Here is a 57671-nt window from a genome sequence, read left to right as displayed (position 1 = left end):
ATCTGCGCCCTGCTGCAATCGGGGTTGCGCGAAAGTGACACCCTGGCGCGGTTGGGAGGCGATGAATTTGGCATTCTGTTGGAGAACTGTTCGCCGGAAGCGGCGGAAAAAATAGCCGAAATCTTGCGTCAGACCGTGCAAAACCTGCACTTCGTCTGGAAGGGGCGGCCGTTTGTCACCACCATCAGTATCGGGTTGGTGCATATCACCCAGAGCCCGACCACCCTGGAGTCGTCACTGCGAGCCGCCGACATGGCGTGCTACATGGCCAAGGAGAAGGGCCGCAACCGGGTGCAGGTTTACCACGCCGACGACTCTGAATTGTCCCTGCGTTTCGGCGAAATGGCCTGGGTGCAGCGTCTGCACATGGCGCTGGAGGAGAACCGCTTCTGTTTGTATGCCCAGGAAATCGCGCCGCTGGGGGCGACTGATCGTGAGTCGGGGCATATCGAAATTCTGCTGCGCCTGCACGACGAGGCCGGGCGGATGATCCTGCCCGACAGCTTCATCCCGGCCGCTGAGCGTTATGGGTTGATGACGTCACTGGATCGTTGGGTGGTCGAGAACGTCTTCAAGATCATTGGCCAGTGCATGGCGCAGGAGCGTGAAGGCCCGATGGCCATGTGTGCGATCAATCTGTCGGGTATCACCATTGGCGATGACGAGTTTCTGGACTTCCTGCGTGAGGAGTTCGTCAAATATTCCGTGCCACCGTCACTGATCTGTTTCGAGATCACCGAAACCAGTGCGATTGCCAATTTGGGCAGCGCTATACGGTTCATCAATGAGTTGAAAGGCTTGGGCTGTCACTTTTCCCTGGACGACTTTTGCGCCGGCATGTCGTCCTTTGCTTACTTGAAACATTTGCCGGTGGACTTTCTGAAGATCGACGGCAGCTTCGTCAAGGACATGCTCGACGACCCGATCAACCGTGCGATGGTCGAGGTGATCAACCATATCGGTCATGTGATGGGCAAGCGCACCATTGCCGAGTTTGTTGAAACGCCGCAGATCGAGCAGGCGCTGCTGGAGATCGGGGTGGATTACGCTCAGGGGTATGTGGTCGAGCGTCCGCAGTTGTTTACTTGTGACACCTTGCTTTGCCGTCCCTCCAGGCCGCAGGCGGTGTTGTTCAAGGCGCCGGGTACGTTCCGTTGAGGGCATTGTCGCCTGACGGAAACCGTCAGGCTGCTGCACGTCGGGGTCAGCCAGCCATTGCCAGGCGGTTGCGGCCTTCACGTTTGGCCACATACAGCGCACTGTCGGCGCGGCGTAACAGGCTTTCAGCGGATTCGCCCGGCAGCAGGGTCGAGCAGCCAAGGCTGATGGTCAGTGCGATGGGAGTTTCATCTGCCATATAGTCCTGGGTCTGTGCGGCGTTGCGCAACCGCTCACCGACCATCGCAGCCGCTTCGCGGGATGTGTTGGACAGCAGGATCAGAAACTCTTCGCCGCCAAACCGAAACACCATGTCCACGTTGCGCAACTGGCCTTTGATCGACGCCGCAACGGCTTTGAGCACTTGGTCACCGGCGCTGTGGCCGTAGCTGTCATTGATGTGTTTGAAGTGGTCGATATCAAGCATCAGCAAGGACAGTGGCTGTATATGCCGGCGGGCCATTTCGATTTCGCGTTGCAGGGTCTGGTCCATGGCAATGCGGTTACCCGTGCCCGTCAGCGGATCACGCAAAGCGCTTTGGGTGGCGACGCGGTACAGCAGCGCATTACGCATCGGGTAAAGCAGGGCGGACAGCAGGGACTCGAGGTTACCTTGATCTCGCTCGCTGAACCGCTGATTACGGCGGAACACCAGTTCGCCCAGAAACTCGCCTTCATGGCTCAGGCTGTAGCTCACCGAGTGGTGGCCGCGCTGGCCGAACTCCAGGCGCAGATCGCTGCCCTTGTGTTGGTAGGTCAGGGCGTCCAGCGGCACGAGGCGTTGAACCTCTCGAAAGAACAACCCCAGGATGCGTTGCGGCTCAAGGCTGGTCTGCAACTGCTGGCTCATTTGCTGGCGCAGTTGGGCGAGGCTGACGGGGCGTGCCAGCAGAGGAGGCTGCTGACCGAAGCCCAGGCGTTGCAATTTGGCGCTATCAAAGTCAATTGCGTTGGTCTGGGTAGGCGATTTCATATGGCGTGAGCCCCTAAGCAGTAAGGCTGTCTTACAGGCTGGGTGAGAGCGGCTTTGGGCTGCGCGTCATACTGGTCCATCAGTCCCGTAGGACATTTGGTGGGAGTTTAGTCCGCTTTGCTGTTCAAAAGTAATCCGGCTTCAGGAGCTGCCCGCTCGCTACCACACTGCGTGTGTGAGCAAACTTAGAGCGAAAGTCGTGCCATTCAGTTCATTTTAACAAAAGTCGTTATATATCAATTAGTTGGGATGTAACGCGTGACGCAAGACCAAGAAGGTCGACATTTATTTGACTGGCGCGGGGGGACGTTTTCATCGGGGTGCGAGCGCCGCGACAGGAAGTCGTCGCGGCGTCAGCGTTGCAACGAGGGGGTTACTGAGCGTCGAAAGCCTGGCCGTTGATACCGGTGCTGTCCGGGCCCATCAGGTACAGGTACACCGGCATGATTTCTTCCGGTGTCGGGTTGTTGGTCGGGTTTTCCCCAGGGTATGCCTGCGCGCGCATGCTGGTGCGCGTGGCGCCCGGGTTGATGCTGTTGGCGCGTACCGGGGCAACGGTGTCGACCTCGTCGGCCAGGGTTTGCATCAGGCCTTCGGTGGCGAACTTCGACACACCGTAGGCGCCCCAGTAAGCGCGGCCTTTGCGGCCGACGCTGCTGGAGGTGAAAATCACCGAGGCGTCCTGAGACAGTTTGAGCAGCGGCAGCAGGGTGCTGGTCAGCATGAACATGGCGTTCACGTTGACGTGCATCACGCGCATGAAGTTCTCGCCTGAGAGTTGCTCCAGCGGCGTGCGCGGGCCAATGATCGAGGCGTTGTGGAGCAGACCGTCGAGGTGGCCGAATTCGGTTTCGATCATTGCCGCCAGTTCGTCGTACTGGTGCGGCAGGGCGGTTTCCAGGTTGAACGGAATGACCACGGGCTGGGGGTGGCCGGCCGCTTCGATGTCGTCATAGACCTGGGTCAGGTTGGCTTCGGTCTTGCCCAGTAGCAGCACGGTTGCGCCGTGGGCGGCGTAGGTCTTTGCGGCGGCAGCGCCGATACCGCGGCCAGCGCCGGTAACCAGGATGACCCGGTCCTTGAGCAGTTCAGGGCGGGCGGAATAATCAAACATAAAAAACCTCACAACAATTCAACAGTAAGCAGGCATCGCATCTGTGGTGAGGGAGCTTGCTCCCGCTCGGCTGCGAAGCAGTCGTGAAACCTGCAAATGCGGTGTGCCTGACAGAATGTGGTCGTAGACGGCGGGGCCGCTTCGCGCCCCAGCGGGAGCAAGCTCCCTCGCCATAAAAACCGTGCGGCTTAGCAACTGCACAGAGCGCTATCCAAAACCTTGCGCAGCTCCAGCGGGTGATCGACCACGACGTCTGCGCCCCAGTGCCGCGGGTTGTCGTCCGGGTGAATGTAGCCATAGGTCACGGCGGCGGTTTTGGTGCCGGCATCGCGGCCCGACTCGATATCACGCAAGTCATCGCCGACAAACAGGACGCTGGCCGGGTCCAGGTCGAGCATTTTGCACGCCAGTGTCAGTGGTTCCGGGTCCGGCTTGCTGTTCTTCACGTGATCCGGGCAGATCAGCAGCGCCGAACGCTCGGCCAGCCCCAGTTGCTGCATGATCGGTTCGGCAAAGCGCAGGGGTTTGTTGGTGACAACGCCCCAGATCAGGTTGGCGCCTTCGATGTCGGCCAGCAGTTCGCTCATGCCGTCGAAGAGTGTGCTGTGGACTGCGCAGTCTTTGAGGTAGCGCTCCAGGAATTCCTGGCGCAGCGCTTCAAAGCCTGGCGATTCCGGGTCCATGGAAAAGGTCACTGCGACCATCGCCTTGGCGCCTCCGGAAATTTCGTCGCGGATATGCTTGTCGTTCATCGGCGGCAGCCCGCGATCGGCGCGCATCGCCTGGCAGATGGCAATGAAGTCCGGCGCGGTGTCGAGCAGGGTGCCGTCCATGTCGAAAAGGACTGCTCTGATACGCATGTGCTTATTCCTCGCGCAGGGTCTGGATCATGTAGTTGACGTCAACGTCGTTGCCCAGCTTGTAGTGCTTGGTCAGCGGGTTGTACGTCAAGCCGATGATGTCCTTGACGGTCAGGCCTGCCATGCGGCTCCAGGCACCCAGCTCGGAGGGGCGGATGAACTTCTTGAAGTCGTGGGTGCCGCGCGGCAGCAACTTCATGATGTACTCGGCGCCGATGATGGCGAACAGGTAGGCCTTGGGGTTGCGGTTGATGGTGGAGAGAAACACCTGGCCGCCGGGTTTGACCATGCGAAAGCAGGCGCGGATGACCGAAGACGGGTCCGGCACGTGTTCGAGCATTTCCAGGCAGGTGACCACGTCGAACTGCTCGGGCATCTCGTCAGCCAAGGCTTCGGCGGTGATCTGGCGGTACTCCACGTTGACGCCCGATTCCAGCTGATGCAGTTGGGCAACCGCCAGCGGCGCTTCGCCCATGTCGATGCCCATGACCGTTGCGCCGCGCTGGGCCATGGCTTCGCTGAGGATGCCGCCGCCACACCCGACGTCGAGCACTTTCTTGCCGGCCAGGTTGACGCGCTCGTCAATCCAGTTCACCCGCAGCGGGTTGATGTCGTGCAGCGGTTTGAACTCGCTTTCGCGGTCCCACCAGCGGTGGGCCAGGGCTTCGAATTTGGCGATTTCAGCGTGGTCGACGTTGCTCATGGGTCTGTCCTCTAAACTTGAAAAATCCTGATGCCTCGAGGCTTGCCCCAAGGTTGTATCTGTTCGCGGCGGCCTTATTCGGCATGACCGCCGATGCGCTGGCCCCACGCCTTGGCGGTGGCACTCAGCTGTTGTTCATCCAGGCGCGTCAGGCGCCGGTCGTCGAGCAAATGTTTGCCGGCGACCCAAAGGTGTTTCACGCAGTCCCGGCCGGTGGCGTAGATAAGCTGCGACACCGGGTCGTAGATCGGTTGTTGGGCCAGGCCGGACAGGTCGAAAGCCACCAGGTCAGCGGCTTTGCCGATTTCCAGCGAGCCGGTTTCCGTTTCCAGCCCCAGCGCGCGGGCACCGTTGAGCGTGGCCATGCGCAGGGCACGATGCGCATCCAGTGCGGTGGCCGAGCCCGCGACGGCTTTGGCCAGCAGGGCGGCAGTGCGGGTTTCGCCGAGCAGGTCCAGGTCATTGTTGCTGGCCGCACCGTCGGTGCCCACCGCCACATTGACCCCGGCCTGCCACAGGCGCTCTACCGGGCAGAAACCGCTGGCCAGCTTCAGGTTCGATTCGGGGCAATGAACCACATGGGTGTTGCTTTCTACCAGCAACGCCAGGTCTTCATCGCTGATCTGGGTCATGTGAACGGCCTGGAAGCGCGGCCCGAGCAAGCCCAGGCGTCCGAGCCGGGCCAGCGGGCGCTCGCCGCGCTGTTCTACCGACTGCTGCACTTCGAAGGCGGTTTCGTGGACGTGCATGTGAATGGCCGCGTCCAGTTCTTCGGCGATGATCCGGATTTTCTCCAGGCTTTCGTCGCTGACGGTGTACGGTGCATGGGGGCCGAAGGTGATTTTGATCCGGGGGTGATGCTTGAGGTCGCTGAACAGCTCCACGCCCTGACGGATAGCTTCATCCGCATCGCTGGCGCCTGGAATCGGAAAGTCCAGGATCGGGATGGCGATTTGGGCGCGAATGCCGCTGTTATGGACGCGCTCGCTGGCCACTTTCGGAAAGAAGTACATGTCCGAAAAGCAGGTGATGCCCCCTTTGATTTGCTCGGCGATGGCCAGGTCGGTGCCATCACGCACAAAGGCTTCATCGACCCACTTGGCCTCGGCGGGCCAGATATGCTGTTCCAGCCAGGTCATCAGTGGCAGGTCATCGGCCAGGCCACGGAACAACGTCATCGCCGCATGCCCGTGGGCGTTGATCAGGCCGGGGCTGAGCAGCATGTCCGGCAGTTCGCGGACCTCGATGGCCTTGAGTTTCAGGGCCTCGCTACGCGGACCAATGAAGACGATGCGGCCGTCGCGAATGCCCAGGCCGTGCTCTTTGAGGACCACGCCAGCGGGTTCGACAGGTACTAACCAGGTCGGCAGCAAGAGTAGGTCGAGCGCAGCGGCAGGGTTTGGCATCGAGGGTTCGGTCCAGTGCTTTTGTAAAGGATGGCGAAGTATACCCGAGCGTCTTCGCGGGGGGATCGCTATAATCGGCGGCTTTTGTTCATGAGTGCGGGGTGAAGGATGCGCGATCGACTGTTGGCAGCGGAGAAGGTCAAGGCCATCGATTGGCGAGATGGCGCCCTGTACTTGCTGGATCAGCGCATTTTGCCGTTCGAGGAAACCTGGATCGCCTACACCAGCGCCGCGGGTGTGGCTGAGGCCATTCGTTCGATGGTGGTGCGTGGCGCTCCGGCAATCGGCATCAGTGCGGCATATGGCATGGTGCTTTCAGCTCGCGCCCGAATTGCCGAGGGCGGTGACTGGCAGGCTGCGTGGGAGGAGGATTACGCGTTGCTGGCCGATTCCCGTCCAACGGCGGTGAATCTGTTCTGGGCCTTGAGTCGCATGCGTGACCGCCTGGATCGCCTCAAGGAAGATGCAGACCCTCTGGCGGCGCTGGAGGCGGAGGCCATCGCCATTCACGAAAGCGATCGCGAAGCCAACCTGACCATGGCTCAGTTAGGCGTCGACCTGATTCGCAAGCATCAGGGTAATGCCCAGGCCATTCTCACGCATTGCAACACCGGTGCACTCGCCACGGGCGGCTTTGGCACTGCGCTGGGGGTGATTCGTGCGGCGTTCCTGGAAGGTATGGTCGAGCGGGTTTATGCCGACGAAACCCGTCCCTGGCTGCAAGGTTCGCGGCTCACGGCCTGGGAGCTGGCAAACGAGGGTATCCCGGTGACACTGAACGCTGACTCCGCGGCCGCGCACATCATGAAGACCAAGGGCGTGACCTGGGTGATCGTCGGTGCCGACCGCATTACCGCCAACGGCGACGTGGCGAACAAGATCGGCACCTATCAACTGGCGGTCAACGCCATGCACCACGGGGTGCGCTTCATGGTGGTAGCGCCGAGTTCGACCATCGACATGAACCTGGCCAGTGGCGAAGACATCCCGATTGAAGAGCGTGATGGCAGTGAGTTGCTGGAGGTGGGCGGCAAGCGCGTGGGGGCTGATGTCGAGGCGTTCAATCCGGTGTTCGACGTGACCCCGGCCGATCTGATCGACGCTATCGTTACCGAGAAAGGCATCGTCGAACGCCCCGACGCCGCGAAAATGGCGCAACTGATGTGCCGCAAGCGTCTGCATTGATGATCTCGGGCGCCTGATAAATCACCTTCGCGAGCAAGCCCGTTCCCACATTTGACCGAGCTCCTCAGTTAGATACGGCCGAGTGTGGGAGCGGGCTTGCTCGCGAAGGGGCCTTCAAGGTCAACAAATCAGCCGGAGTCAGGCCTGAAATCTGGCTCTAAGCCTCTCTCGTCGCCGTCAAGCCTGTCATCGGTCAACTAACTATGCTCCATGCGCATCTGGGGGATAGGTGCGTGGCGGCTCTTGTGATAACATCCGGCGTTTTCCGAGGCAGTCCCGCGGGGTTGTCTTTACTGCGCAGATCCATGGCTTAACTCGTTGATTTGTCGTAAGTCGCTGCATGGCACTCAGCCGGTAGCGGCGAGCTTCGTTCGTCCCAAATGGATGTGACGAAGTTTCACCAGAAAAAGGAATCAGGCTTCTCATGGGCGAACTGGCCAAAGAAATCCTCCCGGTCAATATCGAAGACGAGCTGAAACAGTCCTACCTCGACTACGCGATGAGCGTAATTGTCGGTCGGGCACTGCCTGATGCGCGCGATGGCTTGAAGCCCGTGCATCGGCGTGTGCTGTTCGCGATGAGCGAGCTGGGTAACGACTTCAACAAGCCGTACAAGAAATCTGCCCGTGTTGTCGGTGACGTGATCGGTAAGTATCACCCGCACGGTGATACCGCGGTGTACGACACCATCGTTCGTATGGCGCAGCCATTCTCGCTGCGCTACCTGCTGGTCGACGGCCAAGGCAACTTCGGTTCGGTCGATGGCGACAACGCCGCGGCAATGCGATACACCGAAGTGCGCATGACCAAGCTGGCGCACGAGCTGCTGGCTGACCTGCACAAAGAAACCGTGGACTGGGTGCCGAACTACGACGGCACCGAAATGATCCCGGCGGTCATGCCGACCCGTATTCCCAACCTGTTGGTCAACGGCTCCAGCGGTATCGCCGTGGGCATGGCGACCAACATCCCGCCGCACAACCTCGGTGAAGTCATCGACGGTTGCCTGGCACTCATCGACAACCCTGAGCTGACCGTCGATGAGCTGATGCAGTACATTCCGGGCCCGGACTTCCCGACTGCCGCGATCATCAACGGTCGCGCCGGCATCATCGAAGCCTACCGCACTGGTCGTGGCCGTATTTACATGCGCGCCCGGTCGATGATCGAAGACATCGACAAGGTCGGTGGCCGTCAGCAGATCGTCATCACCGAGCTCCCTTACCAGTTGAACAAGGCGCGTTTGATCGAGAAGATCGCCGAGCTGGTTAAAGAGAAGAAGCTGGAAGGCATCACCGAACTGCGCGACGAATCCGACAAGGACGGTATGCGCGTCGTGATCGAGCTGCGTCGCGGTGAAGTGCCTGAGGTGATCCTCAACAACCTCTACGCCCAGACCCAGCTGCAAGCGGTGTTTGGTATCAACATCGTTGCGCTGATCGACGGCCGCCCGCGGATCCTGAACCTCAAGGATCTGCTGGAAGCCTTCGTGCGTCACCGTCGCGAAGTGGTGACCCGTCGTACCGTGTTCGAACTGCGTAAAGCCCGCGAGCGTGGCCACATTCTCGAAGGTCAGGCCGTTGCCCTGTCGAACATCGACCCGGTCATCGCGCTGATCAAGGCCTCGCCAACCCCGTCGGAAGCCAAGGAAGCGCTGATCAGCACTGCCTGGGAATCCTCCGCCGTGGTCGCGATGGTCGAGCGTGCTGGTGCCGACTCTTGCCGTCCAGAGACCCTGGACCCGCAATACGGTCTGCGCGAAGGCAAGTACTTCCTGTCGCCAGAACAGGCGCAAGCCATCCTGGAGCTGCGTCTGCACCGTCTGACCGGCCTGGAGCACGAAAAACTGCTGGCCGAGTATCAAGAGATCCTCAACCAGATCGGCGAACTGATCCGCATCCTCAACAGCGCTGTGCGCCTGATGGAAGTGATCCGCGAAGAGCTGGAAGTGATCCGCGCCGAGTATGGCGATGTGCGTCGCACCGAGATTCTTGATGCGCGTCTGGACCTGACCCTGGGTGACATGATCCCGGAAGAAGAGCGCGTCGTGACCATCTCCCACGGTGGCTATGCCAAGACCCAGCCATTGGCGGCGTACCAGGCCCAGCGTCGTGGCGGTAAAGGCAAATCGGCTACCGGCGTCAAGGATGAGGACTACATCGCTCACCTGCTGGTTGCCAACAGTCACACCACGTTGTTGCTGTTCTCCAGCAAGGGCAAGGTGTACTGGCTGAAAACCTACGAAATCCCTGAAGCATCCCGCGCTGCTCGCGGTCGTCCGCTGGTCAACCTGCTGCCGCTGGACGATGGTGAATACATCACCACCATGCTGCCGGTCGAGGAATACACCGAAGGTCACTTCATCTTCATGGCCACCGCCAATGGCACCGTGAAGAAGACCCCGCTGGAATCCTTCAGCCGTCAACGCAGCGTTGGTTTGATCGCGCTGGAGCTGGACGAGGGCGACGTACTGATTTCGGCTGCCATTACCGATGGCGAGCGTGAAGTCATGCTGTTCTCCGACGGCGGCAAGGTGACGCGCTTCAAAGAGTCCGACGTGCGTGCCATGGGCCGTACCGCTCGTGGTGTCCGCGGCATGCGCCTGCCGGAAGGCCAGAAGCTGATTTCCATGCTGATCCCGGAAGAAGGCAGCCAGATCCTCACCGCTTCGGCGCGTGGTTTCGGCAAGCGTACTGCTATCACCGAGTTCCCTGAGTACAAGCGTGGCGGTCAGGGCGTTATCGCCATGGTCAGCAACGAGCGTAACGGCCGTCTGGTCGGTGCTGTCCAGGTGCTCGACGGTGAGGAAATCATGCTGATTTCCGACCAGGGCACCCTGGTGCGTACTCGCGTTGATGAAGTGTCCAGCCTGGGTCGTAACACCCAGGGCGTGACGCTGATCAAACTGGCCAGTGATGAAACGCTGGTCGGCCTGGAGCGGGTTCAGGAGCCATCGGAAGTCGAAGGCGAAGAGCTGGAAGGTGAAGAGGGTGTTGAGCTTGAAGGCGAAGTCGTGATCGACGACGCTGTCGAAGATCAGCAACTCGACGCAACTGCCGACGAAGAGCCGAAGGAATAAGCGGACAAATAAGGGGGCGGATGAAGATTCGCCCCCTTGTTGTTTGTCCCTTAAGAATGTTTCGACACTCACGAAGATCCAATGTGGGGGCGGGCTTGCTCGCGAAGACAGATTGACTCTCACTGTAGATGTCGACTGTTGCAACGCTTTCGCGAGCAAGCCCGCTCTCGCATGAGGTCTGTGTCGACTGATATCGTGATTTATTACGTGATCCCACCAAATCAGAGCGAGATTGGATGTGAGCAAGAGAGCCTATAACTTCTGTGCCGGTCCCGCGGCGCTTCCTGAAGCTGTTCTGCAGCGCGCCCAGGGTGAACTTCTCGACTGGCACGGCAAAGGCCTGTCCGTCATGGAAATGAGCCATCGCAGCGATGAGTTCGTGTCCATTGCCACCAAGGCCGAGCAGGATCTGCGCGATCTGCTCAATATCCCTTCGAACTACAAAGTGCTGTTTCTGCAAGGTGGCGCGAGCCAGCAGTTTGCTCAGATCCCGCTGAACCTGTTGCCGGAGAATGCGACGGCCGACTACATCGACACCGGTATCTGGTCGCAGAAAGCCATTGAAGAAGCCTCGCGTTACGGCCACGTCAATGTTGCCGCTACTGCCAAGCCTTACGACTATTTCGCCATTCCCGGTCAGAACGAGTGGGAATTGTCGCGAGATGCTGCCTACGTGCACTACGCGCCGAACGAAACCATCGGTGGCCTGGAGTTCAACTGGGTCCCGGAAACCGGTGATGTACCGCTGGTCGCCGACATGTCTTCGGACATCCTTTCGCGTCCGATGGATGTTTCGCGTTTCGGCATGATCTACGCCGGCGCGCAGAAAAACATCGGCCCGAGCGGCATTGTCGTCAACATCATCCGTGAAGACCTGCTGGGGCGCGCCCGTTCGTTCTGCCCGACCATGCTCGATTACAAGGTCGCAGCCGACAACGGCTCGATGTACAACACCCCGCCGACCCTGGCCTGGTACTTGTCCGGTCTTGTGTTCGAATGGCTGAAAGAGCAGGGTGGTGTTGAAGCCATTGGCAAGCTCAATGAAGTCAAGCAGCGCACGCTGTATGACTTCATCGACGCCAGCGGCTTGTACAGCAACCCGATCAACAAGACCGACCGCTCGTGGATGAACGTGCCATTCCGTTTGGCTGACGATCGTCTCGACAAGCCGTTCCTGGCGGGTGCCGATGCACGCGGCCTGCTGAACCTCAAGGGTCACCGTTCGGTAGGCGGCATGCGTGCCTCTATCTACAACGCCGTCGACATCCACGCCGTCAACGCGTTGGTGGCGTACATGGCAGAGTTCGAGAAGGAACACGGTTAATGTCTGAGCAAGAACTCAAGGCACTGCGCCTGCGCATTGACAGCCTGGACGAAAAAGTCCTGGAGCTGATCAGTGAGCGTGCGCGCTGCGCCCAGGAAGTCGCGCGAGTAAAGATGGCCTCGCTGGCCGAAGGCGAAGTGCCGGTGTTCTATCGCCCTGAGCGTGAAGCTCAGGTGCTCAAACGCGTGATGGAGCGTAACCAGGGGCCGCTGGGCAACGAAGAGATGGCGCGGTTGTTCCGCGAAATCATGTCTTCGTGCCTGGCGCTCGAGCAGCCGCTGAAAGTGGCTTATCTCGGCCCTGAAGGGACCTTCACCCAAGCGGCGGCCATGAAGCATTTTGGTCACGCAGTGATCAGCAAGCCAATGGCGGCGATCGACGAAGTGTTCCGTGAAGTGGCCGCGGGTGCGGTGAACTTTGGCGTGGTCCCGGTGGAAAACTCCACCGAGGGCGCGGTCAACCACACCCTCGACAGCTTCCTTGAGCATGACATGGTCATTTGTGGCGAAGTCGAGCTGCGGATTCACCACCACTTGCTGGTCGGTGAGAACACCAAGACCGACAGCATCAGCCGCATCTACTCCCATGCGCAGTCACTGGCCCAGTGCCGTAAGTGGCTGGATGCTCATTACCCGAACGTTGAGCGCGTGGCGGTATCGAGCAATGCCGAGGCCGCGAAGCGGGTCAAGGGTGAGTGGAATTCGGCAGCGATTGCCGGCGACATGGCGGCAAGTTTGTACGGGTTGACCCGTCTGGCCGAGAAAATCGAGGACCGTCCGGATAACTCCACGCGATTCCTGATGATTGGCAGCCAGGAAGTGCCGCCGACCGGCGACGACAAGACCTCGATCATCGTGTCCATGAGCAACAAGCCTGGCGCGCTCCATGAGTTGCTGGTGCCGTTCCATGACAACGGTATCGATCTGACGCGGATTGAAACCCGTCCGTCGCGCAGCGGTAAATGGACCTACGTGTTCTTCATCGATTTCCTGGGCCATCATCGCGATCCGCTGGTCAAGGGCGTGCTGGAAAAGATCAGTCAGGAAGCAGTGGCACTTAAAGTGTTGGGTTCCTACCCCAAAGCAGTTCTGTAAGGGCGTTAACAATGAGTGGCGACTTCCTCGCTCTGGCGCAGCCAGGCGTGCAACAACTTTCGCCTTACGTTCCGGGCAAGCCTGTGGACGAACTGGCTCGCGAGCTGGATCTTGATCCGGCAAAAATCGTCAAGTTGGCGAGCAACGAAAACCCGCTGGGCGCCAGCCCCAAAGCGCTGGCGGCGATTCGCGAAGAGTTGGCCGAGCTGACCCGTTATCCAGACGGCAACGGTTTTGCATTGAAAACCTTGCTGGCTGAGCAATGCCGGGTCGAACTCAATCAAGTGACATTGGGCAATGGTTCCAACGACATTCTTGAACTGGTGGCGCGCGCCTATCTGGCGCCGGGCCTGAATGCAGTGTTCAGCGAGCACGCTTTTGCGGTGTATCCGATTGTCACTCAGGCGGTCGGTGCCGAGGCGCGAGTGATTCCAGCGAAAAACTGGGGGCATGACCTGCCAGCCATGCTGGATGCTATCGACGGCAACACTCGTGTGATCTTCATCGCCAACCCGAACAACCCGACCGGGACCTGGTTCAGCGCTGAAGCGCTGGATGAATTCCTCCAGGACGTACCAGAGCGTGTGCTGGTGGTGCTGGACGAGGCCTACATCGAGTACGCCGAAGGCAGCGATCTGCCGGACGGCCTGGATTTCCTTGCGGCTTATCCGAACTTGCTGGTTTCCCGGACCTTCTCCAAGGCCTATGGCCTGGCGGCGCTACGCGTTGGTTATGGCTTGTCGACGGCGGTGGTGGCGGATGTGCTGAACCGCGTACGCCAGCCATTCAATGTCAACAGCCTGGCCCTCGCGGCGGCCTGCGCGGCGTTGAAGGACGAAGAGTACCTGGCGCAAAGCCGTCGGTTGAACGAGTCGGGCATGCAGCAACTGGAAGCGGGCTTTCGTGAGTTGGGGCTGAGCTGGATCGAGTCCAGAGGTAACTTTATTTGCGTGGACGTGGGGCAGGTGGCTGCGCCGGTTTTCCAGGGCTTGCTGCGTGAAGGTGTGATCGTGCGTCCGGTGGCCAATTACGGCATGCCGAATCATCTGCGTGTCACTGTCGGCCTGCCAGCTGAAAACAGCCGCTTTCTTGAGGCGCTGACCAAGGTTCTGGCTCGTGGTTGATGTCATTGCTGTGCAACCTGCCGTGCCTATGATTGGTCGCCTGGTGGTGGTCGGTCTGGGGCTGATCGGCGGTTCGTTTGCCAAGGGGCTTCGTGAAAGCGGTTTGTGCCGTGAAGTGGTGGGCGTTGATCTCGATCCTCAATCGCGAAAATTGGCCGTTGAGCTGGGGGTGGTCGATCGTTGCGAAGACGACCTCGCCATTGCGTGTCGTGGTGCGGATGTCATTCAACTGGCGGTGCCGATCCTGGCCATGGAAAAACTGCTGGCGCTGTTGGCGGGCATGGACCTGGGTTCTGCGATTCTGACCGATGTCGGCAGCGCGAAAGGCAATGTGGTACGCGCCGCGACCGAGGCCTTTGGTGGTATGCCGGCGCGCTTTGTACCGGGGCATCCGATCGCGGGCTCCGAGCAGAGCGGGGTAGAGGCTTCAAATGCCCAGCTGTTCCGTCGGCACAAAGTGATCCTGACGCCGCTTGAGCAAACCGATCCTGCTGCACTGGCGGTGGTCGACCGGCTCTGGTGCGAACTGGGTGCGGATGTCGAGCATATGCAGGTCGAGCGTCACGATGAAGTGCTGGCGGCCACCAGCCACTTGCCGCACTTGCTGGCGTTCGGTTTGGTTGATTCGTTGGCTAAACGCAATGAAAACCTTGATATCTTCCGTTACGCTGCGGGCGGTTTCCGCGATTTCACAAGAATCGCCGGTAGCGACCCGGTCATGTGGCACGACATCTTTCTCGCCAACCGCGACGCTGTCCTGCGCACACTCGATACATTTCGCAGCGACCTCGACGCCTTGCGCGACGCGGTCGATGCAGGGGATGGGCACCAACTGTTGGGCGTGTTCACACGCGCCCGGGTTGCCCGCGAGCATTTCAGTAAAATCCTGGCCCGTCGGGCCTATGTGGACGCTATGAACTCCAACGATCTGATTTTCCTGGCAAATCCTGGTGGCCGCCTGAGTGGGCGGATTCGTGTACCCGGTGACAAGTCGATTTCCCACCGTTCGATCATGCTCGGTTCTCTCGCTGAAGGCGTTACCGAAGTCGAAGGCTTCCTTGAGGGCGAAGACGCCCTGGCGACCTTGCAGGCATTCCGCGACATGGGTGTGGTGATCGAAGGTCCGCACCATGGCCGCGTGACTATCCACGGTGTGGGTCTGCAGGGTCTGAAACCTGCGCCTGGCCCGATCTATCTGGGCAACTCGGGTACGTCGATGCGTCTGCTGTCTGGCCTCCTGGCTGCGCAGAGCTTCGACAGTACCCTGACCGGCGATGCGTCGCTGTCCAAGCGTCCGATGAATCGTGTGGCCAACCCGCTGCGCGAAATGGGAGCGGTGATCGAGACTGCTGCTGAAGGTCGTCCGCCGATGATCATTCGTGGCGGCAACAAGCTCAAGGGTTTGACTTACACCATGCCGATGGCCAGTGCCCAGGTTAAGTCCTGCCTGCTGCTGGCGGGGCTGTATGCCGAAGGTAAAACCACCGTCACCGAGCCGGCGCCGACCCGTGATCATACTGAACGCATGCTGCGCGGTTTCGGTTACCCGGTAACCGTCGATGGTGCTACAGCGTCGGTCGAGTCCGGTCACAAGCTCAGCGCCACCCATATCGAGGTGCCGGGTGATATTTCTTCGTCGGCATTCTTCCTGGTAGCGGCATCGATTGCCGAGGGTTCGGAGCTCGTGCTCGAGCACGTTGGCATCAACCCGACCCGTACCGGTGTCATCGATATTCTGCGTCTGATGGGCGCTGATATCACCCTGGAAAACCAGCGTGAAGTCGGCGGCGAGCCGGTGGCTGATTTGCGTGTGCGAGCAGCTAAGCTTAAGGGTATCGAGATTCCCGAAGAGCTGGTTCCGCTGGCGATTGACGAATTCCCGGTGCTGTTCGTGGCGGCTGCCTGTGCCGAGGGTCGGACCATTCTGCGTGGCGCCGAAGAGCTGCGGGTCAAGGAGTCGGATCGTATTCAGGTGATGGCTGATGGTTTGCAGGCGTTGGGCGTCAAGTGTGAACCGACCCCGGATGGCATCATCATCGACGGCGGCCAGATCGGCGGCGGTGAGGTCCATGGTCATGGTGATCACCGAATCGCGATGGCGTTCAGTGTTGCATCTTTGCGCGCCAGTGCGCCGATTCGCATCCATGACTGCGCGAACGTTGCGACGTCCTTCCCGAACTTTCTCGCGTTGTGTGCGCAAGTCGGTATCCGAGTTGCCCAAGAGGCTCAGTCGTGAACAACATTGCACCTGTCATCACCATCGATGGGCCTAGCGGTTCCGGTAAAGGCACCATCGCCGGGATGCTTGCCAGGCGTCTGAACTGGAACCTGCTGGATTCCGGTGCGCTGTACCGTTTGTTGGCGTTCGCGGCGCGCAATCATGGTGTTGATCTGACCAATGAAGAATTGCTGAAAAAGCTTGCCGCTCATCTGGACGTGCAATTCATTGCGGCGACGGACGGTCAGCTGCAACGAATCATTCTGGAGGGTGACGAGGTCAGCGATGACATTCGCACCGAAAGTGCTGGTGCCGGCGCTTCCCAGGTCGCTGCGCTGCCGGCAGTTCGAGAGGCGCTGCTTCAGCGCCAGCGAGCTTTTCAGGAAGCGCCGGGGCTGGTGGCGGATGGTCGCGACATGGGCACCGTGGTATTTCCCGATGCGCCGTTGAAGATTTTTCTGACCGCCAGTGCCGAGGAGCGGGCGCGCCGTCGTTATTTGCAGTTGAAGGGCAAAGTCGAGGGTGTTAGTCTGTCGAGTCTGCTAGATGAGATCCGTGTACGCGATGAGCGTGACACCCAGCGAGCGGTAGCCCCGCTCAAGCCTGCGGTTGACGCCATACAGCTGGATTCCACGGAGTTGTCCATCGATCAGGTGCTGGAACGCATCATGAGCGAGATCGCCATTCGCGATATCGCCGGGTGACCAAGAAATACCACAGGGGACCAGTCATAGTCCTGTGGCCTTTCTTTTATATAAACGTAACCCACACCGTCTGGGGTGTGGCAGATGGGCGTTTTCTTCGCCCTTATCAACAGGAATTAAAATGAGCGAAAGCTTTGCGGAACTCTTTGAAGAAAGCCTAAAAACCCTGAACCTTCAGGCAGGCTCCATCATCACCGGTGTTATCGTTGATATCGATTACCAGGCTCGCTGGGTAACCGTTCACGCTGGCCTGAAGTCTGAAGCACTCATCCCGCTTGAGCAGTTCTACAACGACGCTGGCGAACTGAACATCAACGTCGGTGACGAAGTTCACGTGGCGCTGGATTCGGTTGAAGACGGCTTTGGTGAAACCAAGCTGTCCCGTGAAAAAGCCAAGCGCGCTGAATGCTGGATCGTTCTGGAAGCAGCCTTCGCAGCCGAAGAAGTGGTCAAGGGCGTTATCAACGGTAAGGTTAAAGGCGGCTTCACTGTCGACGTTAACGGCATCCGTGCGTTCCTGCCTGGTTCTCTGGTTGACGTTCGTCCTGTGCGCGACACCACGCACCTGGAAGGCAAAGAGCTGGAATTCAAGGTCATCAAACTCGACCAGAAACGCAACAACGTTGTCGTTTCCCGTCGTAGCGTCCTCGAAGCCGAGAACTCCGCTGAGCGTGAAGCTCTGCTGGAATCCCTGCAGGAAGGTCAACAAGTCAAAGGTATCGTCAAAAACCTCACCGATTACGGCGCATTCGTCGATCTGGGTGGCGTCGATGGCCTGCTGCACATTACCGACATGGCTTGGAAGCGTATCAAGCATCCTTCCGAAATCGTCAACGTTGGCGACGAGATCGATGTCAAGGTTCTGAAGTACGATCGCGAGCGCAATCGTGTTTCCCTGGGCCTCAAGCAACTGGGCGAAGATCCATGGGTTGCTATCAAAGCCCGTTACCCAGAAAGCACTCGCGTTACCGCACGTGTAACCAACCTGACCGACTACGGCTGCTTCGCTGAGCTGGAAGAAGGCGTTGAAGGTCTGGTACACGTTTCCGAAATGGACTGGACCAACAAGAACATCCACCCTTCGAAAGTCGTACAAGTCGGCGACGAAGTGGAAGTTATGGTTCTGGACATCGACGAAGAGCGTCGTCGTATCTCCCTGGGCATCAAGCAGTGCAAATCTAACCCATGGGAAGATTTCTCTGGCCAGTTCAACAAGGGCGATAAAATCTCCGGCACCATCAAGTCGATCACCGATTTCGGTATCTTCATTGGTCTGGACGGCGGCATCGACGGTCTGGTTCACCTGTCCGACATCTCCTGGAACGAAGTGGGCGAAGAAGCCGTACGTCGCTTCAAGAAGGGCGACGAGCTGGACACCGTTATCCTGTCGGTTGACCCAGAGCGCGAGCGTATCTCCCTGGGTATCAAGCAGCTGGAAAGCGATCCGTTCTCCGAGTACGTCTCGGTTAACGACAAAGGCGCCATCGTTACCGGTACCGTGAAAGAAGTTGACGCCAAAGGCGCCATCATCGTTCTGGCCGACGACATCGAAGCGACTTTGAAAGCCTCCGAAATCAGCCGTGACCGCGTTGAAGACGCGCGCAACGTTCTGAAAGAAGGTCAGGAAGTAGAAGCCAAGATCATCAGCGTTGATCGCAAGAGCCGCGTAATTCAGCTCTCGATCAAGTCGAAAGATGATGCTGAAGAGAAAGAAGCCATCCAGAGCCTGAAAGCAGCTCCGGAAGGTGAAGCAGCTGACACCACTATGGCGGCACTGCTGCGTCAAGCAATGGCCAAACAGAACTGAGTTCTGTCAGACCATAGAAAAAGGGCGACTTCGGTCGCCCTTTTTTGTGCCTGCGATTTGGTGGCGTTCCCGGTTGCTGGGCTAGATTTTTGAAACTATAAGCCCTGGCGGAGTGTCTTTTTCGAGAGGGGATAAATGATCAATTCACAGCTAGGCTTCAGCTTGAGGTAAGTCGTCGAATATCAGGCATAAGGATGAGGATGATCAAGCTTGTCGTGGCATTGGCAGTACTGGTGTTGGTGGGGTGCACAACCAACAGTAAAACCCATGTGGTTCGCGGAGTGAGCGGTGTGGAGATTGACTGTTCAGGGCTCGGTTCGGGTTGGGAGAAATGCTATAAACGCGCTTCGCGTGAATGCAAGCCGTTAGGCTACAAGGTATTGGCGAAATCCAGCGATGCAAAGGACGATGAAGGTGAGTATCCGTTCGGTTGGAACCCTGCGGGCTACCTGACACGAACCATGCTTGTTGTGTGTCGATAGTGCGTTGGGTGCGCAGTTTTGGTGCGTTGTCGTGTGTAGCGTATAGCCTCTTTTGTGGCACTAATGTGTCCGTATCGGTAAGTCATTGCATGGGCTGTTCAAATTTCGTCAGGCATGCTAAAACCTTTGAAGCGCTTATCTAGCTGCTTGAAAAAGAAGGGAAAAATATGACGAAGTCGGAGTTGATCGAACGAATTGTCACCCATCAAGGGCTGCTCTCATCCAAGGATGTGGAGCTGGCCATCAAGACCATGCTTGAACAAATGTCCCAGTGCCTGGCCACGGGGGATCGAATAGAGATCCGTGGCTTCGGCAGCTTCTCCTTGCACTACCGTGCGCCGCGCGTCGGCCGAAATCCAAAAACCGGTCAATCTGTCAGTCTTGATGGTAAATTTGTACCTCACTTCAAACCAGGTAAAGAGTTAAGAGACCGGGTTAATGAAGATGAGGATGATGATGTTTGACTTGTGGAGTCGGGGGCGCTGTGCATAGGTTTAAGCGGATGGTGCTTGTATTAATAGCGTTGTTGATTGTCGGCGGAGTTGTGGTTTTCATGCTTGAAAATCAGCAGCTCGTAGCTTTATCTTTTCTAGGTTGGTCTACGCCGAGTATTCCCGTATCTTTGTATATTGTTCTTGCCTTTTTGTTAGGTTTGATAGTTGCTCCGCTGCTCGTGAGTGTCACCCTGCGTAGGGGGGTGTCTAAAGTCAATTTGTTTTCTAGGGGTTAATGTGTCTATCTTTAATGGCTGTTGAGAGGTATTTTGGTGACACAGCCCTTGGCTGTTACATAGGGTGTTTACTTTAGTGTTCCTGTCTTGGCTTTTACCAAAATACCTTTAAAGTGTATTTTATGTGTGGCAGTAGGGGCCGCTTGGTGATTCAAGAACTGAAGGATTGTAACGGTATGCAGAATCAGCATGTGGCTGATAGAGACTCAGATGATTTTGATCTTCTCGAGATTTTTCGTGGTGTATGGCTGCATAAATGGTTGTTCCTGATAGCGGCGGGCGCGGTCACCTTGCTCTCGATCATCTATGCATATTTAGCTGTGCCTATCTATGAAGCGCGAGGCTACATCGTTCCGCCCACTCAGAACGATATTGCAAACTTAAACTATGGGCGTACTAAAGAGTCTGAGCTTGCACCGTATTTGGTTAAAGATGTCTATGCGATATTTGTGCGAAACTTGCAGTCCGAGTCTTTAAGGCGAAGTTTCTTTAGAGATGTCTATTTGCCATCATTGAGTGAGTTGGAGCGCCAGAGCTCGCAAGACATTCTCTACCGGAACTTTTCGGCTGCTCTTGTGACGGGTGTGCCAGGAAAAGATGTTCCTGATAGGTATTCGATTGTCGTGCAGGGCGTGAATCCTGCTTTGGCGGCGGATTGGGTACGTTTGTATGTGGCTCGGGCCGGTGATGCTGCCAAGCAGGAGTTGATCCAAGATACTTCTTCTGAAGCTGAGGTTCGTGCTCGAAGTATTGAGCAGCAGATTTCTTCTCTGCGTGAACGGGCATTAAAAAATCGTGAGGATACGATTTTCCAACTTCAGGAGGCCTTGAGTGTTGCTGGTCAAATCGGTCTGGAAAAACAACTGATTGTGTCTGGAAGTGTTCCAGCAGATGTGTCAGGGGCGGTGGATGGTCGTTTGATTTACTTGCGTGGCACGAAGGCTTTAGAGGCAGAAGTGGAAAGCCTGAAGGCTCGCGATTCAGATGATCCCTTTATCAATGGGTTACGTCTGCTGCAAAGTAAATACAGTTTCTATAACAGCCTGAAAGTAGAGCCGGAAGGGGTTTCTGTCTATCGATTGGACGGTGCGATAGAAACGCCGGACAGTCCAATAAAACCAAGAAAGGCTCTGATTATTTTTGGAGGGTTGATTTTCGGTGTGGGCTTGGGGATTTTACTAGCTCTTGGGCGCTATTTTTATCTTGCGAAGAGAAGTAAATCTATCTATTGATTAATAGTTTGATGTGTGATTTTCAGTGGGTGGCTCGGCGCCACCCTTGGTAGGGGGGGGGGCGGATAGAAATCTGTCATTGTCAAATTATCGCTTTGGATATTGATTAAATGACGGGTGGTGTCGCGGGGGCTTCGGAGCGGTTCCGTGCGCGCTCTCTATGCGATCTTGGATCGTCGCGCTGTCTTTCAAATATGGCTTAAGTGCTCAAGTGTAAATATAAATCGCATTTGTGACTGGGCGCTGCATGTAATCAGGGCCCCTTCTAATCAGCGCCAACCGTTGAGGTGCTCATCTGGCCCCTGCGCCAACCTGTATCTCCTTAGTTCTGCCTCCCGTGACAGTCGCGTGCTGTCGCTCTTCGAATTCTGGGTTTCTATGCGTTCTTCATCTCTTTTTGTCAAGAGTGGCTCTTATAGCATGCGCTTGTAATAAAGAGGCTGCTGTCATAGTAGTGCCCTCAAATTGAGTCGGGCCTCAGATCGTGCTTAACTCTGCTTGCCGGATATTTTGGACAGCTCTCCCCTGGATTAGCGTCTCTCGTGGGTGGGAATGCTCCGAATACCAAGGGGCGGTGCTTGTGGTTTCCGTATTATGTTGTATTCGCCGTATAATCAGCGGCCTGATAGTTTGTGTTGTGTAAGCCGCATCAGGATGCGGCAAGCATGTGATGTGTTCTTCCGACATGTGGCATGTGAGCGAAGCGTGCTCGGAGAGCGCCAGGGTGTAGATTTACAGACTGTCTGGTCAGCCAAAGGGTTTTCACTACGTTTGAGATAAGTCAGGCTGCAGGTAAATGCTCATAAACCCCGAACGGTGGTGCACTGCTACAGCTCTGGGGCCGTCATTGAAGCGGGTGATAGTTTTCATGACGAGCTGTTTGGGGGGGAGGAGATTTTGTCCAGGCTGGTGAGGATGCGCCGTGTTGCTTGTGAATCTGCCCCATCGTATGCAGAAAGCTACACTGCCCCTACCTGTACTGGTCCCAGTAAAGGTCGTGCCAGGGAGGCGCGGGGATTTCTTGCTCCTTGCCTTCAGGGTGCTGATCGTTAAGCACGAGGCGGTATTGCTTTGAGCGACACCTTAAGCATGCATTTGCGGATCAATGTCAGTAAGGCATTTATTTAATGAGATTGGTTGAGCAGAGTAAACGATCGATCAGGGATGCGAAATTTTCGCAGCTGGGCTGCGAGCCTTACCAGTACTCTGAGGGGGCAGCACTTTGGAACGATTTAAATTTTTGATGACCTTGTAGAAGGTTCATAGCTTGGGTTTTGCAAATGGCCCAATGACATTATTAGCATGTTTGGAAGAGTGAAATGCCAATAGAGTTCCTGGATTTGAACGATAAAAAAATAGCCGTCATTGGCCTTGGTTATGTCGGGTTACCTCTGGCTGTTGAGTTCGGTAGAAAGCGTGCGGTTGTTGGATTTGATATTAATGCTAAGCGCATTTCTGAGCTTCAAGGTGGCCATGATGCGACGCTTGAAGTTGATGCGGATGAGTTGGCAGCGGCAGGGAACTTGACGTTCAGCAGTCGAGTTGAAGATATCGCAGAGTGTGAGATATATATTGTCACCGTTCCCACTCCAGTAGATGCTGCAAATCATCCGGACTTCACTCCGCTTGTGATGGCGAGTCGAACAGTAAGCAAAATTCTAAAGGCTGGTGATGTCGTAATATACGAGTCTACTGTCTACCCAGGTGCAACTGAAGAGATTTGTGTTCCGGTACTTGAGCAAGGCTCAGGCTTGAAATTTAATGTTGATTTCTTTTGTGGTTATAGCCCGGAGCGAATCAACCCGGGTGACAAAGAACACCGTCTCCCGAGTATCAAGAAAGTAACCAGCGGAAGCACGCCGAGTGTTGCGATAGCGGTTGATCAATTATATGCTCAGATAATAACCGCTGGCACTCATATGGCCAGCAGTATCAAGGTAGCGGAGGCGGCCAAGGTCATAGAAAACACGCAAAGAGATGTTAACATCGCTTTGATGAATGAGCTTAGTCTGATCTTTAACAAGCTTGGTATTGATACGCTTGAAGTGCTTCAAGCGGCCGGGACTAAATGGAATTTTCTACCTTTCCGTCCAGGGTTAGTAGGTGGGCATTGCATTGGGGTCGACCCGTATTATTTGACGCATAAAGCGCAGCAGGTTGGTTACTACCCAGAAGTTATATTGGCGGGTCGTCGAATTAATGACAGTATGTCTGCTTATGTGGCGGATCAACTTGTTAAGTTAATGCTGAGGAAGAATATATCGGTTCTGGGCAGTAACGTGTTGGTTCTCGGTCTGACATTTAAAGAAAACTGCCCCGATATTCGTAATACCAAGGTTGTCGATATCATAAAGGAACTTCAGAGTTACAATACGAATGTTGATGTTTATGATCCTTGGATAAATGTGGCCGAAGCCAAATCCGAGTATGGTTTGGAATGTTTGGGTGGTCTTCCGGCTAAAGGACACTATGACGCTATCGTGCTTGCGGTAGGGCATTCGCAGTTTGTAGAGATCGGTGAAGAGGGGCTGAAGGCTTTCGGACGATCCGGGGCGGTTGTTTATGATGTCAAGGGCGTTTTGCCTCTTGGTGCAGCCGACGGCCGGCTATGAATGGAGTTGTTATGACCGCTTATCAAAAGCTGCAAAATGATCTGCTGCAAAATTCGCGAACGTGGTTGGTGACCGGTGTTGCGGGTTTTATTGGAAGCAATCTGTTAGAAACACTGCTGAAGTTAAATCAGAAAGTGATAGGGCTGGATAATTTTTCAACAGGTTTTCAGAGTAACCTCGATGAGGTCCGTAGCTTGGTTACCGCCGAGCAGTGGAGCAGCTTTGAGTTTGTTGAGGGTGACATTCGGGTGCTTGCAGATTGCGAGCGCGCTTGTAAAGGCGTTGATTACGTATTACATCAAGCCGCTCTAGGTAGTGTGCCGCGTAGCTTGCAGGATCCGATCACTACCAATGCCTCGAACATTGATGGTTTTCTTAACATGTTGGTTGCTGCTCGCGACGCGAATGTCAAAAGCTTTACGTATGCAGCCAGTAGCAGCACTTATGGAGATCATCCAGCGCTGCCGAAAGTTGAACATACGATTGGTAAGCCCTTAAGTCCGTATGCAGTTACGAAGTATGTAAACGAACTTTATGCGGATGTGTTTTCGCGCTGTTATGGCTTCAACTCCATCGGGTTGCGTTATTTTAACGTTTTTGGCCCACGTCAAAATCCAGGTGGTGCCTATGCTGCGGTTATACCCAAGTGGGCATTGTCGTTGCTTGAGGGGGAGGCGGTTTATATAAATGGTGATGGTGAAACCAGTCGTGACTTCTGTTTTATAAAAAATACGGTGCAAGCTAATCTTCTGGCTGCGACCACACAAGATGTGGCGGCTAAAAACCAGATTTATAATGTGGCTGTAAGCGGTAGAACGACACTGAATTCTCTATTTGCATTGCTTCGCAAAAACTTGACTCAATACGGTGTTTTGGAAAGTTCGGAGCCCGTCTATAGAGAGTTTCGTGCTGGGGATGTGCGTCATAGTCAGGCTGATATTAGTAAGGCGCAGAACCTCTTGGGTTATGATCCGACTCATGACTTGGCCAAGGGCGTTGAAGAAACGGTGCCGTGGTATGCAGGCTTGAAGCGGGTGTGACCCTGTTTTCATGTGTAGGGTGATTGCCCAATTCGGAGTCGCGTTTATGTAGTACGCGACTCTGTTAGCCGTTGCTGATAGAGGTTTGATTTGTTTAATAACGTAAAGAAACTATTACTCGGCAACGGTTTGGCGCAGGCTATTCAGTTTGGGTCGATTGTGTTTTTATCTCGAATCTATTACCCGGCTGATTTTGCATTACTGACGCAAGCTCAGTCAATCGCAACGATATTAGCGGTCATTGCTACTCTGCAGATGCATTTGTCTATTCCGTTGACGAAGGGGGTGGATGAGGCACGCAACATTGCTCGAATAGTTGAGTCACTAAGCTTTTTTCTTTTCTTGGTAACGGCTCCCATCGCTATTTATTTGGGAAAGATATACATTTTTGCGTTTGTTCTGACACTTGCGGTGGCAGTGTCCAATACATGCAATAGCTACCTTGTGTTTAGCGGGGATTTCGGGCGTCTGTCCGGTTTCTACATCAAGAGAGCTCTTTTGATTGTTGGCGTTCAATTCGGATGTGCTGCTCTATCGGTCCAAGATGGACTGCTATGGGGGGCGGTTATTGGTGAGGCGGCAACAGCACTTTATCTGCGCAAGGCGACATTTGGATTTTCGAAAATTCATTTCAGCCTACGAGCTATTTGGGAAACTACGCTGCGCCTACGATCATTTTCTTTTTACGGTACAACACAAGAGTTGACGTCTGTCGCTGCTTTTTATGCGCCTTTGATTCTATTTACGTCAACATTGGGTGCTGATATTGGTGGGCAGTACGCAATGGTGAATCGATTGGTTTGGGGGCCTACGATCCTTCTCACAAGCAGTATTGCTCAAGTTCTCTATCACCAGTTTGGTAAGGTTCCTCCACGTCGAGGTGATAGTAGTTCCCTGAGTTATCTATTTTTAGATAGAAAGATTTTTCTGGCCGCGATTCTGGCTTGCTTGATCGCCTTTCAGCTTGAGGATCTTTACTTGTTTGTTTTGGGTGGGCAGTGGGGCTTAGCCAGTAAAATGTTACCGTGGGGCATGACGTGGGGAGCGGTATTTCTGATGTCTATTCCTTTTCGAGTAGCCTGCCGAGTACTTCACTTGCAAAAATACCAGCTGTTAGTAGATGGGGTGACGCTTTCATCTATATGGCTAATGTTCACATTTTCTAGCTTTACTCCTATTGGGATGATGCAAGGACTGGTTGGGATTGCATTTGTGCAAAATGCCCTATTGGCGCTTGCTGTGTGGGTGAGCATAAGATACAAGGCGCAAGACACGGCAGGGCCGTAGTCTGATATATACATTGGAGTTTCATTAGGGCTTGGCCTGGATGCCAAGCCTTTGAACCCGTCAGGTAGTGCTTCAGTTTGGCGATGTCGGTTTATTTTATAGGTCTTTATATTTATGAAGCTTATGGTTAAGCGGTCAAGACTAGTTGGTATAATTGGAGTTCCGCTATTTTTGGCGTTGTGCGTGGGGTATTTTTTATTATTTTCGCAAGATTTAGAGTCTTATGATGGTGTAACGGGTTTCTTTCAGTTGGCTTTGAATGCACACGATCATTTTGTTTATATTGATGCTTTGAGGTCCATTCGTGATTCTGGCTTTCAGTTCGGCTTGAATAATGACTTCGGTATTGCTGCTATTTATACGGCCTTAGGCTATTTGATGCCGTTTTTAGTAGAGCCCGACTATGTGTTGATATCTTTTGTTTTTAACTGCCTTGTATTGTTCTTATGCTACTTGTTCTATGCGTCTGTGTCTGATCGTTTTGGTTTGGGGGTGGTGGGTAAGCTGTCTTTTTTTGCCAATACGTATTTTTTGTATTTCGCACAACTTATCAATAAAGATATGTTGACGGTCTGTATTTTGTTGTTTGCAATCTACAGTGCGCTAAATAGAAGGCTTCTATTGCTCGTGCTGCTATTGCCATTAATGGGGTTGATACGGTTGCAGTTGTTGGTGTTTGTCCCGATTTTTGTGTTTCTAATGCTTGTCAGGCGACCTTTTGTCTGGATGGTATTGGCGTATCTAGGGACTTCTTTGCTCGCTGGTATACTGACAGTTATTGCACCTATTATCGGGGAGGAGAGCCTTGGTGAGGGGTTTAGTGCCTTTGTAGTGGGCTTTAATCAAAGCTACTATATTGGATATGTACTGTTTAATCCGATTCGTTTGGTGCAATTTGTCATGGATGCCTACAGTTCGTTTTCGTTTATAACGGATTCCGGTGATCTTGATGTTGCTAGGATTTTAAGGGTCCCGCAGTTATTGGTGCTCTTGCTGCTGGTTAAGCCTGTGTTGTCGATGGGGTTCAATTTTAGTTATTGGTTACGCTCGCCAGCCAAGCCACTGGTCGTTGCAGTGTTTGCATTTTTATTGGCGTGGCTGATGAATCCAACGGTGAATGTAAGGTATGTAATGCTGATTACTCCAGTGCTCGTATTGTTTGCATTGTACGCAAGGAAAAATAATCCACGGGTAGCGCAATGAAAAAAGTTTTATACACCGGAGCCTTTCGATTTCCCGAAGGTGATGCGGCGGCCTTTCGAGTACAGTCCATAGCAGAATTGTTTGATCGTTCAGGATGTTCTGTATCCTTTGCCGGCTGGGAAAGTTCAGCGGCGGGTGCAGAGTATAGTTATCGTGGTTATCGATGCTATCCGCAGGCCGAATTTCGAGAAAAGAAACTGGGCGCAGTCAATCGTCTGATTGGTTTTATCTTTCGCGGAGTCAACACGTTGCGATGGTTAAAGTCCAATAGGGAGTTTGACATTGTAGTTGCATACAATCCTCCGGCCCTCTTTGCGTTAATACTTCAGTTCTTGGCGTGGAAGTGGAAGTTTACGCTTATGTTGGACAGTACGGAATGGTACGAGAGTGCTCACTTGCCAGGAGGGCGCTACGGTATTGCGGCTCTGGAGAACTGGGTGCGCATGCGCCTTGTTTATCCACGCTTCAAAAATATAATTTGTATTAGTGTTTTTCTAGAGGACTATTTCTCTACACGAAATATTGTTCGAGTCCCGCCCTTGGTGTCCTGGCCTATCGAAGCGGTTTCAAGAGAGCCGTTGAGGTCGTGCATTAAATGCATTTATGCCGGTGAGGCGGGCAAGAAGGATCAGGTTCTGGACTTTGTACGCGCGCTGCCCAACATTTCTAAGGCGTTGAACTGCAGGGTTGTATTCACGTTGCTGGGGCAGGATTGGGAGTCTCTGAGGTCGCTTCTTGAGGAGCAAGGCATGGTGGCGCAGGAGTACGCACCATTTGTACGCTGCTTGGGACGTGTCAGTCGTGAAAGGGTGGCTGCCGAATACAAGGTCAGCCATTTTTCGATTCTGCTACGCGAAGACAGACGATACGCCCATGCAGGCTTTCCGACCAAGGCAATGGAAAGTTGGTCACACGGTTGCCCTATCATATGCAACAACGTCGGCGATCTGGGTAGACTGGTCACCGAGTTTGAGGATGCGATAGTCGTCGACAAAAAAACGATCGAGAGCCAACTCATCAAAGCGTTCCAGCATATAATTGACGCGGATCTTTGGCCTGGCATGTCCGATCACAGTCTCGGTAAGGCTCGACAGTGCTTTGAGTCTTCAGTCTACCAGCCGTCGTTCGGAGCGTTTCTTGAGCGCGCTGATGACAAATTTCGTTAAAGTAACGGTAATTTTATGAATGTTGGCGTTTCAAGCGTGATCGTAAACACTTCAAACACAGAGGTGCGTCGACCAATCGTCGCCATTGACGCATCGCGCAATCGCTCAGGAGGAGCCAAGGCTCATCTCTTGGGTATTCTTGCAGCGGTGGATCCTCGAGATCATGGCATAGACTCAATTCACGTTTGGTCCTACAAGTCGCTTTTGGATGCGCTTCCTGACTATCCGTGGCTCGTCAAGCACAATCCCCCCGAGCTTGAGCAATCGTTGCTACGTCAGCTGTGGTGGCAGTTTTTTCGTCTCCCAGAGGAAATCAAGTCCAGCGGTTGCGATGTGCTTCTGACCACGGATGCAGGTTCGATTTGCCCTTTTTCTCCTGCGATCTCAATGAGTCGCGACATGCTTTCATTTGAGCGCGGCGAGATGGAGAGGTATGGTTTTTCGCTAGCGCGATTGCGCTTGCTGCTTTTACGGTATGTGCAAGTTAGTTCCTTGCGCAGGGCTAGCGGTGCGTTGTTTTTGACCAAATATGCTTCCGACGTCATTCAGAGTTTTACCGGTGCCCTTGCGAACGTTCGGATCATTCCCCACGGTCTGAGTGAGAAATTCAGGCATGCTCCCCTGGCATCGGATGGTGTTGAAGACCGGGAGATTCGTTGCGTTTATATTTCCAATGCCGATTTGTATAAGCATCAATGGCACGTAGTCAAAGCCATCAAACAGTTGCGTGATTCGGGTCAATCACTCTCATTGCATTTGGTTGGCGGCGGCGCTGGACGTGCAAAAGCATTACTTGATAGTGCGATAGAAGAAACGGATCCGAGGGGACAGTTCGTCGAGGTGGTTGATGCTGTTGCGCACAGTGAAATTCCTGCCTACCTCGCCAAGGCCGATATTTTTATCTTTGCATCAAGTTGCGAAAATATGCCGAATACTCTAGTCGAAGCAATGGCTAGCGGATTACCAATTGCGTGCTCGAACAGAGGGCCGATGCCTGAAATTCTTCAAGACGCGGGAGTCTACTTTGATCCTGAAAACTCTGAATCAGTAGCCCAGGCGGTACTTCAGTTGTTACAGAGCGAAACATATCGTAAGCAATTGGCAAATAAGGCTTATACGCTTGCGGGCCAATATTCATGGACCCGTTGCGCTGAGGAAACTTGGTTGTATCTGACAGATACCTGGTCTACTCAGTTAGCAAAAAATACTAATTAATAATGAATTCAAGCTTTTTGATTTTCTATTGAGTCGATAAAGAATGAGCTATCAGATCTGTAAGAACTGCATCATGGATACAAGTGATAAGAATATCACTTTTGATGATCGAGGTTGGTGCGAGTACTGTAATAACTTTCATGATGTTATTGCACCAAGTTGGCATACGGATGGTGTAGGCGAAGCCGAACTCATGCGCTTGGCTAGCAAGATCAAGAAGGAAGGTCGTGGTAAGGATTTTGATTGCGTTATCGGCTTGAGTGGCGGGTTGGATAGCTCTTATCTCGCCTATGTTGCTAAAGAAAAGATGGGACTGCGTCCTTTACTTTTTCATGTGGATGCAGGTTGGAATACTGACCAGGCTGTGGGCAACATCGAGAAGTTGGTCGATGGCTTGGGGTTGGATCTTTATACTGAGGTTATCAACTGGGAGGAGATGAAAAACCTTCAGGTTGCTTTTCTCAAGGCTCAAGTTCCTGATCAGGATATACCTCAGGACACGGCATTCTTTTCTGGGCTGTATACGTTCGCTAAAGCACATAAGATTAAATATGTTCTGACGGGGGCGAACTACTCTACTGAATGCTGTAAGGAGCCGGAGCAGTGGGGTGCCTACCCTGGCATTGATAAAACCCTTATTGGGGATATTTATAAAAAGTTTGGTTCTCGACCATTAAAAAGCTTTCCGATTGTCGATATATTGTCGTATAAAATTTACTATCGATATGTTTTGGGTATGAAAGTAATTCGGCCGCTGAATCTGATTCCTTATATAAAGCATGAGGCTGAGGATACGCTGGCAAAACTTTTTGGTTGGAAAAAATTTCAGCATAAGCATCATGAATCCAGGTTTACTCGCTTTTATGAGGATTACTGGATGCCACGCAAATTCGGTTATGAGAAGCGTAGAGCGCACTTCTCAAGCATGATCATGACAGGGCAGATGACGCGAGAGGCGGCCCTGGAGCGTATCGCTAAGCCGGAGTTGGATGAGCAATTTTTGAAGTCCGAGTTTGAGTATGTTGCTCATAAGCTTGATTTGAGCGTTCCTGAGCTTCAAACAATTTTTGAAGGCGAGAACCGAACCTGTCAAGACTATAAGAACAAACGGTTTTTGATCGGTATAGGCTCTCGCGTTCTCAGCGCTCTCGGTATCGAGAAAAGGCTCTTTAAATGATCAAGATTGTTGATTATGGTCTTGGAAATATCCAGGCATTTGTCAATGTTTACAGGCGCCTTCATATTCCGGTTGAAGTAGCGAAATGCGCAGAAGATCTTGTGGGCGCCAGTAAGATTATCTTGCCGGGTGTCGGTGCATTTGACCATGCGATGGAGCGTCTGGAGGCGTCGGGCATGCGCCCTATGCTGGATGATCTTGTGCGCGTGCAGAAGGTCCCGGTGTTGGGTATTTGTGTTGGCATGCAGATTCTTGCTGATTCCAGCGAGGAGGGCGTTTTGCCCGGTCTGGGTTGGGTTTCGGGTACCGTTCGGTCGTTTGAGTCAGTTTCGGGGCTCGAAAATCTCGCATTGCCACATATGGGTTGGAATGATGTGCAGGCGACTACTGACTCAGCGTTGTTTACAGGGCTTGAGGAAGAGTCGCGTTTCTATTTCCTGCATTCTTTTTTCTTTGAGTGCCTGGCAGCCAGCGATGCAGCGGCCACTTCAGTGTATGGTTTGAACTTTAGTTGTGCAGTCAAGAACGATAATGTTTTTGGTGTGCAATTTCACCCCGAAAAAAGTCATCATTTCGGCGTCAGACTTCTGAAAAATTTTGCGGAACTGTGAAATGCTGAGACCTAGAGTTATTCCGTGTTTATTGATTCAGGATGGTGGGCTTGTTAAAACCGTCAAGTTCAAAGAACCGAAATACGTCGGTGATCCCATCAATGCCGTCAAGATTTTCAACGAAAAGGAGGCTGATGAACTCATCGTTGTAGATATTGACGCCACTGTACATGGCGTTGAACCGAATTATAAGCAGATCGCCAAGCTCGCAGCAGAGTGTCGAATGCCACTGTGTTATGGCGGTGGGGTCCGCACAGCAGAACAGGCGAAGCGAATAATTGCGCTGGGTGTAGAAAAAGTTGCTATCAGTTCAGCGGCAATCGCCAACCCGGGTTTGATTGCGGAAATTGCCGAGGAAATTGGGCGGCAGAGCGTGGTGGTGGTCCTGGACTACAAGCGCAGAATGCTGAGCAAGGTCTGCGACGTATGGACTCATAACGGCACTCGCAATACCAAGCGTAATGTGCTTGAAGTCGCACAGGAGCTCGAGAAGCTGGGCGCCGGAGAAATCGTTCTTAACTCTATTGAGAATGACGGTCGAATGAAGGGATATGATGTGGCCCTTGCGATCGAGCTGCGTAAGGCCGTACGTCTTCCCATCACGATTCTCGGGGGCGCTGGTTCGCTCGACGATATGCGAAGTGTCGTCGAAGCGTGCGGTGTTGTGGGTGTTGCAGCAGGAAGCTTTTTTGTATTCAAAGGTTCTTATAGAGCGGTGCTTATCAGTTACCCTACTGCTCAGCAGAAAGAAGAAATTATTTATTCAGCCTTACGATCCGACCACTAATGTGGCGTCACCATTAATTTAGGAATTATCTATGTTTGTCGGAAAAAAACTTCTTATCTCTGGTGGTACGGGATCGTTCGGAAACGCTGTTTTGAAACGGTTCCTGGATACTGATATCGCGGAAATCCGGATTTTCAGTCGAGATGAAAAAAAGCAAGACGACATGCGTAAGCGTTATGCCAGTGACAAATTGAAGTTTTACATTGGTGATGTTCGTGATTATCAGAGTGTTTTAAATGCAACGCGTGGCGTGGATTATATTTTTCATGCGGCAGCACTCAAGCAAGTGCCTTCCTGTGAGTTTCACCCCATGGAAGCGGTAAAGACCAATGTCATTGGTACTGATAACATGCTGGAGGCGGCCATCCAGAATGAGGTCAAGCGTGTTGTTTGTTTGAGCACTGACAAAGCGGTTTACCCAATTAACGCGATGGGTATTTCCAAGGCCATGATGGAAAAGGTCATGGTTGCCAAGTCGCGCAATGTCGATGAAACCAAAACAGTTATTTGTGGGACGCGTTACGGTAACGTAATGGCTTCTCGCGGCTCGGTCATTCCCCTCTTTATTGATCAGATCAGAGCTGGAAAAGCACTGTCTATCACCGATCCCAATATGACGCGTTTCATGATGACGTTGTCGGATGCTGTAGACCTGGTGCTGTACGCTTTTGAACACGGTAACAACGGTGACCTGTTTGTCCAGAAAGCGCCGGCCGCCACAGTCGAAACCCTGGCGCGGGCACTCACTATGATGGTCGGAAAACCTGAGCACCCTATTCAGGTTATCGGTACTCGTCATGGCGAGAAGCTTTATGAGGCGCTGCTGAGTCGTGAAGAGATGGCCTGTGCCGAAGACATGGGGGAGTACTTCCGGGTTCCGCCTGATCTGCGTGATTTGAACTACAGTAAGTTTGTAGAGCAAGGTGAAGAGAGAATCTCCACCATGGAGGACTACAACTCTCACAATACTGAACGTTTGGACGTCGAAGGCATGCAGAAGTTGCTGTTGAAACTGGATTTCATGCGCGCGATTCAGCGTGGCGAACATGCCACTCCTGAGGAGTAATGTATGAAGATTTTGATCACTGGCGCCAATGGATTCGTAGCGAAAAACCTTATTGCGCACTTACGTGAGCGTCAGGATATTGAGGTTTTGCAGTTCTCTCGCAACGACGCACTCGCGGATTTGAAGTCGCTGCTGGCCCAGGCTGATTTTGTTTTTCACCTGGCCGGTGTCAACCGTCCTCAAAACCCGGACGAATTCAAAGAAGGGAACGCTGATCTAACGCGGTTACTCTGCGAGGGCGTTGCTGCCAGTGGTCGAAAAACCCCGGTACTCTATACCTCTTCGATACAGGCCGAACTGACAAATGCCTATGGCACAAGCAAACGTGAAGCTGAGGAGGCATTGCTGGAGTTGGCCTCTCAGCATGGTGTGCCTGTGCACTTGTTCCGGTTACCTAACGTATTCGGCAAGTGGGCGCGACCAAACTATAACTCTGCCGTAGCGACGTTTTGCCATAACATTGCCCGTCAACAGCCTATTCAAATCAATGACCCTGCTGCGCCAATCTCATTGGTTTACATTGATGATGTTATTGCGCACTTTATTTCTGTGATGGATGGAAAGCTGTCGGGATCTCCTTTTGTAGAGGTTGAGCCCTGCTATGCGACCACGGTCGGTGAGCTATCTGATCAGTTGCACGCTTTTCGGGACAGCCGCGATAGTTTGATCACCGAGCCGGTGGGGACGGGGTTGACGCGAGCGCTCTACTCCACTTATCTCAGTTACGTCCCGCCTGAGCATTTTACTTATGAAGTGCCTAAATACGGGGATCCCCGGGGCGTATTCGTTGAGATGCTCAAGACTAAGGATTCAGGTCAGTTTTCATATTTTACTGCTCATCCTGGCATTACTCGGGGCGGCCATTATCATCACTCGAAGACCGAAAAGTTTCTGGTTATCAAGGGGACGGCATGCTTCCGTTTTCGACACATTGTTTCCGGTGAGTTTTATGAACTGGTCACCCAGGGCGATAAACCCGAGATTGTAGAGACCGTTCCTGGCTGGACTCATGACATTACCAATGTGGGCGAAGACGAGATGATTGTAATGCTCTGGGCCAATGAGATTTTTGATCGTGAGCATCCGGATACTTATGCACTGCCTGTCGGCACTGAAGCGTAATTGCATTTTTAATTAGAGATTTTGAATGAAAAAGTTAAAAATTGTCACGGTAGTAGGTACTCGTCCAGAAATTATTCGTTTGTCCAGAGTCATCAGTGCGCTTGACGAATATTGTGACCATACGTTGGTTCACACTGGACAGAACTATGACTACGAACTTAACGAGATTTTCTTTCAAGATCTGGGTATTCGTAAACCGGATCACTTTCTCAATGCCGCCGGAGCAAGCGGTGCCGAGACGATTGGTAATGTAATCATCTCCGTTGATCGGGTTCTCGCCGAGGTTCAGCCCGAAGCCCTGTTAGTACTGGGTGATACGAATAGTTGTATGGCGGTCATTCCAGCCAAGCGACGGAAAATCCCAACATTCCATATGGAAGCGGGTAACCGTTGTTTTGATATGCGGGTGCCAGAGGAAATAAACCGACGTATTGTTGACCACACGGCGGATATCAATCTTACTTATAGCACTATCGCTCGAGATTACCTGCTGCGCGAAGGTTTGCCAGCAGACATGGTCATCAAGACGGGCAGCCCGATGTTTGAGGTATTGACTCACTATCGCGAAGGTATTGAGTCGTCAGATGTTCTTGAACGTCTTTCTCTTGAAACCGGCAAGTTTTTTGTCGTCAGCGCACACCGTGAAGAAAATATTGATTCGGACAAGAACTTCCTTAAGCTGGTAGAAACGCTCAATACGGTTGCCGAGCATTACGATTATCCGGTGATCGTATCTACCCATCCTCGTACCCAGAAGCGTGTCGATGCGATGGGCGTTACGTTTCACAAGAATGTTCAATTGCTCAAACCTTTGGGTTTCAAGGACTATAATAAACTCCAATTGAGTGCCAAAGCGGTACTGTCAGACAGTGGCACGATCAATGAAGAGTCCTCGATTCTTAACTTCCCGGCACTGAACATTCGTGAAGCTCACGAGCGTCCTGAGGGCATGGAAGAGGCCGCGGTCATGATGGTGGGGCTTGAAGTCGAGCGTGTGATGCAGGGCCTATTGGTTCTGGAGAACCAGAGTCGCGGAGAGTCTCGCTCGTTGCGGTTAGTCGCTGATTACAGCATGCCTAACGTGTCGGAAAAGATTGTTCGGATTGTTCATAGCTACACTGACTATGTAAATCGTATTGTTTGGAAGCGGTACTAATCAGAGTCAATTCAATGCCGGAGAATAAATTGAAAGTCTTGGTCGTCACGCAATATTTTTGGCCTGAAAATATGCGTATTAATGACTTGGTCAGCTATTTGACCGAAAAGGGACATGAAGTCACCGTACTGACCGGATTGCCAAATTATCCCGAAGGCAGTGTCTATGATGCCTACCGTGCGGACCCCGCGCGGTTTTCGGAGTATGCCGGTGCAAAGCTGATCAGGGTTCCACTGATCCCTCGAGGCAAGCGCAGTATCACTCTGGCGTTGAATTACTTCTCTTTTTTTACCAGTGCATCGACCCTCGGAGCATGGAAGCTTCGTGGTAAAGAGTTCGATGCAGTGTTTGTCTATGGGGTTTCGCCGATCATGTCGGCGATTCCGGCCTTGATCATAGGTCGATTGAAGAAAGCCCCCGTTTCGATCTGGATCCTTGACTTGTGGCCGGAGTCGCTCAGAGCCGTAGGGGTTATCAGTAATCCGACATTACTGGGGATGGTTGGTCGAGTCGTGTCCTGGATCTACAACCGCGCGGATTATCTGCTTTTGCAATCTCACGGTTTCTTCGAAAACGTCCGCACCTACTGCACGAAGGCGATTGATCCGCAGCGACTGGTCTACTTCCCTAGTTGGGCTGAAGATGACTTTTCCAGTTCGACACCGGTAACGTCGAAGCTTCTCGAGCGGGATGATAGCCAATTCACAGTAGTGTTTGCCGGCAACCTGGGCGACGCACAAGGATTCCCCGCTATTCTCGATGCAGCTGAATTGTTGGTGGGGCAGGTGCCTATACGTTGGGTCATCGTTGGCGATGGGCGTATGAGTGAGTGGATTGGCGAACAGGTGAAATCCCGAGGCCTGGATAACGTGATTTTGTTGGGGCGTCATCCGCTTGACGAGATGCCTGGTCTGTTCGCCTGTGCGGATGCCTTGCTTGTATCGCTGAAGGCTAATGATGTTTTCGATAAAACCATTCCAGGCAAAGTACAGGCTTACCTGGCGTCTGGAAAACCGGTTTTGGGTATGATTAATGGTGAGGCTGCGCGAGTAATTGATGAGTCCGGGGCGGGTTTTGCCTGCCCGTCAGGTAACGCGAGCGAACTTGCCCGGATTACCTTGAGGTTGGCAACTACTGACGCGAGTCAACGTGAGGCAATGGGCTTGGCGGGGCGCGAGTATTACTTGAGTAACTACTCTAAACCAACGCTTCTTTCGCGGCTGGAACAACTCTTGCGTGACGGAACCTTGAGAAGAACGGCCCCTAAGTAATACCGCGTTGGGCTCTTGGATTTGTTAGCGGAAGCGACAGGTGTACGCTAGGCCGGTTATACGTTTTCTGTCGCTACGGCTAAGCTGCGCAGCAGGAAATAGCGTCGATGTCAGGCTGCTGAAGGGTATTGGTCGCATCGATCGCCGTTGTCCAGGCCTCGAAAGTTGCGGTGTTGAATTATAGGGAACACGAAAGACAATGATTTATTGGTGGTTGATACTTGGCGTTGCTGCTCTTTCATTGCTGCTGACTGCAGCCTTACGGCGTTACGCTCTGGCGCGCAGTATTATTGATATCCCAAATGCTCGCAGTTCCCATTCGGTTCCGACCCCGCGAGGTGGTGGTGTTGCGATTGTCTTGGCGTTCCTGCTTGCTTTGCCTTTTCTGGCGGTAACCGAGCTTTTTCCGGTGCCGGTGCTCTTGGCGTTGGGCGGGTCGGGAATACTGGTGGCTATCGTCGGTTTTATGGATGACCACGGTCACATAGCTGCTCGGTGGCGTTTGCTTGGACATTTCACGGCTGCCGGTTGGGCACTGTTCTGGCTGGGTGGTTTGCCGGCGTTCAATGTGTTCGGTATGACCGTTGATTTAAGTTGGGCAGGGCATGTACTCGCCGCTGTGTATCTCGTGTGGATGCTCAACCTTTACAACTTCATGGATGGTATTGATGGCATTGCCAGCATTGAGGCGATGTGTGCCTGCCTTGGAGCGTGCCTGCTTTACTGGCTGGCTGGCTATGAAGGGATGGTCTGGCTTCCGTTGCTTCTGGCCATGGCGGTTGCCGGGTTTCTGTTCTGGAACTTCCCACCTGCGCGAATTTTTATGGGCGATGCCGGAAGCGGCTTCCTCGGGGTTGTGTTGGGTGTGCTGTCGCTCCAGGCCGCGTGGGCGTCTTCGCAATTGCTATGGGCCTGGCTGATCCTGCTGGGTGTATTTATCGTCGATGCAACCTTCACGTTGATTCGTCGTCTTGTGCGGGGCGACAAGGTGTACGAGGCGCACCGCAGCCACGCTTATCAGTTTGCATCCCGTCAATTCGGCAGGCATTTACCAGTGACACTTGCTGTCGGTGTTATCAACCTGATTTGGCTATTGCCTGTCGCGCTGTGTGTCGTCTGCCTGGGATTAGATGGAGCACTAGGTCTGATCGTCGCGTACCTGCCCTTGATAGCCTTGGCAGTAAAGTTTCATGCAGGCCAACTCGAAGTCACGAGTGCGTCCAACAGCACAGGCGCATGAAGATTTAAACGCCTAGGGTGTAACAAGCGACGTAGAATGCCTACGCGAGAACCAATACGGGAGCAGGTTAAGTGTTCGAAGGGGTGATGGATAAGTTACGGGAATTCCTGCTGGGGTTACCACGTCGGCGCAAGCGACTGATACAGGTTTCTACTGATGTCGTCGTAGTCTGGGCCGCATTGTGGCTGGCTTTCGTCGTTCGTCTGGGTATCGACGAAATGACCAACCCGTTTATCGCTCATATGTGGTTGTTTATTGCTGCGCCTCTCGTCGCCATCCCTCTGTTCATACGCTTTGGCATGTACCGTGCCGTCATGCGTTACTTTGGCAATGATGCCCTGATTGCGATCGTCAAGGCTGTGAGCCTCTCGTCGTTGATTCTAGGTGTTGTGGTCTATTGGTACAGCAATCATCAGAATGTTGTGCCGCGCTCGATCATTTTTAACTATTGGTGGTTGAGTTTGATCATGGTCGGCGGCTTGCGGTTGGCCATGCGCCAGTATTTTTTAGGCGACTGGTTCACAGCGGCTCAGCATGTTCCATTCACCAATCGTGATGATGGGCTGCCAAAAGTTGCCGTTTACGGTGCAGGGGCCGCGGGCAATCAGCTCGTGGCGGCCTTGCGTATGGGACGCGTTATGCGCCCTGTCGCTTTTATCGATGATGACAGCGGAATTTCCGACCGTGTCATTTCCGGGCTACAGGTCTATAAGCCCAAAAATATTTTGCGAATGATCGAGAATACGGGTGCACAGGAGATTCTCCTCGCCATACCTTCTTCCAATCGCGCACGACGTCGTGAAATTCTGAGTTTCCTGGAAGGTTTCCCGTTGCACGTCCGAAGTGTTCCGGGGTTCATGGACCTGGCCAGTGGTCGAGTCAAGGTCGATGATATTCAGGAAGTCGACATTGCCGATCTATTGGGGCGTGATTCGGTGCCGGCGCAAGGTGAACTGCTTGAGCATTGCATTCGCGAACAAAATGTATTGGTGACGGGTGCGGGGGGGTCTATCGGTTCAGAGCTGTGCCGACAAATCCTGGCCCTGCGACCCACGACTCTGCTGCTGTTCGAGCATAGCGAGTTCAATCTTTACAGCATTCTGTCAGAACTTGAACAGCGTATTGCTCGTGAATCACTTTCGGTTCGTCTTTTGCCGATATTGGGTTCGGTGCGTCACCAGAGCAAACTGCTGGATGTGATGAAAACCTGGCAAGTGAATACCGTCTACCATGCCGCCGCTTACAAACATGTGCCGATGGTGGAGCACAATATTGCCGAGGGCGTGCTGAACAATGTCATGGGAACGCTGAACACCGCACAGGCAGCACTGCAGGCTGGTGTTGCGAACTTTGTTTTGATTTCAACAGACAAAGCCGTTCGCCCAACCAATGTAATGGGCAGTACCAAACGGCTTGCCGAGTTGACACTGCAAGCACTGAGCCACGAAGTTGCACCGGTACTGTTTGGTGATAGAGCGAATGTGTCCAGGGTCAATAAAACCCGGTTCACGATGGTACGATTTGGCAATGTCCTGGGTTCATCGGGGTCCGTGATTCCGCTGTTTCACAAGCAGATCAAGTCGGGCGGCCCGCTGACGGTCACGCATCCGAAGATCACTCGTTACTTCATGACCATCCCCGAGGCCGCACAGTTGGTGATTCAGGCCGGCTCGATGGGGCAGGGCGGCGATGTGTTTGTGCTCGATATGGGGGAGCCGGTCAAAATTGTCGAGTTGGCTGAGAAGATGATCCACCTTTCCGGCTTGAGCGTGCGATCCGAAAAGAACCCTCATGGTGATATTGCGATCGAGTTCACTGGCCTTCGCCCAGGCGAGAAACTCTATGAGGAGTTGCTGATCGGTGACAATGTTGCAGCGACTCAACACCCTATGATCATGAGCGCCAATGAAGATCATCTGTCGTGGGAAACGCTTAAGACGAAACTGGATGAACTGCTCAGTGCCGTGGAGCAAGACGATTACTCTCGAGTCCGGCAACTGCTTCGCGATACGGTAAGTGGTTATACCCCGGACGGTGAAATCGTCGACTGGATCTATCAGCAGCGTCGTCTCGATCCCTGATTGTTACACATCCTGTAATGCAGCCATTTTTGACATGTCTGCACCATGACCTAGGTTTGAGAAGCAGCTTCGGAAAAGCTGCTTCTTCCTAATCGATGTCATGGAGCGTCACTTATGCGTACAGGCTATTTCTACTCTCTGGTTTTCGCCCTGTTGACCAGCGCCTCTATCGCTGTTGTCGCAGCGCCTGGTGCAAAACCTGAAGGCGCGACAGCGCCTTTGATGGTGCAGGCTGCACCCTCCGAAGAGTCCGCAAAAATCAATCTGAACGCAGTTGACGCACCCACTCTACAGCGGGAACTCTCTGGTGTGGGTGAAGCAAAAGCCAAGGCGATTGTTGCATACAGAGAAGGTAATGGGCCGTTCGCTTCGGTGGATGAGCTGTTGGAAGTGAAAGGGATCGGCAAGGCGATTCTGGAGAGGAATCGTGACAAGCTTGAAGTGAACTGATTCGAACAGGTAGTTGCCAGAGGCCGGTCATTGACCGGCCTTTCTGTTTTTCAGGCGTCCATGCAGGGCTGCCTTGCATTCAGCGCTGATCACAAGTACCGAGTGCGATGCTACGGGTGGGAAGCCTTCAGATAGCCACGGGCGACATCCAGGATTCTCTGAGCCAACTCCGTGTTTTCGACGCTGCGGGACAACAACAGTGCGCCGACCAGCGTTGACATGATGACGATGCTTTCGTCGTCGGCACATTCGCCACCCAAGGCTTCTTGCACTTGTTCAAGTCGCGAATTGAGTACCACGTCCGTGGTCGGGCTGGGTTGACCGCGCAAGCCCAGTTCAGAGGACATCGTAGGTAGCGGGCACCCTTGGTGCGGGGAGGTCTGGTGCCACTCGGACAAGTAGCTGTCGATGAACGCCTCCAGCGGTTTTTCCTGGGCGAACAACATGGCGCAATGCTCGTCGAGTTCATCGCTGGCGGCTTGCAGGGCTTTTTCCACCAGTTCGTCTTTGGAGCTGAAGTGCGAATAAAAGCCACCATGGGTCAGGCCCAGCGCTTTCATCAAGGGTTGCAGACCCGTAGCGCCAATACCATCCCGACGGAAACGCGCCGATGCTTCTTTGATGATGCGTTGATGAGTCTGGGCTTTATGGTCTTGTGAATAACGCATCAGGGGAATCTCCACAACAATGCGCCATCTTAACCAAGGTTAATTGGATGGTGACTGTACTTTTATTTCTATAAAGCAACCAGATCCTTCCTTGATCGCTGCATGGGAGGGCTTTTTCCAGGAACTAGAGGCGTTTCCGTGGACATTGACTGCCTGAGGCGATGAACCACTGCTTGAGGATTCGTACCCTGTTCAAAGGTTCTATCAAGCCAGCAAAGCCCCGCCATTCAATGTGAGTGAGGGGGGCTTTTCAGTCAGCGGTCCTGTGCATCCTTGGCGTCCATTTCCGCGTTGCGCTCAGCGATGCGCTTGCGTTGTTCATCGGTCAGCTCGACCTTGTTGGCGGTGTCACGCAGCATCATCAGGCCACCGACGATCGAGCCGATGGCAACCACCAGAATCAACCAGGCATACCAGGGCATAGGGTTCTCCTTAAGACCGGCTCGCCGCGAAAGGTTTCGCGTATGGCCGTGCATTTACCACTTTGAGTCAAAGGGTTTCTCAGTGGTTCCATTCTAGGCCTGTTCTGTCTGGATAGCCTCTTCGGGCTGATTGCAGAGCGTCCCGCATCGCCTCTGCCGGGGCCTGTAACCCCGACGTAAAGTCACTCTTTACGCTTTCTTTATGTCGCGCCGCACCCCTCGCTCTCGTTCCTTTACAGCCTCCCTGCCGACAATGGCGCCACAAGCGGCAATACGCCGTAACACGGAGAAATTCCATGAGCGTTCTGGACGGGGTGTCCCTGCTGTTGGCAGTAGGGCTGTTCATTTATCTACTGGCTGCGCTGTTGCGCGCGGACCGGAACTAGGAGCGGCTATGCACAGTTATGACTATTGGCTGATCCTCGCCTTCTTCGCCGTGGTGCTGATTCCGGCGCCATTTCTGGGGCGTTTCTATTACAAGGTAATGGAGGGGCAGCGCACTTGGCTCTCGCCTGTGTTGGGGCCTGTTGAGCGCGGCTGCTATCGCGTGGCCGGGGTCGACCCGCAGAGTGAACAGAGCTGGCAGACATACACCCTGGCCTTGCTCGCGTTCAACCTCGCGGGCTTTTTGCTGTTGTTCACGATTCTGTTGTTCCAGGACTACTTGCCCCTGAACCCGCAGAACCTGCCGGGCCAGGAGTGGACGCAAGCGTTCAACACGGCCGTCAGCTTCATGACCAATACCAACTGGCAGTCCTACAGCGGTGAGGCGACCCTCAGCTACCTCAGCCAGATGGTCGGCCTCACCGTGCAGAACTTCGTCAGCGCCGCCACTGGCCTGGCCGTACTGGTCGCATTGTGCCGTGGCATCAGCCGCAAATCGGCGCAAACCCTGGGCAACTTCTGGGTCGACATGACCCGCGCAACCCTCTATGGCCTGTTGCCGTTGTGCCTGCTGCTGGCGCTGTTTCTGGTCTGGCAGGGCGTGCCGCAAACCTTCGCTCACTATGTGAACGCGCTGACGATGCAGGGCGTGGACCAGGTGATTCCGCTGGGCCCGGCCGCCAGCCAGATTGCGATCAAGCAACTGGGCACCAACGGTGGCGGCTTCTTCGGTGTCAACTCGGCGCACCCGTTCGAGAACCCGACCGCATGGTCGAACCTGTTCGAAGTGACCTCGATCATCCTGATCCCGGTGGCCCTGGTGTTCACCTTTGGCCACTACGTCAAGGACCTGCGTCAGAGCCGGGCAATCATTGCCTGCATGCTGGCGCTGTTCCTGATCGGCGGCGCGGTGTCGCTGTGGGCTGAATACCAGCCGAACCCGACCCTGAACAACGTCGCGGTAGAACAGGCCGCGCCGCTGGAAGGCAAGGAAGCACGCTTTGGCACCACCGCCACCGTCCTGTGGTCGGTGACCACTACCTCTGCGTCCAACGGTTCGGTCAACGGCATGCATGACAGCCTTAACCCGCTGAGCGGCATGGTCGCGCTGGTCAACATGATGGTCGGCGAAGTGATTTTCGGCGGCGTCGGTGCCGGTCTCTACGGCATGTTGCTGAACGTACTGATTGCGGTGTTCCTTGCCGGTTTGATGATCGGTCGTACCCCGGAATACCTCGGCAAGAAACTGCAAGCCAAGGAAGTCCAGTTGCTGGTCGTGACTCTGCTGGTGATGCCGGTCGGCGTGCTGGTGCTGGGTGCCATCGCGGCCAGCCTGCCTGGCCCGGCCTCGGCCATCAGCAACCCCGGCCCGCACGGTTTCAGTCAGTTGCTGTATGCCTACACCTCGGCCAGTGCCAACAACGGTTCGGCCTTCGCCGGCCTGGGCGCCAACACTGCGTTCCACAACCTGATGCTGGGCTTGGGCATGTTGATCGGGCGCTTTGGCTACATCCTTCCAGTACTGGCCCTGGCCGGTAGCCTGGCGATGAAGAAAACCGCACCGATCGGTCAGAACAGCTTCCCGACCCATGGCCCGCTGTTTGTCACCTTGCTGACCGTGACCATTTTGCTGGTGGGTGGCCTGACGTTCCTGCCGACCCTGGCACTGGGTCCTATTGCCGACCACCTGAGCCTTGGCTTCTGAGGACTTGATGATGAATATGCCCGTACCTGCCTCAAAAAAAGCCGCTGTGAAAGTGGCAGGCGCTTCACGCGTCGAACCCAAACACTCGGCGGTGGAGCCACCGAAAACCGCGATTTCGGCCCTGTGGCGGCCAGCGTTGGTGCAAGCGTTTGTCAAACTCGATCCGCGCCAGTTGAAACGCTCGCCGGTGATGTTGGTGGTCGAGCTGACGGCGATCTTCACCACTGTGTTGTGCTTCATTCCTGATGCGGCGGTGTCGACCCTCGTCGCCGCGCAAATTGCGCTGTGGCTGTGGTTCACCGTGCTGTTTGCGAACTTCGCCGAAGCGTTGGCGGAAGGTCGCGGCAAGGCCCGCGCCGACAGCCTCAAGGCCGGCAGCGAAGGCTTGAGCGCACGTCGCAAGAAGGCCGACGGGACCTTCCAGGTCGTACCGGCGACCAGCCTGCGCAAAGGCGACATGGTGCGCGTTGAAGCGGGGGAGATGATCCCCGGCGACGGCGAGGTGATCGAAGGCATTGCCGCGGTCAATGAAGCGGCAATTACCGGTGAGTCCGCGCCGGTGATTCGTGAGTCCGGTGGCGACCGCTCGGCGGTCACCGGCAACACGCGGCTGGTGTCCGACTGGCTGTTGGTGCGTATCACCGCCAACCCGGGCGAGTCGACCCTGGACCGCATGATTGCCCTGGTCGAAGGCGCCAAGCGCCAGAAGACTCCCAACGAAGTGGCGCTGGACATCCTGCTGATCGGCCTGACGTTGATCTTCCTGCTGGTGGTCGTGACCCTGCAGCCTTTCGCGCACTTCGCCAACGGCAACCTGCCGCTGGTGTTTCTGGTGGCGCTGCTGGTCACGCTGATTCCGACCACGATTGGTGGTTTGCTCTCGGCCATCGGCATTGCCGGCATGGACCGTCTGGTGCGCTTGAACGTGATCGCCAAGTCTGGCCGTGCGGTCGAAGCGGCGGGTGATGTGCATGTGCTGTTGCTGGACAAGACCGGCACCATCACGTTCGGTAACCGTCGTTGCACCGCGATCTACGCAGCACCGGGTGTGAGCGCCAAGGAACTGGCCGAAGGCGCGTTGTTTGCCTCGCTGGCTGATGACACCGCCGAGGGCAAGTCGATTGTCGAGTACTTGCGCGGGCTTTATCCACAGCCTGAACCGTCCGTCGAAGTGTTGACCGTCGTACCGTTCAGCGCTGAAACACGGTTGTCCGGCGTGGACTACCAAGGGCGTGTCTACCGCAAGGGCGCTGTGGATTCGGTGTTGGCTTTCGTGGGGCAGAAACGCGCCGACATGCTGCCGCCGATGTCCCGGGAAATCGACAAGATCGCCCAAAGCGGCGGCACACCATTGCTGGTGTGTGCCGAGGGCAAACTGCTGGGGGCGATTCACCTCAAGGACGTGGTCAAGCCGGGTATCCGCGAGCGTTTCGCCGAACTGCGCAAACTGGGGATTCGCACGGTCATGGTGACTGGCGACAACCCGTTGACCGCTGCCGCGATTGCCGCTGAAGCAGGCGTCGATGACGTGCTGGCGGAAGCCACTCCGGAGAAAAAACTGGCGCGTATCCGCCACGAGCAAAACGACGGTCGTCTGGTGGCCATGTGTGGCGACGGCGCGAACGACGCCCCGGCACTGGCCCAGGCCGACGTGGGCATGGCGATGAACGACGGGACTCAGGCCGCTCGCGAGGCGGCCAACATGGTCGACCTCGACAGCGACCCGACCAAACTGCTGGACGTGGTGCAAATCGGCAAGGAACTGCTGGTGACGCGCGGTGCGTTGACCACGTTTTCCATCGCTAACGACGTGGCCAAGTACTTCGCGATCCTGCCGGCGCTGTTCGCCTCGATTTATCCACAGCTGGGCGTGCTGAACATCATGCACCTGAGCAGCCCGCAGAGCGCGATTCTCTCGGCGATTGTGTTTAACGCCTTGATCATCGTGGTGCTGATTCCGTTGGCCTTGCGCGGTGTGCGTGTCCAGGCGGCAAGCGCTGCGCATCTGCTGCGCCGCAACCTGCTGATCTACGGTGTGGGCGGTATCGTGGTGCCGTTCGTGGGCATCAAGCTGATCGATATGCTGCTGACGGCATTGCATCTGGTTTGACGGTTGTCGTTGGGTTCAGGGGCTTTTCTGTGGTGCGGGAGTCTGCTCCCGCTGGGCTGCGAGGAGCCCCAACCCCAGCCAACGCAATGTGTTCAGGTACACCACATTCGCCGAAGTGACGACTGCTTCGCAGCCGAGCGGGAGCAAGCTCCCTCGCCACAGGTCGTGTGTGTCTGCGTAATGATGAATGTTATCCGAATCGAGGAGTTTGAAATGTCCACTATGCTACGTCCGGCCCTGAGCCTGATTGTTCTGATGACCCTGATTACCGGCGTTGCCTACCCACTGGTGGTGACCGGTGTTGCCCAGGTCGCGTTCCCGGATCAGGCCAATGGCAGCCTGGTGCGCGATGCCGATGGCAAGGTCCGTGGTTCGGCACTGATCGCCCAGGATTTCGTCGGCGATGCCTGGTTCCATCCACGGCCGTCGGCGGGTGCGTTCGCGACGATTTCAAGCAGCGCGAGCAACTTGGCGCCGAGCAATCCGGCCCTTGCCACCCGAGTGATCGACGATGCCAACAAACTGCTGGTCCCCGGCCAGGGGCCGGTTCCACTGGCCCTGTTGACCACCTCCGGCAGCGGTCTCGATCCACACTTGCCTCCGGCAGCAATTGCCTATCAACTGGCGCGGGTTGCAGCAGCACGCAACCTGCCGATGTCGACAGTCGAGCAGTTGATGGAAGCGCACATTGAGCAGCCGCTGGTAGGGCCGCCGGTGGTGAATGTGCTGGCGTTGAACATCGCGTTGGAAGGCCTGTAAACAGTGCGGTCGCCATCGCGAGCAGGCTCGCTCCCACAGGAGAATGCAGTCCAATGTGGGAGCGAGCCTGCTCGCGAAGACGGCCGAACAATCACTGCATCACTATCTGAAGCAAGAGAGATCCAAGCATGAGTGACTCCGGCCGTGCCGACGCATTGTTAGCCGATTTACCCCGCGACGGTCGTGGCCGACTCAAGGTGTTTCTGGGGGCCGCCCCCGGTGTCGGCAAAACCTACGCCATGCTGCAAGCCGCCCACACCCAACTGCGCCAGGGCGTGAAAGTCATCGCAGGCGTGGTGGAAACCCACGGCCGGGCGGAGACCGAAGCGTTGCTCGGCGGTTTGCCGCAGCAACCGTTGCTGCGCTCCGAGTACCGGGGCGTGATGCTTGAAGAAATGGACCTCGACGGCCTGCTCAAAGCCAAGCCGAAACTGGTGCTGGTCGATGAGCTGGCTCACAGCAATGCCCCCGGTAGCCGTCATGCCAAACGCTGGCAGGACATTCAGGAACTGCTGGCCGCCGGCATCGATGTGTTCACCACCGTCAACGTCCAGCATCTGGAAAGCCTCAACGATCAGGTGCGCGGCATCACTGGCGTGCAAGTGCGCGAAACCCTGCCTGACTGGGTGCTGCAAGAAGCCTACGAATTGCTCCTGATCGACTTGCCGCCACGCGAACTGCTCGAGCGACTGCGCGATGGCAAGGTCTATGTGCCGGAGCAGGCGCGAGCGGCAATCGATGCGTTTTTTACCCAGACCAACCTCACGGCATTGCGCGAACTGGCGATGCAAACCGCTGCGGCCCAGGTCGACGATGACCTGAGTCGTGGCTATCGCCAGTTGGGCCAGGCAGCGCCGGCCGTGCGCGGTCGCTTGCTGGTGGGCGTCGACGGCGATACCCAGGCCGAGCGTCTGGTGCGCCACGCCAGTCGGGTCGCACAGCGTCGGCACTTGCCCTGGAGCCTGGTGCATGTGGACAACGGCAGCGTGCGCGATGAGCAGTCGCGTTTGCGCCTGCAAAGTGCCCAGCAACTGGCCGAGCGGCTGGGCGGCGAAGTGGTGCTGCTGCGTGCGGGAGAGGTGGCGAAAACCCTGATTCAGCACGCCACCGAACGTCGTGCCAGCCTGGTGCTGGTTGGCCAGTCCCGGCCGCGTTTACGGCGCAGGCTGTTTGGCGGCGGGCTGGCCTCGCGGTTGCTGCGCGATGCCCATGGTCTGGAAATCAACGTTCTGGACAGCGACGAAAAACAGCGCCAACCGCGTCAGCGTTCGAGCCATTCTTTGGTCTGGTTCGACTACGCCCTGGCGCTGCTGGCGACCGTGTTGGCCAGTGCGCTGGCATGGGCGGTGTCCAGCATTTTGCCGTTGCCGAACATCTCGCTGGTGTTTCTGGCGGCAGTGTTGCTGGTGGCGGTGCGCAGCAGCCTCGGCCCGGCGCTGGCCTGCGCGGCGTTGTCCTTTCTGACCTATGACTTTCTGTTCATTCCACCGAATTTCTCGTTTGCCATCCAGCGTGAAGAAGACGTTCTGACGCTGCTGTTCTTCCTGCTGATGGCTGCGCTGACCGGCAACCTTGCCGCTCGCCAGCGTCGGCAGTTGCAGGCCCTGCGTGACACGCAGGAAGAAACCAGCGAACTGCTCGATCTGTCGCGCAAACTGACCGCCGCCACTGACCGTCAGGCGGTGATCAGTGCCGCCGCGCAGCATTTGGTCGGTTGGAGCGATTTGCAGTTGTGCCTGGTGAACCGTGACGGGCAGGGCGGCTGGAAAGTTGAAACCGGTGGCCCGTTGCAGTTCTCCGAAGCCGAGCGTGCCGCCGCCGACTGGGCCTGGCAGCATGATCAACCGGCGGGCATGGGCACCGGCACGCTGCCGTTCGGGCGTTGGTGGTGGTGGCCGCTGTCGGTCGAAGACGGGCCGTTGGGCTTGCTCGGTGTGTGTGCCAAAGAAGGTCGGCAACTCAGTGGCCAGCGGCGTCGCCTGTTGACCGCGTTGAGTCAGCCACTGGCCCAGGCCCTGGCCCGTGCACAGTTGGCCGAAGACCTTGAGGCGGCGCGTTTGCACGGTGAAACCGAACAGTTGCGCAGCGCGTTGCTGGCCTCGGTGTCCCATGATTTACGCACTCCGCTGACTTCCATGCGCGGCAGTATCGACAGCTTGCTGGCGCTGGGCGAGGCGATTCCTCTGGAGGATCGCCGTGAGTTGCTTGAAGGCACCCGCGATGAGGCCGAGCGTCTCGATCGCTACATTCAGAACCTGTTGGACATGACACGCCTGGGCCACGGCGCCTTGAAACTGGCGCGTGACTGGGTGTCGCCGGCGGACATCGTCGGCAGTTCACTCAACCGTTTGCGTGCGGTGCTGGCGCCGCTTGCGGTCAGCACGGACGTGCCGGGCGAGTTGCCGCTGCTTTACGTGCATGCCGCGCTGATCGAGCAGGCGCTGGTCAATGTGCTGGAAAACGCCGCCCGTTTTTCACCGCCTCACGGGCGCTTGCAACTGCGGGCCGGGGTCCGAGAGAGCGAGCTGTTTTTTTCGGTGAGTGACGAGGGGCCGGGGATTCCCGAAGATGACCGGCCGAAGATTTTCGACATGTTCTACACCGCCGCTCGCGGTGATCGGGGCGGGCAGGGCACGGGGCTGGGGTTGGCGATTTGTCAGGGCATGGTCGGTGCCCACGGTGGACGGATCAGCGTGGAAAACGGCATCGAAGGGCGTGGCACCTGTATTACCCTTCACCTGCCATTGCAGGAGCAACCGGGGTTTGAAAGTGAAGCCTGACGCTGTCTGCGCTACTCTCTTGCCCATTCTTTTTGTTGATTGGAACTCATGAGCCAGACTGCGACCATTTTGGTCATTGATGACGAACCGCAGATCCGCAAGTTCCTGCGTATCAGCCTCGCTTCCCAAGGCTACAAAGTACTTGAAGCCGGCACGGGCACCGAAGGCCTGGCCCAGGCGGCGCTGAACAAGCCCGACTTGCTGGTGCTCGACCTCGGCTTGCCGGACATGGACGGCCAACACGTGCTGCGTGAATTTCGCGAGTGGTCGACAGTGCCGGTGCTGGTGTTGTCGGTGCGGGCCAGCGAAGGGCAGAAAGTCGAAGCCCTGGACGGCGGCGCGAACGACTACGTGACCAAGCCGTTCGGTATTCAGGAGTTTCTGGCCAGGGTGCGTGCCTTACTGCGTCAGGCGCCGGTGGGGGAGGCCCAGGAAGCGGCGCTGAAATTCGGCCCGCTGACCGTGGACCTGGCCTATCGCCGGGTGCTGCTGGACGGCCTCGAAGTGGCGCTGACCCGCAAGGAGTACGCGGTGCTGGCGCAGCTCGCACGGCATGCCGGACGGGTGATCACCCAGCAGCAACTGCTCAAGGACATCTGGGGGCCGACCCACGTTGAAGACAGTCATTACCTGCGAATCGTGGTCGGGCACCTGCGCCAGAAACTGGCCGACGACCCGACCCGACCCCGGTTCATCCTCACCGAGGCGGGCGTGGGGTATCGGTTGTTAAGTGAGTGCAGTCTTTAGTTTTAAATTGGCGGGGTCGGACGTCTTCGCGATCCGACTTGCCCGCGAAGACGGCGGCCTATTCACTGCGCGTCCAGAGCCATCAGTAATCGCGCTCGTTCTCATACCGGTCCAGCGTATCCCTCGCGATCTCCCGTCCCAGTGCAATCAGTTCCGGCGCTTTGTAGAACTCGAAGAACCGGCAGACTCTTTTGGGCACGTTGATCAGGATGTCCGGTGGATAACCGGCGATCTTGTATTGGGCCAGTGAAGTCTGCATCACCTCGAAACTCTGGTTGATCAGATCCAGCAGCGAGGCCGGCCCCACGTTGTCGATGATGAACGAGCCGGTCGCCGACCTGGGGGCGCCATCGGACTCGGGGGCGGCGGCCGGTTGCTGGGCCTCGGGTTCGGCGGACTCGATCCACGGGTTGATCTCGGCGGCGTCGGCCTTCAGGGCTTCCTGTTCCAGCAGCAATAATTGCTCGGCCTGCTTGCGGCGAAACGGCAAGTGCGAGCCCAGGGAGTTGATCAGGCTGTCGAAGCGGCTCTTGAATGCAGGTGGGCGCTGAATTACCGGCAGTTGGTAGTGGCGCTGGTTGGTGGAGTTGAGGTTGACGGCGATGATCAGGTCGCAATGGCTGGAGACCACCGGAACGATGGGCAGCGGGTTGAGCAGGCCGCCATCGACCAGCATGCGATTGCCTTGCATCACCGGCGTGAACAGGCTCGGGATGGCCGCCGACGCACGCATGGCCTGGTGCAGGCAGCCTTCCTGGAACCAGATTTCCTGCTGGTTGGTCAGGTCGGTGGCCACTGCCGTGTAGGGAATGCGCAGGTCTTCGATGTTGATCTCGCCGACGATCTTGCGGATCTGCCCGAAGACCTTTTCCCCGCGAATCGCCCCGAGGCGAAAGCTCACGTCCACCAGGCGCAGAACATCCAGATAGTCCAGGCTTTCGATCCAGTCGCGGTAGTCGTTGAGTTTGCCGGCGGCATAAATCCCGCCGACCACTGCGCCCATGGAGCAACCGGCGATGCAGGCGATGTCATAGCCGCGTCTTTCGATTTCTTCGATGACCCCGATATGGGCGTAGCCCCTTGCTCCACCTGAGCCCAGCACCAATGCGACACGCTTTTTCATCACTCGATCCTTCGTCAAACCAGCGTCAACAATGCACCCAACACCGCTCGGGCTTCAATCGTCGTGGTGAATGGCGCACAAAGTGCGTCGTTTTTTCGACAATCAATGACGGCACACGGGTATTCTCGCGCCCGCTCGCTATAGTTTCTCAGGAGGGCGCAAGGCACTTTTCGCGGCTTTGACCGTCATACCCTGCACGACTGTTTTCCTACTTTGAGGTGTCATTAATGAAAGCCTGGATTTGTCTGCCGTTGATTGCGTTGGCATTGGCTGGATGTGCTGGCAAGACCGCGTACCGCGACAGCTGCGGTACTCAGCTGGATGCCGCCTGGCATGAGCTGGACCTGGCCAAGGCAGAAGGTTTTGCGGGTACTGTCAGTTACTCCAAAGCATTGTCATTGCTGACCGGGGCCAAGACCCAGCAGCAGTTCGAAGCGTTTGAGGGGTGCACCAACAAGGCCCAGAAGGCGCGTTTCTACATTCGTGAGTCGCGTGCCGGGCGTTGAGCCTATGCTGATGCAGCGCAATGCACGCAGGCCGGTTTGCCCGCAGCATGGCTGCAAGCGTGAGGTTCATGGCAACGCGGTATTCAATGGCGAGGGACAGAATGTCGGCCTTGGTTGATCGGTTGGTGGCTCAGGTGCTGGGCCTGGAAATTCGAGTGTTGGCCTGTCAGGCGCGCCTGATTGCGCACACCGACCCCGAAGCGTTGCATGACCTGCGTACCACGGTCCGGCGCTTGCGCAGCCTGCTGCGCCCGCTGCGCGGGTTGCCGGGGGTCGAGCAACTGGAGGCTGCCGCCGCTGCGGTCGGGCAACTGACCACGCCGATGCGCGACCGTGAAGTGCTGGCGGCGTACTTGCTCCAGCATGGTCAGCCCGAGGCGGCGGCGCGGCGCCTCGCACAGATGGCCGAGGCTTATCCGGCGGTGGCGCAGAGCCCACAGCTGGCGCAGTTGTTGCTGATCCTCGATGCATTCCCACGGTTCCTGCGCGCCTCCGAGCGTCAGGGGTTGCTCAAGGGGTTGCGTGCACGCATCGAAAAGCGCCTGACCAAGCAGTGGAAGGCGCTGGATCAAGCCTTGCACGACCCGGCCCATGATCGTCATCGGTTGCGTCTGCTGATCAAGCGCGTGCGTTACGGCATTGAATCCTATCCAGAACTCGACCGCCTGCCCGAGGCGGCCATGCCTCGGTTGAAGGCTGCGCAAGGTGCCTTGGGCGATTGGCACGATTGCTGGCAATGGTTGGCCAGGGCCGAGCACGAGCCGGATCTGCTGCCTTGTGTAGCAGTGTGGCACACGACCATGGCCGAGGCCGAAGGGCGTGCCGACCGGGTACTCGACAAACTCAGCGCCGCTTGCTTCAAATCCTGATGCGGCTGCGGCGGCTTATCTGTCAGCGTCTTTGGCCGGAATAAGCGCTGTACAGAGCCTTCGGGCTGGTTAAGATCACTCGATCTTTTTCCAGCCTTGAGGTTGCTATGCGCTTTTCCGATTTGCTCGACGCCGTGCGCCGTTCGCCCCATGAGCTGGTCATTCCGGCGGAGTGGGCACAGGGCCGCGCCAGTTTTGGTGGTCTGGTCGCCGCTTTGCAGTATGAAGCGATGCGCGCCCAAGTGCCTGCAGACCGCCCGGTGCGTTCGCTGGCCATCACCTTTGTCGGCCCGGCCGAGCCCGATGTACCGATCTGTTTTGAAGTCGACGTGCTGCGCGAAGGCAAAGCCGTCAGCCAAGTACTGGGGCGGGCGACGCAAAAGGGTCAGGTCGTGACGCTGGTTCAGGGCAGCTTCGGTGCATCCCGGCCCTCGGAAGTCGCGGTGACGGCGACGTCGGCCCCCGACATGAAACACTGGGACGACTGTCAGGAGCTGCCTTATATCAAAGGCATCACCCCCGAATTCATGCGCCACCTGGCGATGCGCTGGAGCATTGGCGGGTTGCCGTTCACCGGCAATAAATCGCGCGAAATGGGCGGTTGGGTCCGCCTGCGGGGGGACGTCAAGGACGAACCGCTGAGCGAAGCGCACATCCTGGCATTGGTGGACGCCTGGCCGCCCGCGCTACTGCCGCATCTGAGTAAACCGGCGGCTGGGAGCACCCTGACCTGGACCATCGAATTCATTCAGCCGTTGCTGAACGTCAGCACCCTGGACTGGTGCAAGTACCGCGTGGAAATCGAACATGCCCGCGATGGCTATGGTCACGCGGCTGCCGCGCTGTGGAATGCCGACGGCCAGTTGATGGCCCTGAGCCGGCAGACCGTGACGATTTTCGCCTGAGGCCCTCGGCGGTGGTGATGCTGGCGCCAGGCGCGCCACCAGCAGCCGCTGAGGACGCAGCGCGCAAAGGTCAGGAACTGCTCGACCCGCAAGCGTGACACCGCATCTTTACGATCACTGAACGGCTCGCAGGCTTACGCCTTCAGTGTGTGACTGTGACGTTGCAAGCCCAGGGCTGCCAACAGACCGACGATGCCAATCGCGACGCTGGCAATGCTCAGGCTGAACACGCCCGAAACGATCAACAGGAACGCGATGATGAACAGCGGCACGGCAATCAGGTGCAACACCCGATGGGTCGGGTTGCTGTGGTTCTGTGGGTAGACCCGCCATTGCCAGGCAGGAAGGTTGGGGTGACGTTTGCCCATGTGGGTAATCCTCGATCCTGTGTGAAACACATAACCAAAGAATAGGTCGGGCAGTGCGCGGCGGCGAATCAAGGCTGGCTATCGATGTGATAGGGAGGATGTCGCGGGCAAACCTCCAGGGCTTGCCCGCGATGGTGGCATCAGAGTTTGAGTTGCCCGATGGCCTTGCTCAATTCCCCGGCCAGCGTGGCCAGTTCATTGCTGGTGGTGGCCGAGTCCACCGTTTGTTGCACGGTGTTTTCGGTGACGTCCCGGATGCTCACCACGGCGCGGTTCATTTCTTCCGCCACCTGGCTCTGTTGCTCGGCCGCCACGGCAATCTGGGTGTTGCTTTCACGCATTTGCGCCACGGCGCCAGTGATCTGCGCCAGCGCGACCCCGGCTTCCTGGGCCTGCTGCACGCAATCGTCTGCCTTGAACGAGCTTTCCTGCATGAAGTCCACCGCATCCCGAGTGCCGGCCTGCAACGCCGAAACCATGGTGGTGATTTCATCGGTGGAGGCTTGTACGCGTTTGGCCAGGTTGCGGACTTCGTCGGCGACCACGGCAAATCCGCGACCCATTTCCCCGGCCCGTGCAGCCTCGATCGCGGCATTGAGGGCCAGCAGGTTGGTTTGCTCGGCGATGCTGTGAATCACGCTGACTACGCCATTGATCTTCTGACTGTCTTCGGCCAGCCGCTGGATCATCTCGGCCGTTTGCTGGACGCCAGTGGACAACCCGGCAATCGACTTCTGCACCCGGCTGACCACTTCCTGGCCGCTGCCGGCGAGGGTGTCGGCGGTTTGCGAGAGGTCTCGGGTAGCGCCCGCATGCTGGGCGATGTGGTAGACAGTGGCGGTCATTTCGTTGATGGCCGTGGCGGCCTGATCGGTTTCGCTTTGCTGGCCGAGCATGCCGTGGCGCACGTCGTTCATGCTGGAGGCCAGGCGTGCTGCGCCGTCATCAAGTTGGCGAGCGGTATTGGCCACGGTGTTGACCACCCGTTGGTAACCGGCCTGCATGGCGTTGAACGCGGTGGCCATCTGACCGACTTCATCGGTACAGGCCAGCGGTACACGGGCCGAGAGGTCGCCGGTTTTCTCGACGTGAAGCATCACGTCCTTGAGCGTGTTGAGTTGGCTGAGCAGGAAGCGGATCAGTAACTGTGAAGCGCAAAGCATCGCCAGCATCAGGATAAACACCGCCACCGCGTAGTTGGCAAAGCGCTCACTGAACACTTGGCTGAGGCTCGGGCCATACGCGAGTACGGCCATCTGTTGGCCGTCGGCACGGGAGACGACCTCGGCACCCATCAACGGGTTGGTGCCGAACAGCGGCATGTAGTCGAACGGGACCCAACCGCTCGCGTCGCTCAGTTCCGGCAACGGTTGGTCATTCAGCGTTGGTGCCTGGCCATGCCTGAAGCTCAGCAGGTTATCGGCGTGGGGCAGCGCTTGGCCGGTCGGCCAGGTTGCGAGCAATCGTCCCTGGGCCTGGGCCGATTCCTGGGACGCATGGCTGCGGGCCTGCTGTTCGAGTTGCACGGCGTACAACACCAACAGCAGGGTCGTGACAAAGGCGACAGCATTGACCGCCCAGAACTTGTACTTCAGTGAGATATTGCTAAGCCAGGCACCCATGGAGGTCTTCTCTGATAGCGGAAACATTTTCGGCAAGGTGCCAGCATTGTGCCGCTACTCAGAGAGATGAATCTTGATGTGGGTCAAGCAATCGTGGGCAGGCTATAAAACGCCCGTGCGCACGCGGTGCTATGGGCTGCGAGGTCTTCCAGGCTTTCCTCGCGATGCAGCGCCACTTCACGCAACACTTCACTCAGGTACGCCGGTTCGTTGCGGCCGTTTTTCGGTTTGGGCCGCAGGGTGCGGGGCAGCAGGTACGGCGCATCGCTTTCCAGCATCAAGCGGCCGCGGGGGATATCGCGCACCAGCGGGTGCAGGTGGGTGCCCCGGCGTTCGTCGCAGATCCACCCCGTGATGCCGATGTGCAAGTCCAGGTCCAGGTAACTGAACAGCGCACGCTGCTCGCCAGTGAAGCAATGCACCACTGCGCCGGGCAGGTGATCGCGGTAGTCACGCAGGATCTCCAGCAGGCGCTGGTTGGCATCGCGCTCATGAAGAAACACCGGCATTTTCAGTTCGGCGGCCATCGCCAGGTGCTCTTCGAGGACTTTTTCCTGCTGGGGGCGTGGCGAGAAATCGCGGTTGAAATCCAGCCCGCATTCCCCGACGGCGCAGACGTTCGGCTCGTTGAGCAACGCACGCAAACGTCGGGCGCTGTCGGCATTCCAGTCGCTGGCCGAGTGCGGGTGAATACCGGCGGTGGAGAACAGCCGCTGACCGCTGTCGTCCAGTTGCTGGCACAGTTCTAGCGCCTGTTCGCTGCCCTCGACACTGGTGCCGGTCAGCACCAACTGACAAACGCCGGCGGCATAGGCACGGTCGAGAACCGCCTGATGTTTGTCGGCAAAACTGGGGTTTGTCAGGTTGACGCCGATATCGATGAGTTGCATGGTGCTACCTCAGGCCAAGGCCGGAAAGCATATCAGAGCTGTAGATTTATAAGAAAAACCAAGAACTACAACGAGTTAACGCTGTCTTTTGATGCCGCGAGAAAGGTTCGGTTGGCAGACGTCATGCCAATGTGCCAGTCTTTCGCACTTTTTCAGCGCACCAGGCGCTCTGTTTCTGTCGATCAGCTTCGCGAAATGACTCGAGAAGCCCAACAGTATTCTTTCCGGAGAACGGATGACCCGACCCCAGGTTTTGCTCCTCCTGTGTTTGGCGTGGCTGCTGCCAATGCCGGCCGTTGCGCGTTTGCCCGGCCCGGTCGAGGCGGTGCAGTCGGGCAAGGTCCGCGACCTGGCGGAAATCCGCAGCAGTCGGGTCTTGCGGGTGCTGGTCAACCAGAGTCGCAACAGCTCCGGCGAAGTCCAGGGCCAGGCCATTGGCGTCGAGTACCACCGCTTGCGGGCCTTTGAGCAATACCTCAATGGCCAGGCCCGTGACGGTAAGGCCATCACCCTCAAGATCATTCCCAGGGCCAAGGATCAACTGCTCGGTGCATTGGCGCGTGGCGAGGGTGACCTGGTGGCACCGGGAGAGTTGCTTGATCAGCAGTCCGCTCATGCCGTCAGCACTAGTGACCCGATTGCCAGCAACGTACCGCTACTGCTGGTGGGCATCAAAGGCGAGCGGCGTTACACCCGCGTCGAACAACTGGCCGGCAAAACCCTGGCGCTCGCCACGGGTAGCGCGGCGGGGGAGGCGGTCAATCAGATCAATCAAAAGCTCGCGCTGCACAAACTGGCGCCGGTCAACGTCGAGTGGGTCGATCCGAGCCTTGCTGTCGAGGATGTGCTGGAGATGGTCCAGGGCGGGATTTTTCACCTGACCATCGTCGAGCAACCGATTGCCGAGCGCTGGGCCAAGATCTTGCCCAAGTTGCGTTTCGACCGGCAGTTGAACATCAGCGAGCCGGGCGAAGAGTATTGGTTTGTTCGCCGTGACGCCTCGATGCTGCGAGCGAGCATCGACCGCTTCCTGAAAACCTACAAAACGCCGTCCGACCAGGACGTCGCCTTCCAGCGCATCTACCGGCGCCTCTATCAGGTCCACTATCCCTTGGCCCGCGCCGACCGCCAGCGTC

Annotated in this window: 49 protein-coding genes and 1 pseudogene (2 of these 50 cut by a window edge); 39 read left to right on the top strand and 11 right to left on the bottom strand. The window is 56.0% G+C overall.

The features are described 5' to 3' along the window. Window positions 1-1158, top strand: partial view of an EAL domain-containing protein gene (locus tag AC1Z1G_RS18665; protein ID WP_483621646.1) — the 3' end only. The gene continues 1302 nt to the left of window position 1, outside the view; the window shows 1158 of its 2460 coding nt (coding positions 1303-2460); its start codon lies off the left edge, out of view; it ends in the stop codon at window positions 1156-1158. A gap of 46 nt (window positions 1159-1204) precedes the next feature. On the opposite strand, the gene AC1Z1G_RS18660 is transcribed toward AC1Z1G_RS18665, so the two are convergent. From AC1Z1G_RS18660 to AC1Z1G_RS18640, 5 genes are all read right to left on the bottom strand, one after another. Further along, a complete protein-coding gene (locus AC1Z1G_RS18660) occupies window positions 1205-2131 on the bottom strand; it encodes a GGDEF domain-containing protein (RefSeq protein WP_483621644.1) in 927 nt (308 codons plus the stop codon). Between the two features lie 373 nt (window positions 2132-2504). After that, the gene (locus AC1Z1G_RS18655; RefSeq protein WP_483621642.1) at window positions 2505-3245 is read right to left on the bottom strand and encodes a YciK family oxidoreductase; all 741 of its coding nucleotides are present in this window, start codon (window positions 3243-3245) and stop codon (window positions 2505-2507) included. A gap of 188 nt (window positions 3246-3433) precedes the next feature. Continuing rightward, window positions 3434-4105 (bottom strand): N-acetylmuramic acid 6-phosphate phosphatase MupP, encoded by a 672-nt coding sequence (mupP, locus tag AC1Z1G_RS18650; RefSeq protein ID WP_483621640.1) that lies wholly within the window; start codon window positions 4103-4105, stop codon window positions 3434-3436. Between the two features lie 4 nt (window positions 4106-4109). Next, on the bottom strand, window positions 4110-4808 hold the full coding sequence (gene ubiG / locus AC1Z1G_RS18645; protein ID WP_483621639.1) for a bifunctional 2-polyprenyl-6-hydroxyphenol methylase/3-demethylubiquinol 3-O-methyltransferase UbiG: 699 nt from the start codon (window positions 4806-4808) through the stop codon (window positions 4110-4112). 74 nt (window positions 4809-4882) lie between these two features. Beyond that, window positions 4883-6214, bottom strand: coding sequence for a TRZ/ATZ family hydrolase (locus AC1Z1G_RS18640; RefSeq protein WP_483621638.1), 1332 nt, complete (start codon window positions 6212-6214; stop codon window positions 4883-4885). Window positions 6215-6322: 108 nt separating this feature from the next. Between AC1Z1G_RS18640 and mtnA the strand changes: the two genes are divergently transcribed. From mtnA to AC1Z1G_RS18500, 28 genes are all read left to right on the top strand, one after another. After that, a complete protein-coding gene (gene mtnA, locus AC1Z1G_RS18635; protein WP_483621636.1) occupies window positions 6323-7399 on the top strand; it encodes an S-methyl-5-thioribose-1-phosphate isomerase in 1077 nt (358 codons plus the stop codon). 424 nt (window positions 7400-7823) lie between these two features. Continuing rightward, window positions 7824-10478 carry a DNA gyrase subunit A gene (gene gyrA, locus AC1Z1G_RS18630; protein ID WP_483621634.1) on the top strand — a complete coding sequence of 885 codons (2655 nt, stop codon included), beginning with the start codon at window positions 7824-7826 and terminating at the stop codon, window positions 10476-10478. 238 nt (window positions 10479-10716) lie between these two features. After that, window positions 10717-11802: a 3-phosphoserine/phosphohydroxythreonine transaminase gene (gene serC / locus AC1Z1G_RS18625; RefSeq protein WP_483621632.1), complete on the top strand. Its 1086-nt coding sequence runs from the start codon at window positions 10717-10719 to the stop codon at window positions 11800-11802. Next, window positions 11802-12896: a prephenate dehydratase gene (gene pheA / locus AC1Z1G_RS18620; RefSeq protein ID WP_483621630.1), complete on the top strand. Its 1095-nt coding sequence runs from the start codon at window positions 11802-11804 to the stop codon at window positions 12894-12896. Before serC ends, pheA begins: the two co-directional genes overlap by 1 nt. 11 nt (window positions 12897-12907) lie before the next feature. Then, on the top strand, window positions 12908-14020 hold the full coding sequence (gene hisC, locus AC1Z1G_RS18615; protein WP_483621628.1) for a histidinol-phosphate transaminase: 1113 nt from the start codon (window positions 12908-12910) through the stop codon (window positions 14018-14020). 28 nt (window positions 14021-14048) lie between these two features. After that, the gene (locus AC1Z1G_RS18610; RefSeq protein WP_483627911.1) at window positions 14049-16256 is read left to right on the top strand and encodes a bifunctional prephenate dehydrogenase/3-phosphoshikimate 1-carboxyvinyltransferase; all 2208 of its coding nucleotides are present in this window, start codon (window positions 14049-14051) and stop codon (window positions 16254-16256) included. Then, window positions 16253-16942: a (d)CMP kinase gene (gene cmk / locus AC1Z1G_RS18605; protein WP_483621626.1), complete on the top strand. Its 690-nt coding sequence runs from the start codon at window positions 16253-16255 to the stop codon at window positions 16940-16942. The genes AC1Z1G_RS18610 and cmk overlap by 4 nt, the downstream gene beginning before the upstream one ends. Before the next feature lie 121 nt (window positions 16943-17063). Then, window positions 17064-18749: a 30S ribosomal protein S1 gene (gene rpsA / locus AC1Z1G_RS18600; RefSeq protein ID WP_414871834.1), complete on the top strand. Its 1686-nt coding sequence runs from the start codon at window positions 17064-17066 to the stop codon at window positions 18747-18749. 200 nt (window positions 18750-18949) lie between these two features. Beyond that, a complete protein-coding gene (locus AC1Z1G_RS18595) occupies window positions 18950-19231 on the top strand; it encodes a hypothetical protein (protein ID WP_483621624.1) in 282 nt (93 codons plus the stop codon). Window positions 19232-19398: 167 nt separating this feature from the next. Beyond that, complete coding sequence (gene ihfB, locus AC1Z1G_RS18590) at window positions 19399-19695, top strand: integration host factor subunit beta (RefSeq protein ID WP_030141011.1); 297 nt, start codon at window positions 19399-19401, stop codon at window positions 19693-19695. 38 nt (window positions 19696-19733) lie between these two features. Beyond that, window positions 19734-19961 carry a lipopolysaccharide assembly protein LapA domain-containing protein gene (locus AC1Z1G_RS18585; RefSeq protein ID WP_483621622.1) on the top strand — a complete coding sequence of 76 codons (228 nt, stop codon included), beginning with the start codon at window positions 19734-19736 and terminating at the stop codon, window positions 19959-19961. Window positions 19962-20107: 146 nt separating this feature from the next. Next, window positions 20108-21193 (top strand): LPS O-antigen chain length determinant protein WzzB, encoded by a 1086-nt coding sequence (locus tag AC1Z1G_RS18580; RefSeq protein WP_483621620.1) that lies wholly within the window; start codon window positions 20108-20110, stop codon window positions 21191-21193. Window positions 21194-22512: 1319 nt separating this feature from the next. Next, window positions 22513-23805: a Vi polysaccharide biosynthesis UDP-N-acetylglucosamine C-6 dehydrogenase TviB gene (gene tviB, locus AC1Z1G_RS18575; RefSeq protein WP_483621618.1), complete on the top strand. Its 1293-nt coding sequence runs from the start codon at window positions 22513-22515 to the stop codon at window positions 23803-23805. 11 nt (window positions 23806-23816) lie between these two features. Next, on the top strand, window positions 23817-24845 hold the full coding sequence (locus AC1Z1G_RS18570) for an NAD-dependent epimerase/dehydratase family protein (protein WP_483621617.1): 1029 nt from the start codon (window positions 23817-23819) through the stop codon (window positions 24843-24845). Window positions 24846-24935: 90 nt separating this feature from the next. Beyond that, window positions 24936-26132: an MATE family efflux transporter gene (locus AC1Z1G_RS18565; protein ID WP_483621615.1), complete on the top strand. Its 1197-nt coding sequence runs from the start codon at window positions 24936-24938 to the stop codon at window positions 26130-26132. 114 nt (window positions 26133-26246) lie between these two features. Continuing rightward, complete coding sequence (locus AC1Z1G_RS18560) at window positions 26247-27335, top strand: hypothetical protein (RefSeq protein ID WP_483621613.1); 1089 nt, start codon at window positions 26247-26249, stop codon at window positions 27333-27335. Further along, on the top strand, window positions 27332-28501 hold the full coding sequence (locus AC1Z1G_RS18555; protein ID WP_483621611.1) for a glycosyltransferase: 1170 nt from the start codon (window positions 27332-27334) through the stop codon (window positions 28499-28501). Before AC1Z1G_RS18560 ends, AC1Z1G_RS18555 begins: the two co-directional genes overlap by 4 nt. 15 nt (window positions 28502-28516) lie before the next feature. Continuing rightward, window positions 28517-29716 (top strand): glycosyltransferase family 4 protein, encoded by a 1200-nt coding sequence (locus tag AC1Z1G_RS18550; RefSeq protein ID WP_483621609.1) that lies wholly within the window; start codon window positions 28517-28519, stop codon window positions 29714-29716. 43 nt (window positions 29717-29759) lie between these two features. Continuing rightward, complete coding sequence (locus tag AC1Z1G_RS18545) at window positions 29760-30893, top strand: N-acetyl sugar amidotransferase (protein ID WP_483621608.1); 1134 nt, start codon at window positions 29760-29762, stop codon at window positions 30891-30893. Further along, on the top strand, window positions 30890-31504 hold the full coding sequence (hisH, locus tag AC1Z1G_RS18540; RefSeq protein ID WP_483621606.1) for an imidazole glycerol phosphate synthase subunit HisH: 615 nt from the start codon (window positions 30890-30892) through the stop codon (window positions 31502-31504). Before AC1Z1G_RS18545 ends, hisH begins: the two co-directional genes overlap by 4 nt. 1 nt (window position 31505) lies before the next feature. Further along, on the top strand, window positions 31506-32291 hold the full coding sequence (locus AC1Z1G_RS18535; protein WP_483621605.1) for an AglZ/HisF2 family acetamidino modification protein: 786 nt from the start codon (window positions 31506-31508) through the stop codon (window positions 32289-32291). 31 nt (window positions 32292-32322) lie between these two features. Then, window positions 32323-33357: a polysaccharide biosynthesis protein gene (locus tag AC1Z1G_RS18530; RefSeq protein ID WP_483621603.1), complete on the top strand. Its 1035-nt coding sequence runs from the start codon at window positions 32323-32325 to the stop codon at window positions 33355-33357. Window positions 33358-33360: 3 nt separating this feature from the next. Beyond that, window positions 33361-34479: a UDP-2-acetamido-2,6-beta-L-arabino-hexul-4-ose reductase gene (gene wbjC / locus AC1Z1G_RS18525; protein ID WP_483621601.1), complete on the top strand. Its 1119-nt coding sequence runs from the start codon at window positions 33361-33363 to the stop codon at window positions 34477-34479. Between the two features lie 25 nt (window positions 34480-34504). After that, complete coding sequence (wecB, locus tag AC1Z1G_RS18520) at window positions 34505-35635, top strand: non-hydrolyzing UDP-N-acetylglucosamine 2-epimerase (RefSeq protein ID WP_483621599.1); 1131 nt, start codon at window positions 34505-34507, stop codon at window positions 35633-35635. 14 nt (window positions 35636-35649) lie between these two features. Next, window positions 35650-36906, top strand: a complete 1257-nt coding sequence (locus AC1Z1G_RS18515) for a glycosyltransferase family 4 protein (RefSeq protein WP_483621597.1) — start codon at window positions 35650-35652, stop codon at window positions 36904-36906. Window positions 36907-37105: 199 nt separating this feature from the next. Beyond that, entirely contained in the window at window positions 37106-38146 is a 1041-nt protein-coding gene (locus AC1Z1G_RS18510) for an MraY family glycosyltransferase (protein WP_483621595.1), read from the top strand. Between the two features lie 83 nt (window positions 38147-38229). After that, window positions 38230-40227 (top strand): polysaccharide biosynthesis protein, encoded by a 1998-nt coding sequence (locus AC1Z1G_RS18505; protein WP_483627909.1) that lies wholly within the window; start codon window positions 38230-38232, stop codon window positions 40225-40227. Between the two features lie 114 nt (window positions 40228-40341). Then, window positions 40342-40677 (top strand): ComEA family DNA-binding protein, encoded by a 336-nt coding sequence (locus AC1Z1G_RS18500; RefSeq protein ID WP_483621593.1) that lies wholly within the window; start codon window positions 40342-40344, stop codon window positions 40675-40677. 110 nt (window positions 40678-40787) lie between these two features. Here AC1Z1G_RS18500 and AC1Z1G_RS18495 read toward each other — a convergent pair whose 3' ends face one another. Continuing rightward, entirely contained in the window at window positions 40788-41345 is a 558-nt protein-coding gene (locus tag AC1Z1G_RS18495) for a TetR/AcrR family transcriptional regulator (protein WP_483621591.1), read from the bottom strand. A 254-nt stretch (window positions 41346-41599) separates the two neighbouring features. After that, entirely contained in the window at window positions 41600-41767 is a 168-nt protein-coding gene (locus tag AC1Z1G_RS18490) for a DUF2897 family protein (RefSeq protein WP_483621589.1), read from the bottom strand. Window positions 41768-42063: 296 nt separating this feature from the next. On the opposite strand from AC1Z1G_RS18490, the gene kdpF reads away from it, so the two are divergent. From kdpF to AC1Z1G_RS18460, 6 genes are all read left to right on the top strand, one after another. After that, window positions 42064-42153: a K(+)-transporting ATPase subunit F gene (kdpF, locus tag AC1Z1G_RS18485; protein WP_347901339.1), complete on the top strand. Its 90-nt coding sequence runs from the start codon at window positions 42064-42066 to the stop codon at window positions 42151-42153. 8 nt (window positions 42154-42161) lie between these two features. After that, the gene (gene kdpA / locus AC1Z1G_RS18480; RefSeq protein ID WP_483621587.1) at window positions 42162-43856 is read left to right on the top strand and encodes a potassium-transporting ATPase subunit KdpA; all 1695 of its coding nucleotides are present in this window, start codon (window positions 42162-42164) and stop codon (window positions 43854-43856) included. A gap of 10 nt (window positions 43857-43866) precedes the next feature. Further along, window positions 43867-45966 carry a potassium-transporting ATPase subunit KdpB gene (kdpB, locus tag AC1Z1G_RS18475; protein WP_483621585.1) on the top strand — a complete coding sequence of 700 codons (2100 nt, stop codon included), beginning with the start codon at window positions 43867-43869 and terminating at the stop codon, window positions 45964-45966. A 213-nt stretch (window positions 45967-46179) separates the two neighbouring features. Further along, a complete protein-coding gene (gene kdpC / locus AC1Z1G_RS18470; protein WP_483621584.1) occupies window positions 46180-46725 on the top strand; it encodes a potassium-transporting ATPase subunit KdpC in 546 nt (181 codons plus the stop codon). 128 nt (window positions 46726-46853) lie between these two features. Continuing rightward, window positions 46854-49505 (top strand): DUF4118 domain-containing protein, encoded by a 2652-nt coding sequence (locus tag AC1Z1G_RS18465; protein ID WP_483621582.1) that lies wholly within the window; start codon window positions 46854-46856, stop codon window positions 49503-49505. A 48-nt stretch (window positions 49506-49553) separates the two neighbouring features. Beyond that, entirely contained in the window at window positions 49554-50252 is a 699-nt protein-coding gene (locus tag AC1Z1G_RS18460; protein WP_483621580.1) for a response regulator, read from the top strand. A gap of 82 nt (window positions 50253-50334) precedes the next feature. Here AC1Z1G_RS18460 and AC1Z1G_RS18455 read toward each other — a convergent pair whose 3' ends face one another. Further along, window positions 50335-51375 carry a patatin-like phospholipase family protein gene (locus AC1Z1G_RS18455; RefSeq protein WP_347901334.1) on the bottom strand — a complete coding sequence of 347 codons (1041 nt, stop codon included), beginning with the start codon at window positions 51373-51375 and terminating at the stop codon, window positions 50335-50337. 227 nt (window positions 51376-51602) lie between these two features. On the opposite strand from AC1Z1G_RS18455, the gene AC1Z1G_RS18450 reads away from it, so the two are divergent. The 3 genes from AC1Z1G_RS18450 to AC1Z1G_RS18440 all read left to right on the top strand — a co-directional run bounded on the left by AC1Z1G_RS18450 (window position 51603) and on the right by AC1Z1G_RS18440 (window position 53655). Then, window positions 51603-51881, top strand: a complete 279-nt coding sequence (locus AC1Z1G_RS18450) for a hypothetical protein (RefSeq protein WP_347901333.1) — start codon at window positions 51603-51605, stop codon at window positions 51879-51881. Between the two features lie 101 nt (window positions 51882-51982). Then, complete coding sequence (locus AC1Z1G_RS18445) at window positions 51983-52750, top strand: CHAD domain-containing protein (protein WP_483621578.1); 768 nt, start codon at window positions 51983-51985, stop codon at window positions 52748-52750. 107 nt (window positions 52751-52857) lie between these two features. Continuing rightward, complete coding sequence (locus tag AC1Z1G_RS18440; protein WP_483621576.1) at window positions 52858-53655, top strand: acyl-CoA thioesterase; 798 nt, start codon at window positions 52858-52860, stop codon at window positions 53653-53655. Between the two features lie 8 nt (window positions 53656-53663). On the opposite strand, the pseudogene AC1Z1G_RS18435 reads toward AC1Z1G_RS18440, so the two are convergent. The 3 genes and pseudogenes from AC1Z1G_RS18435 to AC1Z1G_RS18425 all read right to left on the bottom strand — a co-directional run. Further along, a pseudogene (locus AC1Z1G_RS18435) lies at window positions 53664-54023 on the bottom strand (Mpo1-like protein); the annotation flags it as partial. Window positions 54024-54163: 140 nt separating this feature from the next. Next, window positions 54164-55645 carry a methyl-accepting chemotaxis protein gene (locus tag AC1Z1G_RS18430; protein WP_483621574.1) on the bottom strand — a complete coding sequence of 494 codons (1482 nt, stop codon included), beginning with the start codon at window positions 55643-55645 and terminating at the stop codon, window positions 54164-54166. Between the two features lie 83 nt (window positions 55646-55728). Further along, window positions 55729-56535, bottom strand: coding sequence for a TatD family hydrolase (locus AC1Z1G_RS18425; RefSeq protein ID WP_483621572.1), 807 nt, complete (start codon window positions 56533-56535; stop codon window positions 55729-55731). A 235-nt stretch (window positions 56536-56770) separates the two neighbouring features. Here AC1Z1G_RS18425 and AC1Z1G_RS18420 point away from each other — a divergent pair, with 235 nt between their 5' ends. After that, a protein-coding gene (locus AC1Z1G_RS18420; protein ID WP_483621570.1) for an MltF family protein crosses the window boundary here: on the top strand, window positions 56771-57671 show its 5' portion. 521 nt of this gene lie beyond the right edge of the window; only the first 901 of its 1422 coding nucleotides appear in the window; its start codon is at window positions 56771-56773; the stop codon falls past the right edge of the window.

The organism is Pseudomonas sp. JL27(2026) (assembly GCF_056933555.1).
This window is presented reverse-complemented; position numbering and strand designations above follow the sequence as displayed.

What these genes read in the sequence shown, in the direction of transcription:
- AC1Z1G_RS18610 (WP_483627911.1), top strand. Translation starts at nt 14,049, where the DNA reads ATGATTGGTCGCCTGGTGGTGGTCGGTCTGGGGCTGATCGGCGGTTCG.
- tviB (WP_483621618.1), top strand. Translation starts at nt 22,513, where the DNA reads ATGCCAATAGAGTTCCTGGATTTGAACGATAAAAAAATAGCCGTCATT.
- hisH (WP_483621606.1), top strand. Translation starts at nt 30,890, where the DNA reads ATGATCAAGATTGTTGATTATGGTCTTGGAAATATCCAGGCATTTGTC.
- gyrA (WP_483621634.1), top strand. Translation starts at nt 7,824, where the DNA reads ATGGGCGAACTGGCCAAAGAAATCCTCCCGGTCAATATCGAAGACGAG.
- AC1Z1G_RS18660 (WP_483621644.1), bottom strand. Translation starts at nt 2,131, where the DNA reads ATGAAATCGCCTACCCAGACCAACGCAATTGACTTTGATAGCGCCAAA.
- AC1Z1G_RS18495 (WP_483621591.1), bottom strand. Translation starts at nt 41,345, where the DNA reads ATGCGTTATTCACAAGACCATAAAGCCCAGACTCATCAACGCATCATC.
- AC1Z1G_RS18510 (WP_483621595.1), top strand. Translation starts at nt 37,106, where the DNA reads ATGATTTATTGGTGGTTGATACTTGGCGTTGCTGCTCTTTCATTGCTG.
- hisC (WP_483621628.1), top strand. Translation starts at nt 12,908, where the DNA reads ATGAGTGGCGACTTCCTCGCTCTGGCGCAGCCAGGCGTGCAACAACTT.
- kdpF (WP_347901339.1), top strand. Translation starts at nt 42,064, where the DNA reads ATGAGCGTTCTGGACGGGGTGTCCCTGCTGTTGGCAGTAGGGCTGTTC.
- AC1Z1G_RS18550 (WP_483621609.1), top strand. Translation starts at nt 28,517, where the DNA reads ATGAATGTTGGCGTTTCAAGCGTGATCGTAAACACTTCAAACACAGAG.
- kdpA (WP_483621587.1), top strand. Translation starts at nt 42,162, where the DNA reads ATGCACAGTTATGACTATTGGCTGATCCTCGCCTTCTTCGCCGTGGTG.
- AC1Z1G_RS18535 (WP_483621605.1), top strand. Translation starts at nt 31,506, where the DNA reads ATGCTGAGACCTAGAGTTATTCCGTGTTTATTGATTCAGGATGGTGGG.
- pheA (WP_483621630.1), top strand. Translation starts at nt 11,802, where the DNA reads ATGTCTGAGCAAGAACTCAAGGCACTGCGCCTGCGCATTGACAGCCTG.
- AC1Z1G_RS18425 (WP_483621572.1), bottom strand. Translation starts at nt 56,535, where the DNA reads ATGCAACTCATCGATATCGGCGTCAACCTGACAAACCCCAGTTTTGCC.
- AC1Z1G_RS18595 (WP_483621624.1), top strand. Translation starts at nt 18,950, where the DNA reads ATGATCAAGCTTGTCGTGGCATTGGCAGTACTGGTGTTGGTGGGGTGC.
- AC1Z1G_RS18455 (WP_347901334.1), bottom strand. Translation starts at nt 51,375, where the DNA reads ATGAAAAAGCGTGTCGCATTGGTGCTGGGCTCAGGTGGAGCAAGGGGC.
- AC1Z1G_RS18430 (WP_483621574.1), bottom strand. Translation starts at nt 55,645, where the DNA reads ATGGGTGCCTGGCTTAGCAATATCTCACTGAAGTACAAGTTCTGGGCG.
- ubiG (WP_483621639.1), bottom strand. Translation starts at nt 4,808, where the DNA reads ATGAGCAACGTCGACCACGCTGAAATCGCCAAATTCGAAGCCCTGGCC.
- mtnA (WP_483621636.1), top strand. Translation starts at nt 6,323, where the DNA reads ATGCGCGATCGACTGTTGGCAGCGGAGAAGGTCAAGGCCATCGATTGG.
- rpsA (WP_414871834.1), top strand. Translation starts at nt 17,064, where the DNA reads ATGAGCGAAAGCTTTGCGGAACTCTTTGAAGAAAGCCTAAAAACCCTG.
- ihfB (WP_030141011.1), top strand. Translation starts at nt 19,399, where the DNA reads ATGACGAAGTCGGAGTTGATCGAACGAATTGTCACCCATCAAGGGCTG.
- AC1Z1G_RS18460 (WP_483621580.1), top strand. Translation starts at nt 49,554, where the DNA reads ATGAGCCAGACTGCGACCATTTTGGTCATTGATGACGAACCGCAGATC.
- AC1Z1G_RS18560 (WP_483621613.1), top strand. Translation starts at nt 26,247, where the DNA reads ATGAAGCTTATGGTTAAGCGGTCAAGACTAGTTGGTATAATTGGAGTT.
- AC1Z1G_RS18445 (WP_483621578.1), top strand. Translation starts at nt 51,983, where the DNA reads ATGTCGGCCTTGGTTGATCGGTTGGTGGCTCAGGTGCTGGGCCTGGAA.
- AC1Z1G_RS18450 (WP_347901333.1), top strand. Translation starts at nt 51,603, where the DNA reads ATGAAAGCCTGGATTTGTCTGCCGTTGATTGCGTTGGCATTGGCTGGA.
- AC1Z1G_RS18585 (WP_483621622.1), top strand. Translation starts at nt 19,734, where the DNA reads ATGGTGCTTGTATTAATAGCGTTGTTGATTGTCGGCGGAGTTGTGGTT.
- kdpC (WP_483621584.1), top strand. Translation starts at nt 46,180, where the DNA reads ATGTCCACTATGCTACGTCCGGCCCTGAGCCTGATTGTTCTGATGACC.
- AC1Z1G_RS18530 (WP_483621603.1), top strand. Translation starts at nt 32,323, where the DNA reads ATGTTTGTCGGAAAAAAACTTCTTATCTCTGGTGGTACGGGATCGTTC.
- wecB (WP_483621599.1), top strand. Translation starts at nt 34,505, where the DNA reads ATGAAAAAGTTAAAAATTGTCACGGTAGTAGGTACTCGTCCAGAAATT.
- AC1Z1G_RS18440 (WP_483621576.1), top strand. Translation starts at nt 52,858, where the DNA reads ATGCGCTTTTCCGATTTGCTCGACGCCGTGCGCCGTTCGCCCCATGAG.
- AC1Z1G_RS18555 (WP_483621611.1), top strand. Translation starts at nt 27,332, where the DNA reads ATGAAAAAAGTTTTATACACCGGAGCCTTTCGATTTCCCGAAGGTGAT.
- AC1Z1G_RS18465 (WP_483621582.1), top strand. Translation starts at nt 46,854, where the DNA reads ATGAGTGACTCCGGCCGTGCCGACGCATTGTTAGCCGATTTACCCCGC.
- wbjC (WP_483621601.1), top strand. Translation starts at nt 33,361, where the DNA reads ATGAAGATTTTGATCACTGGCGCCAATGGATTCGTAGCGAAAAACCTT.
- AC1Z1G_RS18490 (WP_483621589.1), bottom strand. Translation starts at nt 41,767, where the DNA reads ATGCCCTGGTATGCCTGGTTGATTCTGGTGGTTGCCATCGGCTCGATC.
- AC1Z1G_RS18570 (WP_483621617.1), top strand. Translation starts at nt 23,817, where the DNA reads ATGACCGCTTATCAAAAGCTGCAAAATGATCTGCTGCAAAATTCGCGA.
- mupP (WP_483621640.1), bottom strand. Translation starts at nt 4,105, where the DNA reads ATGCGTATCAGAGCAGTCCTTTTCGACATGGACGGCACCCTGCTCGAC.
- AC1Z1G_RS18545 (WP_483621608.1), top strand. Translation starts at nt 29,760, where the DNA reads ATGAGCTATCAGATCTGTAAGAACTGCATCATGGATACAAGTGATAAG.
- AC1Z1G_RS18515 (WP_483621597.1), top strand. Translation starts at nt 35,650, where the DNA reads ATGCCGGAGAATAAATTGAAAGTCTTGGTCGTCACGCAATATTTTTGG.
- AC1Z1G_RS18640 (WP_483621638.1), bottom strand. Translation starts at nt 6,214, where the DNA reads ATGCCAAACCCTGCCGCTGCGCTCGACCTACTCTTGCTGCCGACCTGG.
- kdpB (WP_483621585.1), top strand. Translation starts at nt 43,867, where the DNA reads ATGAATATGCCCGTACCTGCCTCAAAAAAAGCCGCTGTGAAAGTGGCA.
- AC1Z1G_RS18500 (WP_483621593.1), top strand. Translation starts at nt 40,342, where the DNA reads ATGCGTACAGGCTATTTCTACTCTCTGGTTTTCGCCCTGTTGACCAGC.
- AC1Z1G_RS18655 (WP_483621642.1), bottom strand. Translation starts at nt 3,245, where the DNA reads ATGTTTGATTATTCCGCCCGCCCTGAACTGCTCAAGGACCGGGTCATC.